Raw genomic sequence first — 56,562 nt, 5'->3', positions numbered from 1 at the left:
CGACCTGCGGCGCCGCGGCCAGCACGGCCGGCAGGTCGACCTTGGCGTGGTAACCGCGGCCGAGCAGCAGCGGGACGAGCACCGCCGCACCGCCCAGTCCGGCCAGCACCTCGGGCAGCAGCGGGGCGTTCAGGCCGAGGTGGGCCGGGCGGACGTCGAGCTCCGGGCGGGCCGCGGCCACCATCGCCGCCAGCCGGCCGACCTCGGCGGCCGCGGCCGGATCCCGGGAGCCGTGGGCGACCAGCACCAGCGCGGGGCGCCGGGCCCCGTGCAGCGTCCTCGGCGGGGCGGGCGAGCTCGGCGGGGCGGCGGGGGCGAGGTTCATGCCGGAAGCCTCGACGACGGCCGTTTCACCGCCGTTGCCCTGCCGTCACGGCCGGTTTCCCGGCCCTCACAACGTCGCCCGCGGCACCGTGAGCCCGCTCACAGCGCGCCGGCGCGGGCACTGAGGGCGAAGTTCCGCTGGTGAAACAGCGTGGCCCCGGCCGGGTAACACCCGCCGCGGATGCTCGCTGCACCTGCTCACCGCCCGGAGCACCACCACCGGAGGGACTCCCCTATGACCACCACCAAACCCACGCTGGTCCTGGTCGGGTACGGCATGGTCGGCCACCGCTTCCTGGAGGCGCTGGCCGAGACCGGCGCCGCCGACCGCTACCGGGTCGTCGTGCTCGCCGAGGAGCCGCGGCCGGCCTACGACCGGGTCGCCCTCACCTCGTACTTCGCCGGGCGCACCGCCGAGGACCTGCTGCTCGCCGAGGAGGGCTTCACCGACCGGCACGGCTACCAGGTGCACCTGTCCTCCAAGGTCACCGCCGTCGACCGGACCGCCAAGGCCGTCACCACCGCGGCCGGGCACCGGCTGCGCTACGACACCCTGGTGCTGGCCACCGGCTCGTACCCGTTCGTGCCGCCGGTGCCCGGCCGGGACGCCGAGGGCTGCTTCGTCTACCGCACCATCGAGGACCTGCAGGCCATCGAGGCCTACGCGGCCGGGCGGACGGTCGGCGCCGTGGTCGGCGGCGGACTGCTCGGGCTGGAGGCGGCCGGTGCGCTGCTCGGGCTCGGGCTGGAGACCCATGTGGTGGAGTTCGCCCCCCGGCTGATGCCCGTCCAGGTGGACGAGGGCGGCGGCGCGGCGCTGCGGCGCACCATCGAGGACCTGGGCGTGGTGGTGCACACCGGGGTCGGCACCACGGCCGTCGAGGTCTGTGCCGGGGGCCGGGCCGCCGGGATGGCCTTCACCGACGGCTCCCGGCTGGACACCGGCCTGGTGGTCTTCTCGGCGGGCGTGCGCCCCCGCGACGCGCTCGCCCGGGAGTGCGGGCTGGCGGTCGGGGAGCGCGGCGGGATCGCCGTGGACGAGCTGTGCCGCACCTCGGACCCGGACGTCTTCGCCATCGGCGAGTGCGCGCTGGCCGCCGACGGCCGGGTCTACGGGCTGGTCGCGCCCGGCTACGAGATGGCCAGGACGGTCGCCCAGCAGCTGGCCCGGCAGGCGGTGCGGCCGTTCACCGGCGCGGACCTGTCCACCAAGCTGAAGCTGCTCGGGGTGGACGTGGCCAGCTTCGGCGACGCCTTCGGCAGCACCCCCGGCGCCCTGGACGTGGTGTACTCCGACGCCCGCGCCGGCCTCTACCGCAAGCTGGTGGTCTCCCCCGAGGGCGCGCTGCTCGGCGGCATCCTGGTCGGCGACGCGGAAGCGTACGCCACCCTGCGGCCGCTGGCCGGCACCGGCACCCCGCTGCCCGTGCCGGCCGAGTCGCTGGTGCTGCCGGCCGGCCTGGGCGCGCCCGTCCGGCTGGGCGGCGCGGCGCTGCCCGACGAGGCGGTGGTCTGCAACTGCCACAACGTCACCAAGGGCGCCGTGCGGGCCGCCGTCAACGGGCACGGCTGCGGCGGCGTCCCCGAGGTCAAGGCGTGCACCAAGGCCGGCACCGGCTGCGGCTCCTGCCTCAAGCTGCTGGGCACCGTCGTGGACGAGGAGCTGGCGGCCGCCGGGGTGGAGCTCGACCGGGGCCTTTGCCCCTGCTTCGGGCAGACCCGCGCGGAGCTGTACGAGATCGTCCGGGTCAAGCGGATCGCCACCCACCGCCGGCTGCTCGCCGAGCACGGCCGCCTGGGCGGCGAGGGCTGCGAGGTCTGCAAGCCGACCGTGGCCTCGGTGATCGCCTCGCTGGCGCCCGAACTCGCGGTCTCCGGGCACATCCTGGACGACGAGCAGGGCGCGCTCCAGGACACCAACGACCACTTCCTGGCCAACCTCCAGCGCAACGGCTCCTACTCGGTGGTGCCGCGGATCCCCGGCGGCGAGATCACCCCGGACAAGCTCATCGTGATCGGCGAGGTGGCCCGCGACTTCGGGCTCTACACCAAGATCACCGGTGGTCAGCGGATCGACCTGTTCGGCGCCCGGGTGGACCAGCTGCCGCAGATCTGGCACCGGCTGGTCGCGGCCGGCTTCGAGTCCGGCCACGCCTACGGCAAGTCGCTGCGCACCGTGAAGTCCTGCGTGGGCTCCACCTGGTGCCGCTACGGCGTGCAGGACTCGGTCGCCATGGCGATCCGGCTGGAGCTGCGCTACCGGGGCCTGCGCAGCCCGCACAAACTCAAGTCGGCGGTCTCCGGCTGCGCCCGGGAGTGCGCGGAGGCCCGGGGCAAGGACTTCGGGGTGATCGCCACCTCCAACGGCTGGAACCTCTACGTCGGCGGCAACGGCGGCGCCACCCCCCGGCACGCCGACCTGCTCGCCCAGGACCTGGACGACGAGCATCTGATCCGGCTCACCGACCGCTTCCTGATGTTCTACATCCGCACCGCCGACCGGCTGGAGCGCACCTCCGCCTGGCTGGAGCGAATCGACGGCGGCCTCGACCACGTCCGGGCCGTGGTGGTGGAGGACAGCCTGGGCATCGCGGCCGACCTGGAGGCCCTGATGGCCCGGCACGTGACCGACTACCAGGACGAGTGGGCCGCCACCCTGGCCGACCCGGAGCGCACGGCCCGGTTCGTCTCCTTCGTCAACGCGCCCGGCGTGCCCGACCCCAGCATCCGGTTCACCCCCGAGCGCGACCAGCTCAAGCCCGATCTGACCGTGCTCACCACCGAGGGCGAGCTGCTCGCCACCCTCGGCCGCACCCCCGTCCTGGAGGCCTCGCGTTGACCACCACCCTCGAACCCCCCGGCACCGCCGCCACCACCGACACCGCCCGGGTCGAGCTGCTGGCCGGCGCGGACTGGACGGCGGTCTGTGACTGGAGCCGGCTCACCCCCGGTCGGGGCGTCGCCGTCCTGCTGCCCGACGGCCGGCAGGCCGCGGTCTTCCGGGACAGCCGGGACGCCGTGTACGCGATCGCCAACCAGGACCCGTTCACCGGCGCCTACGTGCTCTCCCGGGGGCTGCTCGGCGCCACCGCCGACGGCCGGGTGTACGTCGCCTCGCCGCTGCTCAAGCAGCGTTTCGACCTGTCGACCGGCGAGTGCCTGGAGGATTCGGGCGTACGGGTCGCCGTGCACCCGGCCAGGGTGGCCCGAGCGGGCGTCAGGAGGAGGTGACCACGGCCAGCACGGCCGCGGCCATCGCCGCCTCGCCCTTGGCGTTGGGGTGCAGCGCGGCCAGCCCGGGGGACGGCATCGGCGGCTCGACCCAGCGCTCGGCCTCGCCCGCGCACATGTCGTGGCCGACCGACGGCGCGTAGGTGTCCACGAAGCGGGCCCCGGCGCCCTCCGCGGCCCGCCGGAGCACCGCGTTGAGCTGCTGCTGCTCGCGGGCGAGGAAGGCCACGTCACCCGGCGCCACCCCCGGCCCGAGGGTGACCGCGCAGGCCGCCGGGTCGGCCGGCAGCAGCGCCGGGTACCCCACCACCAGCACCCGGGCCCGCGGCGCCCGCTGCCGGATCGCCGCCACCGCCTCGGCCAGCTTCGGGCCGGTCGCCTCGATCCGGCGGCCCACCTGGTCGGCGCCGTCCGCGCCGGTGTAGTACTCCTGGCAGGGCGCCTCGGCCCCGGGGGCCGCTGCCGCGGGCCGCTCGGTCAGCGCCGAGGCCACCGACCGCTTGACGCTCTCCAGGGCGCAGCGCCCGAGCACGTCCATGAAGCCGACGTCGTTGCCGCCGATCCCGAGGGTGACCAGCCGGGTCGCCGGGGTGAGGGCGTCCAGCTGCGGCGGGTTGGCGCCGCCCGAGGTCTGCTGGGCCGCCGTCAGGTCCGCGGTCCGCGCGCCGCTGCAGCTGACGTCCCGGAAGTCCGGGCCGGCCAGGTCGAGCCGGGCCGCCACCAGCGAGGGGTAGTTCGCCCCGGAGCGGGCGCAGCCCTTCGGGGTGCCCTGCTGGGGCGGCACCTGCAGGCCGGAGGTGTACGAGTCGCCGAGCGCCGCGTACGGCCCGGCGGGCACGGCGGACGGTGAGGGCACGGCGGTGGTGGCGGGTGCGGCCGTCGGGGAGGCGGCGCGCGACGGGGCGGGCGACGGCCGCGGACCGCCGGCGCAGCCGCTCAGCGCCAGCGGTCCGGCCAGGGCGGCGACCACCGCGGCTCGCCTGAGATCCACACCCATCACTCCCCCGGGGTCGGGCCGTCATCGTCAGCGACGGACGGCCCGTCCCCCGGGCGTCCTGGCCGCACAACGAGCCGGGGCCTGGATTCGATCCCGGCCCCGGCCACCACCTGCGGCAGCACCGATCAGCAGGCGCCGATCACTCGGCGCCGCGCTCGTGCTCGGCCAGGAACTCCTCGAAGCGCGCGCCCAGTTCGTCGGCCGAGGGCAGGTCGGCGCTCTGCGCCAGCAGGCTCTCCCGGTCCTCGGCGCCGGCCACCGCGTCGTACTGGCCCTCCATGCCCCGGATGGCGGAGCGCAGCTCGCCGTCGCCCTGGGTCAGCTGGTCCTCGATCTCGGCGTAGACCTCGTCCACCCGGGCCCGCAGCTCGCTGCCCGGCAGCACCAGGCCGGTGGCCGACTGGACGGCCTCCAGGATCACCACGGCGGCGGCCGGGTAGGCCGAGCGGGCGATGTAGTGCGGCACGTGCACCGCGAAGCCCAGCACGTCGTGGCCGGCCTCGCCGAGGCGGTACTCCAGCAGCGCCTGCGCGCTTCCCGGCACCTGGGCCTGCTCGAACCACTTCGGGTACCCCGGCGCCAGGTCGAGCCGGTTGCCGTGCGGGGTCACGCCCACCGGCCGGGTGTGCGGCACGCCCATCGGGATGCCGTGGAAGTCGACCGACAGCCGGATCTCGAACTCCTCGACCAGGCCCCGCACGGCCGCCGAGAAGAGCTCCCACTCGGTGTCCGGCTCGGGGCCGGTGAGCACCAGGAACGGCGCGCCGGTGGAGTCGTGCGCCAGCTGGAGCAGGATCTCCGGCGGGTCGTAGGCCGTCCAGGTCTCCTTGTCGAAGGTCATCGCGGGGCGGCGGGCCCGGTAGTCGACCAGCCGGTCGTGGTCGAACCTGGCGACCACCTGGGGGTGGCCCTGCTCCAGCAGGTGTGCCACGACCTGACCGCCGGCCTCGCCCGCGTCCATGAAGCCCTCGAAGTGGTACAGCAGTACCAGGCCGGTCTCGGCCTCCGCGGCTGCGTCGCGGGCGGCGGCCACCGCGGCCACGCCCAGCGGCTCCAGCTGGTACAGCTCCTTGGGATCACGCACGGTGCACCCAACCCCGTTCCGTCTCGTCGTCTCACCGGGCCGACCCTGCTGGGCCCGCCCACGGCGGAGTGGCCTGTCACGGCCCGGCCGCCTGCTTCAGTCCAGCGTGCCCGGAGCCGTCGGCATTCCCGCCGCGCCCGGTGTCTTCGCCCCGTCCCGGGAATCTTCTCACCTGTCCGGAAAACCGCTGGTAGGAGCCCCCGCCCCGGCTGCGGCCGGCCGGATCCGGGCGGGCGCCGCGGTTCGCGCGCCCCCGTTCGCGCGATGCGAGGTGACGCACCGCCCTCGGGCGGGTATCGTCCTCTCGCTGCCTCGCATCGTCGCGTCGTCGCCACGCCGTCCGTCACGTCGTGGGCCACGACCCGGTCCGGTGCTCGGCCAGCCACTCCTCCCGCACCTTGCCTTCACCTGGCCGCCTGCTTCCTTCGCGCTCTCGTTCCTCCTTCGGCCATCTCGCGGACGCACACTGTCCCCTCGCTCATCCCGCCGGTACGGTCCCGTCGACCCGATTCCGTTCCGGCACCGCGCTGCCCGCTTCCGGGCCGCCGGCACCGCCGTACGTCCGCGTTCCGGACGGCGCGGCGGCCGCGGCGGCAGTATCCGGGGCCGGGGCGAAAGACCACTGCCCTCGTGCCGTACCCCGGCGCGAACGGCCCCTCCGATCGCCGAAGGACCGAAGGATCCGTGCCCGTACCCGTCACCCTCTACGGCCGCACCGTGCGGCTGGAGCCCCTCGCCCTGCATCACGCCGCGGCCCTGGCCCAGGCCGGCGCCGAGGACCGTACGACCTACGCCTTCACCCCCGTTCCGCACGGCCTGGAAGCCGCCCGGGAGTACGTCTCACGTGCCCTGGCCGACCAGGCGGCGGGCCGGTCGCTGCCGTTCGCGACGGTGAACACCGCCGACGACCGGGTGGTCGGGTCGACCCGCTTCCTGGAACTGGACTACTGGCAGGGGCCGCTGGTCTGGCCGCCGACCCCCGGCGTGCCGCACGGTGACCCGCTGCTGGCCGTCCCGGACGCCGCCGAGATCGGCAACACCTGGCTCTCGCCGCGCGCCCAGGGCACCGGCATCAACACCGAGGCCAAGCTGCTGATGCTGCGGCACGCCTTCGAGACCTGGGGCGTGCGGCGGATCTCGCTGCGCGCGGACGCCCGCAACAGCCGCTCGCGCACCGCGATCGAGCGGCTGGGCGCGACCTGCGAAGGGGTCCGCCGGGCCCACTCGCGGGGTCTGGACGGCGAGGTCCGCAGCACCGCGTTCTACTCCATCCTGGACGAGGAGTGGGAGGCCGTCCGCGACATCATCGAGCTGCGGATCGCGGCCGCCACCTCGCCGAGCGCGCCGGATCCGGCCCTCAACCAGGAGTGTCTTAGACACGGCGGCCCACTGATCGCGGCCTGACCACGGCCCGACCCGCGATCCGGCGGCCGGTCCGACCCGACCGGGGCACCGGGCGGGTCGGACCGGCCGCACCGGCCGACGCTCAGGCGTCGGCCTCCCACTCCTGCGCGTCGTAGGGCGGCGCCCCGCCGGTCCGCTTGCGGGCCAGCTCGCGGGTCTCCTCGGGGAGCGCGTCCAGGTCGACCAGCCGGGGCAGCAGCTGAGCGTCCGTCATCAGCGCCCGGAAGCACAGCTCGACGGTCACCCGGTGCTCCGGGCGGTGCTCGACGGTGACCTCGTCCCCGGCCCGGATCACCCCGGGCTCGATGATCCGCAGGTAGGCGCCGGGCCGAGCGCCGTGCGCGAAGCGCTTGACCCAGCCGCGCTCGTCCAGCCAGCGGGCGAAGGTCGAGCAGGGGATGCGCGGCGAGGACACCTCCAGCAGCACCTGCCCCCCGATCCGCCAGCGCTCGCCGATCAGCGCGCCGTCCACGTCCAGGCCGGTGGTGGTCAGGTTCTCCCCGAAGCAGCCACCGGCCAGGTCGCGGCCGAGGTCGCGCTCCCAGTGGTCCAGGCTCTCCCGGGCGTAGGCGTAGACGGCCTGGTCGTCGCCGCCGTGGTTGCGGGTGTCGAAGATGCTGTCGCCGACCAGGCCGCCGCCCCGCGCGGCGCTCTTCGGCCCCGGGGGCCGGAGCTCCACCGGGTGGTCGACCGGGCGCTTGTCGATGCCGGTGGCCGTGGTCTCGGGCTTCGCCGGGTTCGGACGGGGGTGGGCGAGGTTGACGGAGAGCAGATGTGCCATGCCCGCAGCCTAGAACCGCGCGGGCGGCGGCAGGGTCCGGTCCCGGCCGGAATCACCCGGCCGGGACCGGACCGCGCTCACACCAGCGCCAGCAGCCGCGCCACCAGGGCCGGGCCCTCGCCGTCGTGGTGCCGGGGATGCGCCTCCACCACGGCCGACACCGGCCGCCAGCCGGCGCCCGGGCCGCCCGGCAGCGGCTCGATCCGGATCTCGGCCAGCCCGGGCCCGGCGCCGCGGTGCACATGGAGCACGCCCTCGGCGGTGTACGTGGCCAGCAGGCCACCCGCGGCCCCGGGGCGCGGCCCGGACCGGATCCGCTGCCACCGCTCCTCGCTCCAGCGCACCGGGGGGACCGGCGCGGGGCGGGGCAGCAGGATCGGCCGCAGCGACGGCTGCGCCACCGCGACGCCGCCGGGGGCCGGGGTGGCCCAGGCGGGCAGTGCTTCGCGGGCCGCCAGCCAGGCGGCCGGGATGCCCTCGGTGCCGGTGCGGGCGGCGACCACCCCGCCGACGATCGCGGCGGTGGTGTCCACGTCGCCGCCCGCGGCGATGGTCTCCCAGATCGCGGTCGGGTAGTCGGTGAGGTGCCGCGCCGCAACCCAGAGCGCGAACGGGACGGTGTCGGCGGCGCTCACCCGGCTGCCGTTGCCCAGGGCCCGGGCGGCGTCCAGGGTGCCGGCGCCGGTCAGCCGCAGCGCCTCGGCGAGGCCCCGGCGGACGGCGCCCGGCGGGGTGAGGGCGGCCACGGCGGCCAGGAAGCGGTCGGGCGAGGTCGGTTCGGTGCGGGCCCGGACGGCGTAGGCGGCGGCCACCGCGACGGCGATCGCACCGTCGACGGCCTGCGGGTGGGAGTGCGTGATCACGGCGGTGTCGGCGGCCGGCCGGACCACCCCCGCCGGGTCCGCCGCGTGCGCCGCACCGAGCGGGGCGACCCGCATCGCGGCGCCGTTGCCGTACGAGCCCTGCCCGTCGAACAGCTCGGCCGCCAGCCGGGTGGCGTCGCCGCCCTCCCGGACCAGCCGCAGCAGGCGGCCCGCCGCCGGGCCGTAGCCGCGGTCGAAGTCGTGGCGGCGGGCGAAGGAGTGGGTGAGGTCGAAGGTGTCGATGGCGCCGCGTTCGGCCTGTGCCGCGTGCACCGAGCAGGCCATCTCGGTGTCATCGGTCCACGGCCAGACCCCGGGCGGGGCCTGACGGCGGTCCAGCCGGTCGTGGTTGTCGGGGAGGAAGAACTGGGCGCCGAGCGCGTCGCCGACCGAGAGGCCGTGCAGGGAGTCGAGGGCGGGAGGAGTGGTGGATGTCATCGAGGAGCGATCCTCCCACCCACCGGCGTCAGCGGCCGAGGAATTCCGTGACGGTCCGGACGAAGGCGTCCGGGTCGTCCAGCCAGGGGTAGTGGCCGCCGCCGGGCTGGGTGCGGTGGACGCCCTGGGGGAAGGCCTCGGCGAACTCCGCGGCGCGGCGCGGGGTCGGTCCGCCGTCGAGCTCGCCGGAGAGCACCAGGACGGGTGCCTTGAGTCCGGCCAGGCCCGCCCGGGTGGCGGCCGGGTCGAAGGCGCCGGGCGCCCGGAACAGCGGTGCGGCCTCCAGGTTGCGCTGCTCAGGGGCGGCGGCGGCGTGGGCCTGGGCCGCCGCGTCCCAGCGGCCGTAGTAGAGCGGCTGGAGGGCGGCCCACTCCTCCGCGGTGGGGGTGCCGACCAGGGCCGTCTCCAGGGCGGCCAGCGCGGCCGGGCCCCAGGACGGGTTGCCGCGCCGGCGGACGGACTCCCGCAGGTCCTCGGGGTCGGCGTCGAGCCCCACCACCGCGGTGGCCGGGGTGATCAGCGCGAGCCGGCCGAGCCGTTCCGGGTGCTCGGCGGCGTAGCGGGTGGCCAGGCCTGCTCCGGCCGAGTGCGCGAGCAGGTCGATCCGCTCCAGGCCGAGGTGCGCGCGCAGCGCCTCGACGTCGGCGACCTGCCGGTCGCAGCGGTAGCCGGCCGGGTCGGCCGAGTGCCCGGAGCGCCCGGTGCCGCGCAGGTCGAGCAGCACCAGGGTGCGGTGCGCGGCGAGGCCGCCGAGGTCGCCCAGGTACGCGGCGGCGCGCATCGGGCCGCCGGGCAGGCAGATCAGCGGCTCGCCACGGCCGATCCGGCGGTAGGCGAGGGTGGTGCCGTCAGGGGCGGTGAAGGTGGGCATGGCCATGATCCTCGCGACCGGGGAGGCCGGGCGCAAGGAGGCCCGGCCAGTGCCGGGCGCGCCGCGTCCGCCGCCCGGCGCGTCAGCACCTGGGGTCGATCTCCTGGAAGGACCCGTAGTGGTCCGCGGTCCAGTACCGTTCCCCCGCCGCGCCGGTGATCACCCGGCGGGCGCCCCGGTCCACCGAACCCGGGGTGGTCACCGTGTACTCGTGGTAGTAGCCGCCGCGCTGCCGGGGCAGCCGCTTCTCCCGGTTCTCGAACACCACGCCGTCCGAGCGGTACGGGTACGGGCCGCCGGCGGCGATCAGCGCCAGCGTGTCGGCGGCCTGCTGCGGGAGCCGGGAGCGGCAGACGTCGGCCAGGGCCGAGCTGCTCGGCACCCACGCGCCGGCGGACCGGGTGGCCGAGGCAGCAGGCTCCGACGGACCGGGACCGGATCCGCAGCCGGCCAGGGCAGCCACGGCGCACAGGGCGAGGAGCAGGGCGGGGAGCAGGCGGCTGCGCATCCGCCCAGCTTGCCCCGGCGCCGGCCCGGCCGGGGCCGAAAACGCCGCCGGGGCGGGCCCGGACGCCATTGTCCGTGCCCGCCCCGACTGCTCACGTACGGCGGCTCTCCTGCGCCGAGCTCCGCCGTACGCCCCTCCCCGTCGGAGGGGGTGCGGTCAGCGATGGGACCACGCCTTCGGGGGGATGACCCTCCCCGTCAGCGCGAGTCGCTGCCCGCCGTCTCAAGGGCGGCGCGGCCTGCCTCCAGGCGCGCCACCGGGATCCGGAAGGGGGAGCAGGACACGTAGTCGAGCCCCACCTCGTGGAAGAAGTGCACCGAGTCCGGGTCACCGCCGTGCTCGCCGCAGACCCCGAGCTTGAGGTCCGGGCGGGTGGCCCGGCCGGCCTCGGCCGCCAGCTTGACCAGCGCGCCGACGCCGTCCCGGTCGATGGTCTCGAACGGGCTGACGCCGAAGATGCCCTTCTCCAGGTAGGCCGTGAAGAACGAGGCCTCCACGTCGTCCCGGGAGAAGCCCCAGACGGTCTGGGTCAGGTCGTTGGTGCCGAAGGAGAAGAACTCCGCGGCCTCCGCGATCTGACCCGCGGTCACCGCGGCGCGCGGCAACTCGATCATGGTGCCCAGCTTGATGTCCAGCGACACCCCGGTCGAGGAGATCACCTCGGCCAGCACCCGCTCGCACTCGTCGCGGACCAGCTCCAGTTCCTGGACGGTGCCGACCAGCGGGATCATCACCTCGGGGCGCGGGTCGCCACCGGCCAGCTTGCGCTCGGCCGCGGCCTCCGCGATCGCCCGGACCTGCATCCCGAACAGGCCGGGGATGACCAGGCCGAGGCGTACGCCGCGCAGGCCCAGCATCGGGTTCTGCTCGTGCAGCTTGTGCACGGCCTGGAGCAGCCGGAGGTCGTTCTCGTTCGGGTCCTTGCGGGCCTCGGCGAGCGCGACGCGCACCGAGAGCTCGGTGATGTCGGGGAGGAACTCGTGCAGCGGCGGGTCGAGCAGCCGGACGGTGACCGGCAGTCCGTCCATCGACTGGAACAGCTCGATGAAGTCGCCCTTCTGCAGCGGCAGCAGCGAGCTGAGCGCCGTCTCACGGTCCTTGTCGTTGTCGGCCAGGATCAGGTGCTCCACCTCCTTGCGCCGCTCCTCGCCGAGGAACATGTGCTCGGTGCGGCACAGGCCGATGCCCTGGGCGCCGTAGCGGCGGGCGCGGTTGGCGTCCTCGGCGTTGTCCGCGTTGGCGCGCACCGCGAGCCGGCGGCGCACGTCGGCGTGCGACATCAGCCGGTGCACGGCCTGGACCAGGCCACCCTGGACGTCGGCGCCGGCGTGCAGGGTGCCCTCGAAGTACTCGACCACCGGGGACGGCAGGACCGGGACCTCGCCCAGGTAGACCTTGCCGTTCGCGCCGTCGATGGAGACCACGTCGCCCTCGTGGACGATCTGGCCGTCGGAGGTGGTGAACTTGCGGTTCTTGGTGTCCACCTCCAGCTCCTCGGCGCCGCAGACACAGGTCTTGCCCATGCCGCGGGCGACCACGGCCGCGTGCGAGGTCTTGCCGCCGCGCGAGGTCAGGATGCCCTCGGCCGCGATCATGCCTTCCAGGTCGTCCGGGTTGGTCTCCCGGCGGACCAGGATCACCCGCTCGCCCGAGCGGGACCACTTGACGGCGGTGTAGGAGTCGAAGACCACCCGGCCGACCGCGGCGCCCGGCGAGGCGGCGATGCCCCAGGCGACCGGCTTGGTCTCGGCGGTCGGCGCGAAGCGCGGGAACATCAGCTGGGCCAGCTGGCCGCCGGTGACCCGGTGCAGCGCCTCGTCCAGGTCGATCAGGCCCTGGTCGACCAGCTGGACGGCGATCCGGAAGGCGGCCGCGGCGGTGCGCTTGCCGATCCGGGTCTGCAGCATCCAGAGCTTGCCGCGCTCGATGGTGAACTCGATGTCGCACAGGTCGCGGTAGTGCGTCTCGAGGGTCTGCATGATCGTCATCAGCTCGTCGTACGACTTCTTGTCGAGCTGCTCCAGGTCGGCGAGCTGGAGGGTGTTGCGGATGCCGGCGACGACGTCCTCGCCCTGGGCGTTCTGCAGGTAGTCGCCGTAGACGCCCTGGGTGCCCGTGGAGGGGTCACGGGTGAACGCGACGCCGGTGCCGGAGTCCTCGCCGAGGTTGCCGAACACCATCGAGCAGATGTTGACGGCGGTGCCCAGGTCGTTCGGGATGCGCTCCTGGCGGCGGTACAGCCGGGCGCGGTCGCCGTTCCAGGAGTGGAAGACGGCGTGGATGGCGAGGTCGAGCTGCTCGCGGGGCTCCTGCGGGAACGCCCGGCCGGTCTCCCGGAGCACGATCTGCTTGAAGGTCTCGACCAGGGCCTTGAGGTCCTCGGCGGTGAGGTCGAGGTCGTTGACGGTGCCCTTGGCGTGCTTGAGCTCGTCCAGCGCGTCCTCGAACAGCTCGCCCTCGACGCCCAGCACGGTCTTGCCGAACATCTGGACCAGGCGGCGGTAGGAGTCCCAGGCGAAGCGCTCGTTGCCGGACTGGGCGACCAGGCCGATCACCGAGGTGTCGGAGAGCCCGATGTTGAGGACGGTGTCCATCATGCCGGGCATGGAGAACTTGGCACCGGAGCGGACGGACACCAGCAGCGGGTTGTCGGCCTGGCCGAGCTGCTTGCCCATCTCGGCCTCGAGGGCCACCAGGTGCTGGCTGATCTCCTCGTTGAGCGAGCCCGGCTCGCTGCCGGTCTCCAGGAAGACCTTGCAGGCCTCGGTGGTGATGGTGAACCCCGGAGGGACGGGGAGGCCCAGGTTGGTCATCTCGGCGAGGTTCGCACCCTTCCCGCCAAGAAGGTCCTTGAGGTCCTTGTTTCCTTCGGTGAAGGAGTAAACAAACTTCTGCTGAGACGGCACGGGTCGGTCTCCTCGCACACGGTGGCCCTGACGCCGCAGAACATACCCATTTCGAAGGTGGTGTCGCGCCCCCGACATGACGTACGCGCCTCGGAATGCTCAGCGACCCGACAGATCGAATGCCCGTCAGGGCGTTTACCTCTGTTGGTGAAATCGTCCGGCTGACGCTAGCGATCGTTCAAGTGTTGAACACAACGAAACCTGAAGATCACACGAACCGGACAGAGCGTAGTGGCCTGTGGACAGTCGCGTTGCATCGGCTTGATTTCCTGCAACCAGCCGCACCGATCCGCCGCAGAGCCCCTTCGGGAAGCGATTCACACCCGCTCACCCCGGCGGAGACACCTGACCGAGCGTCAACGGCCACGATATGTGGCAAGCGTCACGGGCGCATCTCAGCCGACGGGCGTAGCGAACCTGCGCCATTCATGGCATTGCGTGAGCATCCAAGCGCACAATGTGAGCGAAATCTGCCTTAAAGGAGCCCTCTTGGCCAGGTTGTCCAAGAGGGCTGGGCCGAGGCGGCCTGCGCGCCACCTCGGCCATTTTCGACGTCTTGTAGTGCTCAGCCGCCGGAGGTGTCCAGTTCGGCGTCCACGCCGGGCAGGGCGCAGTCGTACGGATCGTCCAACCAGCCTTCGGGGAGGACAACACGATTGTTGCCACTCGTCCGCCCGCGCGGGCCGTCGGCGCCGGCCGGCCACAGTTGTGCCTGGTCAACCTGGTCGAGCGTGCCACTGAGCTCGGCCAGCGAGCTGGCGTTGGCCAGCCGCACCCGCAGCTCGGAGCCGACCGAGAAACCCTTGGTGTACCAGGCCACGTGCTTTCGGAAGTCGACCACACCGCGGGCCTCGTCCCCCATCCACTCACCGAGCAGCTGGGCGTGCCGGACCATCGAGCGGGCCACGTCCGCGAAGGCCGGGCGGGCCTGGTCGCGGGCGCCCTCGAAGATCGACACCAGGTCCTTGAACAGCCACGGCCGGCCCAGGCAGCCGCGGCCGACCACCACGCCGTCGCAGCCGGTCTCCCGCATCATCCGGACGGCGTCGCCGGCCGACCAGATGTCGCCGTTGCCGAGCACCGGGATGCCGGCGGGGACGGCCTCGCGCAGCCGGGCGATCGCCGACCAGTCGGCGGTGCCGCCGTAGTGCTGGGCGGCCGTGCGGCCGTGCAGGGCGATCGCCGAGACCCCCTCCTCGGCACCGATCCGGCCGGCGTCCAGGTAGGTGAGGTGGGTGTCGTCGATGCCCTTGCGCATCTTCATGGTCACCGGCAGGCCGCCGGCGCCCGCCACCGCCTCGCGCAGGATCTCCCGGAGCAGGTTGCGCTTGTACGGCAGCGCGGAGCCGCCACCCTTGCGGGTCACCTTGGGGACGGGGCAGCCGAAGTTGAGGTCGATGTGGTCGGCCAGGCCCTCGTCCGCGATCATGCGGGCGGCCTTGCCGACGGTCACCGGGTCCACGCCGTAGAGCTGGATCGACCGGGGCTTCTCGCTCGGGTCGAAGTGGATCAGCTGCATGGTCTTCGCGTTGCGCTCCACCAAGGCCCGAGTGGTGATCATCTCAGACACGAACAGGCCCCGGCCACCGCTCTGCTCGCGGCACAGGGTGCGGAACGGCGCGTTGGTGATCCCCGCCATCGGGGCCAGCACGACGGGGGGCCAGACCTGCATCGGGCCGATGTTCAGCGGCGCGAACTCGGTGGCGGCCGGGGCGGGGTCGGGCGTGGTGGTCATGCGCGGCAAGTCCTCAGGGGGAGGGGTTCGAGACTCTCCATTGTCCCCCACCCGCGGATCGGCCCGGCCGGACCGGCCGGCTCACCGTCCGGGGGCCTGCTCCGGGGCCTGCTCCCGGCCCGCGCCGGGGCCCGCCCCGGCCACCCGCGCCAGCCGCTCCCGGGTCTCCTCGTCCTGCGGGGTGTAGGCCACCAGCCGGGTGCCGGAGCGCGGCCCGAGCCACAGGTTGGTGTACTCGAACCGCAGCAGCCCGAGGTCGGGCACGAGGAACCGCTTGAGCCCGTTGGTGGTGGCGTCCACCTCGTGCCGCCGCCAGGCCGCCTCGAACGCGGGCGAGGTCTGCGACAGCCGGTTCAGCAGGGTCTTCCATCCCGGGTCGGCGGCGTGGTCGGCCATCGACGCGCGGAACCGGGCGACCACGCTCAGCCGGGCGGCCTCGACGTCCAGCAGCCGGCTGGCGAACGGGGTGTCGGTGAAGATCATCCAGAGCAGGTTGCGGTCCTCGTACGGCACCTGGTCGAGGTCACCGGCCAGGACCGTGTACCCGCGGTTGTGCGCCAGCACGTCGTAGCGGCTGCTCAGCACGGCGGCCGGCAGCGGGTCGAACTGGTCCAGCACCGCGCGGACGGCCGCGGAGACCGTGTGGCACTCGGCCTTCGGGACCGGGTCCTCGGCGCCCGCCAGCGTGAACAGGTGCGCCCGCTCGGTCGGGTCCAGGCGCAGCGCGCGGGCCACCGAGTCCAGCACCTGGACCGACACCTGGATGGCCCTGCCCTGCTCCAGCCACGTGTACCAGGTGACGCCGACCGCGGCGAGCTGGGCCACCTCCTCCCGGCGCAGCCCCGGGGTGCGCCGCCGCCCGTAGCCGGGCAGGCCGACCTGCTCGGGCGAGACCCGCTCGCGGCGGCTGCGCAGGAAGGCGGCCAGCTCATGGCGGCGGGCGTCGGCGGGAGCAGCGGCGCGCAGGCCCGCGGCAGCGGTCGGGGAGTGGCTCATGGGGCCAGCATGCACCCGGGGGGAGGCGGGTGCCAGGTACTTCTGATACCAGGATGAACAGCATCTGGTACCAGGTTCCGGCCGGGTGGATCGTCGTACCCGTGACTCAGCAACTCTCCCTGCCGCAGACCCGCCCCGCCGTCCGCCCGCCGGTGCCGCCCGCCCTCGGCGCGGCCGGCCTGGCCACCGTCCTGCTCGGTGCCTTCCTGCCGATGCTCGACTTCTTCGTCGTCAATGTCGCCCTGCCCACCATCGATCACGACCTCTCCGCCGGCCCTGCCGTACTGGAGCTGGTGGCCGCCGGGTACGGGATCGCCTTCGCGGTGCTGCTGGTGCTCGGCGGGCGGCTCGGCGACCTGGCCGGCCGGCGCCGGCTGTTCGTCGCCGGGGCGGTGGCCTTCGCCGTCACCTCGCTGGCCTGCGGTCTGGCACCGACCGCGGGCACCCTGGTGGCCGCCCGGGTGGCCCAGGGTGCCTCGGCCGCCCTGCTGGTGCCCCAGGTGCTCGCCACCATCACCGCCGCCACCGAGGGCCACCGACGGGGCCGGGCGCTCGGCGCGTACGGCGCCGTCGGCGGGATCTCGGTGGTGATCGGTCAGGTGCTCGGCGGTGTGCTGGTCTCCGCGGACCTGTGGGGCACCGGCTGGCGGGCGGTCTTCCTGCTGAACGTCCCGTTCGCGCTGGCCACCGCCGTCCTGGCGGTCCGGTGGGTGCCGGAGACCCGCGCGCCCCGGGCGACCGGCGTCGACCTGCCCGGCACCGCGCTGCTGACGGCCACCCTGCTGGCCCTGTTCGTGCCGCTGATGGAGGGCCGGGCGCTCGGCTGGCCGCTGTGGACCTGGCTGCTGCTGGCCGCCTCGCCGCTGTCGGCCGCCGCCTTCCTCCTGGTGGAGCGGCGCGCGGAGCGGGCCGGGCGGGTGCCACTGGTGCCGCTGTCGCTGGTGCGGCTGCCCGGGATGCGGCGCGGCCTGGGGATCGCGCTGCCCTTCTTCACCGGCTTCGGCGGCTTCATGTTCGTGATCGCGATCCTGCTCCAGCAGGGCCTCCACCAGGGGCCGGTGGCGGCGGGCGGGGCGCTGGTCCCGATGGCGGTCGGCTACTTCGCGGCCTCACTGGCCGGGCCCCGGCTGGTGGGCAGGTTCGGCAGCCGGGTGATCACGGTGGGCGCCGCGGTGCAGGGCCTCGGCCTGGCCACGCTGATCGGTGCCGCGTCGGCCGGCGGCGAGCTGTCGGTGGTGCGGATGCTGCCCGGCATCGCCCTGGCGGGCATCGGGCAGGGGCTGATCGGGATGCCGCTGTTCCGGGTGGTGCTCTCCCAGGTGCCGCCGGAGCTGGCGGGGGTGGGCAGCGGGGTGCTGGCGACCACCCAGCAGTCCAGCCTGGCCTTCGGGGTGGCGACCCTCGGGACGCTCTTTCTCGCTCTCGCCCCCGCGTCGGGGATGGCCCACGCGCTGGCGGTCGTGCTCACCGTGCAGCTGGCCGGGGCCGTGGTGGTCGCCGTGCTGAGCACCCGGCTGCCGCGGTCGATCGGCTGACCTGCGGTCGATCCTGACCTGCGGTCGGTCCTGAGCTGCGGGTGACCGGGGCGGACGGCGGGGCGCAGCGGCCCGGGAAGCAGCGGCCCGGAAATCGGCGGGACCGCCGTCGGTGGCGGGTGGCAGGATGACGGGATGACGACCGTGCACCCCTCCTCCCCCACCGACGCCCGCAGCCGCGAGGAGCTCGCCGCGCTGGTGCACGCCGGTGCGCGGCCCAAGTACCTGCTCTTCTGGGGCCACCGGCCGGAGCGGGACGGCAGCGTCGGCGCCGGTTCGCTGAGCCAGTGGTGGCCGGCCGGCTTCACCGTCGACGGGGTGCACTACCCGACCGCCGAGCACTGGATGATGGCCGGCAAGGCCCGGCTGTTCGGGGACGAGGAGATCGTGCCGCGGATCCTGGCGGCCCGTACGCCCGCCGAGGCCAAGAAGCTGGGGCGGCTGGTGCGGGGCTTCGAGGAACCGCGCTGGGCGGCCGAGCGGTTCGACCTGGTGGTGCGGGGCAACGTCGCCAAGTTCGGCGCCGGCGAGGAGCTGCGCCGCTACCTGCTGGGCACCTCGGGCCGGGTGCTGGTGGAGGCCAGCCCGCTGGACCGGCTCTGGGGGATCGGTCTGGCGGCCGACGCGGAGGGGGCCGCCGATCCGCTGCGGTGGCGCGGGCTCAATCTGCTCGGCTTCGCCCTGATGGAGGCCCGGGCCCGGCTCGCCGGCTGACCGCGGCACCGCCCACCCACCCGCTCCCGCGCCCACCTGGGGATTCGCCAGCGACCAACCCCGGCAGGCCAGTTGATCCACTTCCAGCCGTAAGAACACCGACTCCTGGCCGTAACACGCCTGCCGTATCGGCGGGTCAGGATGGCGGCAGGCATGGCCCGGGGGCGGGGCAGGAGTCCTCCGGGCGGAGAGGTCGGGTCCGACACGATGACAGTCCAGGAGCTGGGCCCCACGGCGGCGGAGGTCGAGGCGGTGCGGGCCGAGCTCGACGAGCTGCTGCGCGCCCGGCAGTATGCGGCGCTGCGCGAGCGGAGGCTGGCCGAGGCCGTCCGAAGCACCCCGCCACCGGCCGCCGATCTGCTTCGACAGCTGGACCAGGCGCGGCAGTTGCGCGAGGATCTGAGCGATCGGTGTCGGCAGCGGCACGACCGGCTGCGGCTGCTGGCCGAGCAGGGCCGGCCGGCCGATCCGCCCCCGAGCAGGCCCACCGGCGCCAGGTTCGCCGGCACCTACCAGCAGGAGGCGCAGGCGGTGCCGCCGCCGGCGGTGGCCGCACCGCCTGCGCCGATCCGCGGGGCCCGGTTCAGCGGGGTCCAGGCCGCCACCCCCGAGCCCGCGCCCGTACCCGAGCCCGAGCCCGAGCCCGCGGCAACCGCGCCCACCCCGGCTCCAGCCGAGCCGGGCGCCGGCCCGCGCGCCCGCAGCACCGAGGAGCTGGCCGCCCTGGCCGGGCTGATCACCGATCTGCACCGCAGGGGATCCGGCACCGAGTCCGCGGCGCTGACCGCCCGGGCCGCGCTCGCCCTGGCGCCTTCGGACGTGGTCCGGCTGGCGGACCGGCTGCACGCGGCCGGGCCGCCCGGGGCCGCCGGCTACCTGGCCAGGGCCACCGCGGGCGGGCCGGCCGGGCAGGCCGTGGGCACCCTGGCCGGGCTCCGGGAGGCCGGACTGGTGGAGGAGGCCGCGGAGCTGTTCCACCTGCTGCGGGCGGCGCCGGCCACCCGGCTGCCGGAGCTGCTGGCCGCCCTGGAGCAGGCCGGGCAGACCGCCGACGGGCAGACCCTGCTGTGGGAGTGGGGATCCGCGTCGACCGTCGAACTCGCCAGGCTCGCCGAGCAGTTGTCCGACGCGGGCCGGGTCGGGGACAGCCGGGCGCTGCTGCGGCAGGCGGCCGGGCGGCCGATCGCCGAGGTGGCCGAGGTGTGCCTGGAGCTGGCCGGCGGGCTGGCGGTGGAGCTGGTCGGCGAGGTGGTCCGGCTGCGCTCGGCCACCGGGCTGGGCGAGTTCGGCCGGGCCGTGCGGCAGCACCCCGCGCTGTACGAGGCGTTGCTCGCCGCGGTCGCGCTGCTGGACGAGGGCGGGGCCCGCACCGCGCTGGCCGCGCTGCGCACCGCCGGGCTGCCGACCGGGCCGGCCGACCGGAGCCCGGGCCGCCGCCGCTCCCGGGGGCGCGGCTGAGCGGCCGGGCGTCGCCGGGACGCCGGACGGCCCCCACCGCACGGGGCGGTGGGGGCCGTCCGAAGGAGGTGCCCGGCTCAGCAGCCGATCAGGCGCGCCCCGAGGTAGGACTTCACCTGGTCGAGCGACACGCGCTCCTGCGCCATGGTGTCGCGCTCGCGGATGGTGACCGCGTTGTCCTCGAGGGTGTCGAAGTCGACCGTGACGCAGAACGGCGTACCGATCTCGTCCTGGCGGCGGTAGCGCTTGCCGATCGCACCGGCGTCGTCGAACTCGACGTTCCACGCCGTGCGCAGGTCGGCGGCCAGGCCGCGGGCCTTCGGCGAGAGGTCGGCGTTGCGCGACAGCGGCAGCACCGCGACCTTGACCGGGGCGAGCCGAGGGTCGAGCCGCATGCCGACGCGCTTCTCCATGACGCCCTTGGCGTTGGGCGCCTCGTCCTCGAAGTAGGCGTCGATCAGGAAGGCCAGCATCGCGCGGTTGAGGCCGGCGGCCGGCTCGATGACGTACGGGAAGTACCGCTCGCCGGACTCCTGGTCGAAGTACCGGAGGTCCTTGCCGGAGGCCTCGCTGTGCACCGTGAGGTCGTAGTCGGTGCGGTTGGCGATGCCCTCCAGCTCGGAGAACTCGGTGCCGCCGAAGTTGAAGCGGTACTCGATGTCCACGGTGCGCTTGGCGTAGTGCGAGAGCTTCTCCTTCGGGTGCTCGAAGAAGCGCATGTTCTCGGTCCGCAGGCCGAGGTCGACGTACCAGTCCCAGCGCTGCTGGAGCCAGTACTCGTGCCACTGGTCGTCCTCGCCCGGCTTGACGAAGAACTCCATCTCCATCTGCTCGAACTCGCGGGTGCGGAAGATGAAGTTGCCGGGGGTGATCTCGTTGCGGAAGCTCTTGCCGGTCTGGGCGATGCCGAACGGCGGCTTGCGGCGCGAGGTGGTCTGGACGGCGCTGAAGTTGGTGAAGATGCCCTGCGCGGTCTCCGGGCGCAGGTAGGCCAGGCCGCCCGCGTCCTCGGTGACGCCCAGGTGCGTCTTCAGCATGCCCGAGAACTCCTTGGGCTCCGTGAAGGCGCCCTTGTTGCCGCAGTTCGGGCAGTTGATGTCGGCGAGGCCGTTGGCCGGCAGCCGGTTGTGCTTGGCCTCGTACGCCTCTTCCAGGTGGTCGGCGCGGAAGCGCTTGTGACAGGAGAGGCACTCGGTCAGCGGGTCGTTGAACGTCGCCACGTGGCCGGAGGCCTCCCAGACCTCGCGGGCCAGGATCACCGAGGAGTCGAGACCGACGACGTCCTCGCGAGCGTGGACCATCGTCCGCCACCACTGGCGCTTGATGTTCTCCTTGAGCTCGACACCCAGCGGTCCGTAGTCCCAGGCGGCGCGCGTGCCTCCGTAGATCTCGCTGCAGGGATAGACGAAGCCACGGCGCTTGCTCAGGCTGACGATGGTGTCGATCTTGTCGGCGGCCACAGTGCTCTCTTCAGTACGACGGCACGGTCAAGGCGCGGCTGGTTGCACGCACCCGAATACCCCAGGCTACCGGGCAGGCGGGCCCTGCTGTCACACCGGTTTCGCCGCGCGCCCGGCGCGCCCGCCGCCGCCCGGGCCCCCACCGGACGCCGACCTCGCACAATCGTTCCCCACGATCAGCCAATCGGGTGAGTTGACAATCATTTCCAACCAAGATGAGAATGGTTGTCATGACGAACCGACGCACCTCGATAGCCTTCGCCGTCACCGCAGCCGTCGGCGCCCTGCTGCTCTCCGCCTGCGGCGGCAGCTCCAGCGCCGCCAGCGGTGACGGTCGCCTGAAGGTGGTGGCGTCGTTCTACCCGATGGAGTTCCTCGCCGAGCAGATCGGCGGCGACCACGTCCACGTCACCGGCCTCACCGCTCCCGGGGTCGAACCGCACGACCTGGAGCTCAAGGCCAAGCAGGTCGGCGCGGTGCAGAGCGCCGACGCCGTGGTCTACCTCAAGGGCCTGCAGCCGAGCGTCGACAAGGCGGTCGCGGCCTCCCACTCCAAGCACGTGGTCGACGCCACCGCGGCCTCCCCGCTGGTCGACCACCACCTCGACGAGGGCGGCGAGCAAGGCGGCGAGGAGGGCCACCCGCACGGCGGCGCGGCCGGCGACCCGCACATCTGGCTCGACCCCACCCGGTACGCGGCGGTCGCCAGGAGCGTCGGCGCCGAGTTCGCCAAGGCCGACCCGGCCCACGCCGCGGACTACCGGCACAACACCGACGAGATGCTGGCCCGGCTGGCCGCCCTGGACACCGAGTTCCAGGACGGTCTGAAGAACACCAAGGGCAAGACCTTCGTCACCAGCCACGCCGCCTTCGGCTACCTCGCCGACCACTACGGTCTGGAGCAGGTCGCGATCAACGGCGTCGACCCGGAGGCCGAGCCCACCCCGGCCCGGCTCTCCACCATCCAGAAGGCCGCCCGGGAGCACGGCGTCACCACCGTCTTCTTCGAGACCCTGGTCGACCCGCGGCTGGCCGAGACGGTCGCCAAGGACCTGGGCCTGCGGACCGCCGTGCTCGACCCGATCGAGGGCGTCAAGGACCCGGCGACCGCCGACTACTTCTCGGTCATGAAGCAGAACCTCGCCAACCTGCAGGCCGCGCTCGGCGCCACCAGCTGAGGGGACACCCACCCATGAGCACCGTCATCTCCGAAGCGGTCGGCTCCGGCCCGGCGCGGCACCCCGGCGAGGGTGCCGCGCCCGCGGCCGTCCGACTCACCGACGCCACCGCCGCACTCGGCGGGCGACCCGTCCTGCGCGGCATCGACCTCTCGGTCCAGCAGGGCGAGGTGGTCGCCCTGCTCGGCGCCAACGGCTCCGGCAAGTCGACCACCGTCAAGGCCGTGATCGGCGCCGTCCCGCTCCAGCGCGGCAGCCTGGAGCTGTTCGGCACCCCGTACGGCAGGTTCCGGGCCTGGCAGCGGATCGGCTACGTGCCGCAGCGCACCACCGCCGCCGGCGGCGTGCCCGCCACCGTCCGCGAGGTGGTCTCCACCGGCCGGCTGCCGCAGCACCGGCTGCTGCCGTTCCGCCGCCGGGACCGCGCGGCGGTGGACCGGGCCCTGGCCGCCGTCGGCATGCTGGAGCGCGCCTCGGACGGCGTCGCCGGGCTCTCCGGCGGCCAGCACCAGCGGGTGCTGATCGCCCGCGCGCTGGTCGGCGAGCCCGACCTGCTGATCATGGACGAGCCGATGGCCGGGGTGGACCTGGACAGCCAGCAGGTGCTGGCCGACACCCTGCGCAGCGAGGTGGCCCGCGGCACCGCCGTCCTGCTGGTCCTGCACGAACTCGGGCCGCTGGAGCCGCTGATCGACCGGGCCGTGGTGCTCCGGGACGGCTGCGTGGCGCACGACGGACCGCCGCCGCGCGGGGTCGGCCAGCACGCGCTGCCCGGCCACGACCACGTGCACCCGCACGCCGACGACCACCACCTGAGCACCCCGGGGCTGCTGTCATGATCGAGATGCTCCAGTTCGACTTCATGCAGCGGGCGTTGATCGCCGCCGTCCTGGTCGGGGTGACCGCCCCGTCGGTCGGCATCTACCTGGTGCAGCGCCGGCAGGCGCTGATGGGCGACGGCATCGGGCACGTCGCGCTCACCGGCGTCGGCCTCGGCTTCGTCTTCCAGACCAGCCCGGTGTGGATGGCGGTACTGGTCTGCGTGCTCGGCGCGATCGTCATGGAGCTGGTCCGCTCGCGCGGCAACCAGCGCGGCGACATCGCCCTCGCGATGCTCTTCTACGGCGGCATGGCCTGCGGCAAGCTGCTGGTCAGCCTGAGCCCGCAGGCCGGCAGCAGCAGCCTGGAGAGCTACCTCTGGGGCTCCATCCTGACCGTCTCGGCGAGCGACCTGTGGGTGATCGGCGGCCTGGCCGCGGTGGTCGTGGCCGTCACCGTGGGCCTGCGCCGGCAGCTGTTCGCGGTCTGCCAGGACGAGGAGTTCGCCCGGGTCACCGGCATCCCGGTGCGGGTGCTCAACCTGCTGCTCGCCGTCACCGCCGCGGTCACCGTCACGGTGGCCATGCGGGTGGTCGGCCTGCTGCTGGTCAGCGCGCTGATGGTGGTCCCGGTGGCGGCCGCCCAGCAGCTCACCCGGTCCTTCGCCGCCACCCAGGCCGCCGCCGTGGGGCTCGGCATCGGCGTGGCGGTGCTCGGGGTGGCCGGCTCGTACCAGGCCGACGTGCCGTCAGGCCCGGCCATCGTGCTGCTCGCCATCGCGGCCTTCGCGGTGTTCAGCGCCGTCGCCGCACCGCTGGCCCGGCGCCGGCACCGGGCCCAGCCGTCCGGCGCTCCCGCGGTGTGCGACGTGGTGCTGCCCGGGCAGGATGACGGGAGCCGCACGGGCGCCCCGCTCTCCGGTACGGGGCTGGCACAATGAGGTGCGACAGCACCCGACCACCAGGAGGACTCACGGTGACCACCGCAGGCCCGTCGCCGCGCGCGCGATCGACTCGGCAGCGAGCCGCCGTCTCGGCGGTCCTGGACGAGATCGAGGACTTCCGCAGCGCGCAGGAGCTGCACGACCTGCTCAAGCACCGGGGTGACTCGGTGGGGCTGACCACCGTCTACCGCACCCTCCAGTCGCTGGCCGACGCCGGCGAGGTGGACGTGCTGCGCACCGCGGACGGCGAGGCCGTCTACCGCCGGTGCAGCAGCGGGCACCACCACCACCTGGTCTGCCGCAGCTGCGGTGCCACGGTCGAGGTGGAGGGGCCCGCCGTGGAGCGGTGGGCCAACGCGGTCGCCGCCGAGCACGGGTTCAGCGACATCGCGCACACCCTGGAGATCTTCGGCACCTGCGCCGACTGCGCCAAGAAGGCCTGAACCGGGCCCGGGCGGACGGTACGAGGGCGGGGCCCGGGTTCCGATGAACCCGGGCCCCGCCCTCGTACGTCGCGCGTCGCGCGCCCGCTCAGCGCTGGGTCGGGAGCTCCGGGGCGTCGGGCTCGACCGCGTTCGGGATCGCCCCGCCGAAGCGGCGGTCGCGCCGCGCGTACTCCTCGCAGGCCCGCCACAGGTCGCGGCGGTCGAAGTCCGGCCAGAGCACGTCCTGGAACACGAACTCGGCGTAGGCCGACTGCCAGGCCAGGAAGTTGGAGCTGCGCTGCTCACCACTGGGGCGCAGGAAGAGGTCCACGTCCGGCATGTCCGGGTAGTAGAGGTACTTGGCGAAGGTCTTCTCGTTGACCTTCTTCGGGTCCAGCCGGCCGGCCGCCACGTCCCGGGCGATGGCCTGGGCGGCGTCCGCGATCTCGGCGCGGCCGCCGTAGTTGACGCAGAAGTACAGCGTCATCGCGTCGTTGTCCTTGGTCTGCTCCTGGGCGATCTGGAGCTCCTGGACGACGCTCTTCCACATCTTCGGCATCCGGCCCGCCCAGCGGATCCGGATGCCCAGCTCGTCCATCTCGTCCCGGCGGCGGCGGATCACGTCCCGGTTGAAGTTCATCAGGAACTTCACCTCCTCCGGGGAGCGCTTCCAGTTCTCGGTGGAGAAGGCGTAGAGCGAGAGGTTCTTGACCCCGATCTCCAGGCAGCCCTTGAGCACGTCCAGCACGACCGCCTCGCCGACCTTGTGGCCCTCGGTCCGCGGCAGGCCGCGCTCCTTGGCCCAGCGGCCGTTGCCGTCCATCACGCACGCGACGTGGTTCGGCACCAGCTCGCCCGGGAGCTTGGGCGGCCTGGCACCGCTCGCGTGCGGGGCGGGCGTGATGTAGTCCCGCTTCTTGCTGCCGAACAGCCGTCGCGCTGCCATGCTCACTTCTCCACGTATCTCATCGAGCGGATGCCCCGCTCCAGGTGCCACTGCAGATAGGCGGCCACCAGCCCGCTGCCCTCACGCCAGTACCGGGGTTCGCAGTTGTCCGCCGTCTGCCAGTCCCCCGACAGCAGCGCGCCCAGCAGTACCAGTGTCTCAGGGGAGGGTACGGCACTTCCGGGCACTCGGCAGTCCGTGCACAGCACCCCGCCCGCCTGGAGCGAGAAGAACCGGTTGGGCCCCGGCAGTCCGCACTTGGCGCAGTCGGTGAAGCTGGCCCCGTAGCCGTTCACGGCGAGCGAGCGCAGCAGGAAGGCGTCCATCACCAGGTGCGACTGGTGCAGCCCCGCGGCCAGCGTGCGCAGCCCGCCGACCAGCAGCAGGTACTGCTGGACGGCCGGTTCGCCCTCGTTCTCGGCGAAGCGCTCGGCGGTCTCCAGCATCGCGGTGCCGGCCGTGTAGCGGCCGTAGTCGCCGACGATCGGGCCGCCGTACGGGGCGATGGTCTCCACCTGGGTGCACAGCGGCAGGGTGCGGCCGACCAGGTCGCTGCCGCGGCTGAAGAACTGCACGTCCACGTGGGAGAAGGGCTCCAGCCGGGCGCCGAACTTCGACTTGGTCTTGCGGATGCCGCGGGCGACCGCACGCACCTTGCCGTGCTGGCGGGTCAGCAGGGTGATGATCCGGTCGGCCTCGCCGAGCTTCTGGGTGCGGAGCACCACGCCGTCGTCGCGGAACAGGCTCATCCTCGGGCTCGCCGGCGACGGTCGGACAGTGTGGACATCCCACCATTGTCCCGCAGAACGGGAGCGGCTTTTCCCGACCCGGCGTGCCCGACCCGGCGTGCCCGAGCCGGGCGAGTGCCCGGCCGGCCCGGGAGCGGGCAGCCGTGTACCCGCACCCGGGCCCGTGGGGGGGGGTCGGCCCGTAGCGGTGCGGGACACGGCGGGCCCGGAGGGGGGTCGGGCCCGGCCTGGGAGTTCGGGATGCGAGGAGCCAAAGGGACGTGCGGGGTGCGTGGGGCGGTGTGGGGCGTACGGGGCAGCGTGGGGCGTACGGCGTCAGTGCGGGGTGCGGGTGGCCGCCGCGAGCAGCTCGCAGACCTGGCGGTCGGAGAGCTTCAGACAGCGCCCGACCACGGCCAGCGCGGCCCGCTCCTGCGGGAGGTAGCGGCCGTCGGCCAGCGCGATCCAGGCGCCCTGCAGCAGCAGGCGCTCGCGGCCCTGCTGTTCGAGGTGCGGGGCGAGCGGCTCCAGCGCGGCGTGCAGCTCGACGGCGAGCCCGCTGCCGACGCCGTCCACGTCCACGTCCAGCGGCTCGCCCCCGGCGTACCCGGAGAGCGCCGCCAGGGCGGCCAGCACCTGGGCCTCGCCGCAGTCCTCGAAACCGGCCTCGCGGATCACCGCGCAGGCCGCGTCCCGCCCGGCCCTACCGGCGGTGCCGCCGGCCGCCAGCGCGGCCAGCGCGACGGTGTACTGGGCGTCCCGCAGCATCGCGGCCAGCCGGACGCAGGTGAGTTGGTCCAAGGTCTCGGTGCCGTACCGGCCGTGGCAGGAGGTGCACTGCACGCTGCCGAGCACCGGGCCGAGCGGCAGCACCGGGGTGCCGAGCAGCCGCAGCCACCGCCGGCCGTACTGCCGGCGGTAGTTGCGGTCCCCGCCGCAGCCTGGGCAGAAGAACTCACCGAGGACGTCCGTCCGCCACCGAGGGCGAACACCCCACAACCCTGTCACGGTGCCACTCCCCAGACATGGCAGGCGGCCTGCGCATCAATGGGCAGGTCACGCGACCGGACGCCGGGGACGTCCCACCGACCCCGCTTCCGGTGCGTCGATGTTGCCACGGTTACCGGCACGTGTCAGCACCCCGAACGAGTGCCGATGGGAAAATTTGTGACGCGCGCCACACCCGAAAGAGGTGTGACGCGCGTCAACCCACAGGGTCGCCCCTCGTACGAACTACCCGCGCTGCGCCCGGTTGACGGCGCTCACCATGGCCTTCAGCGAGGCCAGCACGGTGTTGGAGTCGATCCCGACGCCCCACAGCACCTTGCCGTCCACCGCGCACTCGACGTACGCGGCGGCCTGGGCATCGCCGCCCTCGCTCAGCGCGTGCTCGGCGTAGTCCAGCACCCGCACGTCCACGCCGATCCGGGCCAGCGCGTCACCGAAGGCGGAGACCGGGCCGTTGCCGGTGCCGGTCAGGGTGACCGGTGCGCCGTCCACCAGCGCCTCGGTGGTCAGCGCGTCCCGGCCGTCCTCGGTGGTCAGGCTGCGCGAGCCGCTCAGCGAGATCCGGCCCCAGGGATTGGCCGGGGTCGGCAGGTACTCGTCCTGGAAGACCGACCAGATCGCGGCCGGGGTGACCTCGCCGCCCTCGGCGTCGGTCTTGGCCTGGATGATCCGGGAGAACTCGATCTGCATCCGGCGCGGCAGGTCCAGCTTGTGGTCGTTCTTCAGCACGTAGGCGATGCCGCCCTTGCCGGACTGGCTGTTGACCCGGATGACCGCCTCGTAGGACCGGCCCACGTCCTTCGGGTCGATCGGCAGGTACGGCACGCCCCAGGTGTACTCGGAGACCGGGACGCCGGCCGCCGCGGCGTCCGCCTCCAGCGCGTCGAAGCCCTTCTTGATCGCGTCCTGGTGCGAGCCGGAGAACGAGGTGTAGACCAGGTCGCCGGCGTAGGGGTGGCGCTCGGGGACGACCATCTGGTTGCAGTACTCGTAGGTGCGGCGGATCTCGTCGATGTCGGAGAAGTCGATCATCGGGTCGACGCCCTGCGAGAACAGGTTCATCCCGACGTTGACCAGGTCCAGGTTGCCGGTGCGCTCGCCCTGGCCGAACAGGCAGCCCTCGACCCGGTCGGCGCCGGCCATGATGGCCAGCTCGGCGGAGGCGACGCCGGTGCCGCGGTCGTTGTGCGGGTGCGCGGACAGCGCGACGAACTCGCGGCGGGACAGGTGCCGCGACATCCACTCGATCTTGTCGGCGTAGACGTTCGGGGTGGAACGCTCGACCGTGGTGGGCAGGTTCAGGATGATCTCGCGGCCCTCGCCGGGCTGCCAGACGTCCATCACCGCCTCGCAGACCTCCAGCGCGAAGTCCAGCTCGGTGTCGATGAAGATCTCCGGCGAGTACTCGTAGCCGAAGACGGTCTCCTCGCCCAGCAGCTTCTCGCCGTACTCCATCACCAGCCGGGTGCCGTCCACCGCGATGTTGCGGATGTCGTCCTTGGAGCCCTTGAAGACCACCCGGCGAAACAGCGGGGAGGTCGCGTTGTACAGGTGGACGGTGGCCCGGTGGGCGCCGACCAGGGACTCCACGGTGCGCTCGATCAGGTCCTCGCGGGCCTGGGTCAGCACCGAGATGGTGACGTCCTCCGGGATCGCCCCCTCCTCGATGATCGAGCGGACGAAGTCGAAGTCGGTGGCGCCGGAGGACGGGAAGCCGACCTCGATCTCCTTGTAGCCCAGCTTGACCAGCAGGTCGAACATCTTGCGCTTGCGGGCCGGGGACATCGGGTCGATCAGCGCCTGGTTGCCGTCCCGCAGGTCGGTGGACAGCCAGCGCGGGGCCTGGGTGATGACCTTGCCCGGCCAGGTGCGGTCCGGCAGGTCCACGGCGCCGAACGGTACGTAGCGCCCGAACGGCATGCCGGACGGCTTCTGCTGCACGGTGGCGGCCGTGACCGGGGTGGGACGGTCGATGAACGCGCGAGCGATGGAGGACTGCTCAGTCATGGGTGAGACTCTCGGCTTCCGAAGTCGATTGCGGGCTGGGTCGGGGCGGTGGACACCCGACCGGGCCGACTACTGCGCCGCATCGAACAGCATCACGACGGATGCGTGGGCACAGCACAGTCCCCGCGGCGAGGGAGCCGGCCTTCTGTGGATCTAGAGGCCCTCGCCGCGGCAGCTAAGAAGAAGCAGCCCGTAACGCATGATGCAGCCCAGCGTAACCCAGGGCGTCGGGGCGACGAAGTGGACCGCGCCACGATTCCACCCCTTGAGACGGCTCGTCGCTGCGCGCGATGGTGACAAGAAGTCATGGATGCGTCACTCTTGGCAACATGACTGCCGCTGCCCACCGCTGCACCATCGTCCCGCCCTTCGTCCTCGACCGACTTGCCGAACAGGGGCACGAAGCCGCTCGCAGGTCCCTCGCCCTGGACACCCTGCACCGCGACAACCGGCTGGCCACCGCCCTGCCGGCCGCCGCACCCGCCCCACACCTGACCCGCACCATCGGCGACGCCCGGCACAGCCAGCGACTGCCCGGCCGCACCGTGCGGCGCGAGGGCGGCGCCGCCACCCCGGACGCCACCGTCAACCGCGCGTACGACGGACTGGGCGCCACCTTCGCGCTGTTCGAGCAGGTCTACGGCCGGCACTCGATCGACGGCGCCTGGCTGCCGCTCGACGCCACGGTGCACTACGGGCGCGACTACGACAACGCGTTCTGGGACGGCAGCCGGATGGTCTTCGGGGACGGCGACGGGGTGATCTTCGTCGACTTCACCTCCTGCCTGGACGTGATCGGCCACGAACTCGCCCACGGCGTCACCCAGTACACCGCCGGGCTGGACTACCAGGGCCAGTCCGGCGCGCTCAACGAATCGCTCTCCGACGTCTTCGGCTCGCTGGTCAAGCAGTACGCCCTCGGTCAGGACGCCGACCGGGCCGACTGGCTGATCGGCGCCGGGCTGCTCGCCCCGGGCGTGCACGGCGTGGCGCTGCGGTCGATGAAGGACCCGGGCACCGCGTACGACGACGAACGGCTCGGCAAGGACCCGCAGCCCGCCCACATGGACGACTACGTGGACACCGCCCAGGACAACGGCGGGGTGCACATCAACTCCGGCATCCCCAACCACGCCTTCTACCTGCTGGCGACCGCGCTGGGCGGATCGGCCTGGGAGCGCGCGGGGCGGATCTGGTACGACACCGTCACCGGCGGCGCACTGGCCCACGACAGCGACTTCACCGCCTTCGCCCGGGCCACGGTGGCCGCCGCCCGGGCCCGCTTCGACGACATCGCGGCCAACACCGTCACCGCCGCCTGGTCCGAGGTGGGGATCAGTACCACCTGAGACCCTTACATCGGGCATCCACGGGCAGAGTCTGTGAAAACACTCGGCAAAGTGCACCACTGGGTAGCAAACTGGCGACCATGCGTATCCAGGTGACCCGGACCGGCGGCCTCGCCGGTCGCGTCCAGCGTGCGGAGCTGGACACCGCCGAGCGCCGCGACGCACCGCACGTGCACGCCCTCGCGCGCGAGGCGGTGGCCGGCGGGCTGCGTACGCCCTCGTACGGCGTGCCGGACGGCTTCCACTACGAGATCACCGTGGACGGCCGCACGGTGTACTGCGCCGACCCCAAACTGACCGACTCCCAGCAGGAGTTGGTCAGTCTGGTGCTGCGCGAGGGCGAGTAGCCCGGGTCAGCCGAACCGGCCGTTCACGTAGTCGGCGGTGCGGCCGTCCTGCGGTGCGCCGAACATCGCCCCGGTCGGACCGTGCTCGACGATCGCGCCCGGGGTGCCCTGTTCGGCCAGGAAGAAGGCGCAGTGGTCGGAGACCCGCTGGGCCTGCTGCATGTTGTGGGTGACGATCACGATGGTGACCTCGTGCACCAGCTCGCGGATGGTCTGCTCGATCCGCCGGGTCGAGGTCGGGTCCAGCGCGGAGCAGGGCTCGTCCATCAGCAGCACCTTGGGGCGCACGGCCAGCGAGCGGGCGATGCACAACCGCTGCTGCTGGCCGCCGGAGAGCGCCCCGCCGGGCTGCCGCAGCCGGTCGGCGACCTCCCGCCACAGGCCCGCCTTGGTCAGGCACTCCTCCACCAGCTGGTCCTTCTCCGGCCGGGAGGCCCGGATACCGGTGAGCCGCAGGCCGGCCACCACGTTGTCGTAGATCGACATCGCCGGGAACGGGTTGGGCTTCTGGAACACCATGCCGATGTCCCGCCGGGCGGCGGTGAGCCGGCGCTCGGGTGCGTAGATGTCGCCGCCGTCCAGCAGCACCTCACCGGCCAGGGTGGCGCCGGGGATCAGCTCGTGCATCCGGTTGAGGGTGCGCAGGAAGGTCGACTTGCCGCAGCCGGAGGGGCCGATCAGCGCCGTCACCCGGCCGGCGGGCATGGCGAGCGACACCTGCTCCAGCACCTTGCGCGGGCCGAACCAGGCCGACACCGCCCGGGCCTCCAGGGTGCCGGCCGGGCTCGGCGCGGCGGGCAGGACTGCGGTGGCCGTGCGGGCCGGCTCGACGCTGGTCATCCAGCTCTCCTTCGGTGGTGATGGTCGGTCAGATCAGGTTGGGGAGCAGCTGGGCGACCTGGTCGGCCACCGCGAGGCCCAGCACGGCCAGCACCGGCACCCCGACGGTCCAGGACTGCACCCGGCCCCAGCGCACCCAGCCCACCGCCAGGGCGAGGGCCGCCAGCAGCAGCGCCTCGCCCCAGAGCACCAGCGGGATCCAGGCACCGGCGTCGACGCCCATCGCCCGCTCGGCGGCGGGCAGCGCATCGGCGGTCAGCGGACGGGGGTTGGCCGGCAGCACGTCGTCCTCGGTGTCGGGGGCGTCGATCAGGTCGGCGTCGACCAGCAGCGTCCCGGACGGGGCGTACAGCGGGCCGTCGCCGGTGACCAGGACCAGCCGGGACCAGCCCGCCCGCAGCGGCGCGGGCACCGGGTCGCCGGCCCGGCGGACCGCGATCACCCGGAACCGCCGCACGCCCTGGCCGGTGGTGACGGTGAAGGTCTCGCCGGTGCGCAGGTTGTGCAGCGCGCCGAACGGCCCGCCGAAGCCGGCCTGCCGGCCGAGCAACACGCTGGTGCCGGCCTGGCCGGGCATCGGGGAGTCCCGGCGGTGGCCGGGGCCGGACTCCAGCACTCCCCCGGCGGTGCCCTCGCGCACCACCTCGCGCAGGCCGAGCTGCGGGATCTCCAGCAGCGCGACCGGGGTGCCCGGGACGACCGGCCTGCCGTCCTTGTCGAGCTGCCCGATCGCGGCGGTGCCGGTGGCGAAGCTGGCCCGCAGGTCGGCGTAGCCGCTCTCGTGGTCGCGCAGGTGCCGCAGGCCGCCGAGCGGTCCGAGGTCCAGCAGCAGGCCGAACAGCAGCGCGGCGGTGATCGCCAGGGCCGCGCCGACCAGGTGCGAACGGTCGGGCAGCAGCCGGGGCCGCGCGGGGCCGGGCGGGGCCGGCGCGGGGGCCGGTGGCGGGGCGTACGGGTTCGCCGGGGCCTGCTGGGCGGTGAGACTCACGCGGCACGCTCCGCGGCGGCCGCCGGGCGGGCGGTGCGGGCCGCGGCGGAGCGGGCCAGCCGGCGGCGCAGCGGCGGCACCGCCACCCAGCCGATCAGCAGCAGCCCGCCGGCGATCGCCGCCCAGGAGCCGGCGCCCGGGCCGGACCCCCGCTGCCGGTCCGCGGCCCGGGCGGCCTGCGGGGCGGGGGCCGCGGTGGCGGTGGACCCGCCCTTGGCCGGGTCGAGGGCCGCCTGGTGGACGGCTCCCTCGGGTGCCACCGCGGCGGCCTGCCAGGTGGTCGGCGAGGTGAAGGTGAGGACCCCGGCGAACTCCCGCAGCGGAGCGGGGTCGACCTTCGCCCGGCAGGTCGCGGTGATGGTGTAGGTGCCGTGCAGGGCGCCCGCGCCGCTGCGGTTGGCGACCACCCGCAGGGTGTTGCTGAGCGGCAGCACGTACCCGCCGTTGGCGGCCTGCCGGTAGGCGCCGGCGGCCACCGTGCCCGCCAGCGGGGCGCCTTCGGGCGGGAAGCCCTCGCCGGTGATCCGCATGCTCAGGTAGTCGGCCGGGCCGGGGCACGGACCGGAAGTGAGCAGGTCGATCGAGTCGTCGTCGTGCCCGGCCGGGTAGTCGAAGGCGATCGTGCCGGTGTCGGCGGCCGAGGCCTCGGGTGCGGCGGTCAGCTGGCCGGCCGTCAGCAGGGCGAGCAGCAGCAGGCCGACCGCGACCGGGGTGGCGGTGGGGCCGGGCAGCGGTAGCGGGTGCGCCGCGAGGGCCGCCCGGCGGCGCCGGCGGCGCCACCACCACAGGCCGCCCAGGGCGAGCGGGAGCAGCACCGCCAGCAGGGCCCAGGGGATGCCGGCGTAGCGCTGCTTGTGCACGGTGCTGGTCAGGCCGGGGTCGCGGTCGCCGCCGATCGGCAGCGGGTCGACGGTGATGCCGGCGGTGCCGAGGAAGGTCGGGTATGCGCCGGAGACCTCCACCGCGTAGGAGACGGTGTTGCCCGGCAGCAGTTCCTGAAGGTCGGCGGGGGCGGAGCCGGTGGCGGTGGTGCCGAACAGGTTGGTCACCCGGACCGCCTGGTGGCCGCCGAGCCGGACGTTGCCGGTGTTGCGCACGGTGTAGCGCACGGTGGTGCGGCCGGTGCCGAACGGGTTGGGGCTGGGGTGGTACGCGACCCGGGCGTCCTCGACCGCGAGTTCGGCCCGTAGCGCGCCCGCCACCCGGATGTTCACCCGGGCGCCGACCCGCTGGTCGACGGTGACGGCGTTGCCCTGGGCGTCCTTGCTCTCCTGGCGCAGCGCGACCACGATCCCGGCCGGGTGGTCCCCGGGGGCGGCGTCGGCGGGCACCGCCAGGGTGAACGGGACGATCTGCCGGCTGCGGCCGGGCAGGGTGAGCGAGTCGGCTGCGGCCTTCAGCCAGGTGCCGGCCTGGGTGGAGGGGCGGCCCTCGGGCAGCACGTCGTAGCCGCCGGAGTCGGTGTTGAAGGCGTCGGCCGGGTAGAGCCGCAGGGTGAGCGGCTGGTCACCGTAGTTCCAGACCGCGAGGTGGTCCTTGACCACGGCGCCGGGGGTGGCCTGGTAGGCGAAGGTGCCCCGGGAGTCCGGCTCGGTGGCGCCGGCGGGTTGGATCCCGAAGGTCTGGGCCTGCGGGCCTGCGGCGGGTGCCGACCCCTGCGCACCGTACGCGCCGTGGGCACCCGGCAGCAGGAGCAGCAGGACGGGGACAAGGGCCAGGAGCCATCGGCGCATCGGCGTCGTCATCCTAGGGTGCGGGTGCGGGTGGGTGGGGCGGTCGGACGCCCCGGCCCGCGGGCGGTGCACCGGGTCGTCGCCGACCGGTGCACTCCCATCAGGCCAGGGCGGTCCGACCGCCGGGTTGCGTCGGGGCCGCTCCGGGGTGAAGAGCGGTGGTCAGATCGCGGTCAGGGTGAGCACGCCCTGGTAGGTGCCGGCCACGGTGGAGGTCGGGGCGAGCAGGGTGAGGTCGGCGCCGACCTTGGCGGTGCCGAGGCCGGTGGCGGTGGCCAGGGTGCGCGCGGACTTCAGGCCGAGCGCGCCGCCGTCGTTGAGCTCGACCGCGTTGGCCGGGGCCACCGAGCCGCCGAGGGTGACCTTGAGGCCGTCGCCCTTGGAGACCAGGTTCGGGGCCCAGCCCAGGTTCTGGGCGTTGATGCCGCCCGTGCCGGAGCTGAACTGGGCGACCTGGCCGCTGACCGACCAGCCCGGCGCGCCGGCCCGGGTGTCGGTGACGGTGACGGTCTGGATCGGGCCCGCGGTGGCGAAGCGGGTGGAGTCGTTGTTCAGGGCGAGCGGCGGCAGGGTGACGTTGCTGCCGGCCACGCTGATCACCAGGGCGCCGGGGGCGACGGTGGTGGTGATGGTCTCGGAGACCGGGGCGGGCGGGGTCGGGCCGCCGGGGTTCGGCGGGGTGACCTGCGGGGTGACGGTGAACGGCATGGCGACGGAGGCGGAGGCCGCGTACCGGGTGGCGTCCGCCGGAGTGAAGGCGGCGGTCAGGCTGTGGTCGCCCTCGGCCAGCGTGGTGGTGCTGAACTCGGCGAGGCCGCCGGCCACCGCCTGGGTGCCGATGACGGCGCCGTTGTCCTTGAACTGGACGGTGCCGGCCGCGGCCGGGGCGACGCTGGCGGTCAGCTTGACCTCGGCGCCCTTGGCGGCGGAGCCGGCCGGCAGGATCGCCAGCGCGGTGGTGGTGGCCGCGGCGCCGGCCGGGCTGATGGTGTAGGTGACGACCGAGGAGGTCGAGCCGAGGTAGTGGCTGTCGGTCGAGGTGAAGACGGCCTTCAGGCTGTGCGCGCCCTCGGCCAGGGTGCTGGTGGTGGTGGAGGCCTGGCCGGCGGCGACCGCGGCGGGCGAACCCACCGGGGTGGCGCCGTCGAAGAACTGCACGGTGCCCGCCGCCGCCGGGGCGACGTTCGCGGTCAGGGTGACGGCGCTGCCGGCGGTGGCCGAGCCGTTCGGGGTGACCGAGAGCGTGGTGGTGGTGGCCTGGGCGACCGGGGCGTTCGGGTCGGTGGAGGTGTAGGCGGTGGGGCTGGTGAACCAGACCGAGCCGACGAAGTCGCCGAAGTAGGTGGCGCCGATCTTCGCGCGGCAGCGCAGGTGGAACTCGTACTGGCCGGTCAGGGTGGAGAAGCCGTTCTTCTGCGCGAAGCTGCGCATGGTGTCGCTGAGCGGCACGGACAGGTGGCCCTGGGCGTCCGGCGAGTAGACCGACTGCGCCACGTTGGGAGTGACGCCGTAGCCGTCGGCCGGGAAGCCCTGGCCGAAGACCAGCAGCTGGAGGTTGGTGCCGCCGGTGCAGGTGCCGGAGGAGACCACGTTCATCAGCTCGTCGTCGGCGCCGGTGGCCGGGTTGACGGTCAGGGTGCCGACGGTCGGGCTCGGTGAGTCGGCGAAGGCCGAGGCGGTGCCGAGCAGGCTGATGCTGCCCGCGGCCAGGACGGTGGCCGCGCCGAGCGCGACGGCGCGCGGAATACGGGAGGTGCTCACAGTGGTGTTCGCCTTTCTGGCACTGATCGGTGGTGCGGGGTCAGGTCGAGCACGAGCGGGGTGGGACCGAGCACGGCGGGCCGGCCGGGAGCCGGCCGGCGGCCGGGTCAGCCGGAGGTGCGGGAGGTGTCGCCGCAGTTGGCGTTGACGCCGAAGCCGTACTGCTTGATCACGGCGGTCTGCTGGCAGATCCCGGAGTTGGCGCCGACGAAGGCGTCGCTCCACGGGCTGACGCCGACCTTGCTGGTCGGGATCACGTTGTAGACGTCGCGGACGGCCGCGGCGCTGGTGTTCAGCAGCACCGAGGGCACGCCGTTGACGTTGCCGAGCTGGGCGGTGCCGCGGATGTCGGCGAGGGTGCCGGAGCTCTGGGCGATGTACTGGGCGATCGAGAAGGGCACCAGCGAGGCGGTGTCCAGCACGCGGCCGTCGTGCTCCTCGATCTTCTTGCCGCCCTTGGTGTCGGAGATGCAGCCGTAGCGGCCGGCGGCGACGTCGGCCTCGGTGATGCCGACGGTGGCCTCCCAGAAGCTGCGGGTGCCGGAGCCGGCCTGCGGCAGCAGCGGGCGGATGCTGTAGTTCGGCGCGGTGCCGACGTAGCCGGGGTCGCAGGTGTAGATGCCGTGCAGGTCGGCGACGGTCAGGTCGAGCGGCACCGAACTGCCGGCGCTGACGGCGTAGGTGACGCCGTCCACCGCGAACGGGACGTAGGTCAGACCGGGGGTGGAGGCGGCCAGATTGAGGCTGGAGGAGCGGGCGAAGTCCAGGCAGCCGTTGCCCTTGTTGAGCTCGTTCAGCAGCGCGGAGCGGCCGGCGCCGGAGCCGTTCGGGCGGCTCAGGCCCTGGCAGGCGGCCGCGGCCTTGGTGTTGATGGTGGACGAGCCGACGGCGTCGTAGGAGCCGAGCACCTTCTGGCCGTTCACGGTGACGGTGTTGGCCAGCGCGTTCATGACGCCCTGGGTGGTGTCCGAGCCGACGCCGGCCAGCGGACGCAGGCCGGCCGGGTCGGCCTGGGCGGTGCCGGTGCCGGCCACCAGCAGGCCGAGGCCCGCGGCGACGGTGACACACTTGGCGAGCTGGCGCTTCGTGGTGAGCTTCATCTGGTCGATTCCCTTTGTGAGAAGGCGCGTTGGTACCGGAGGAAGGAGCATTCGGGCATGCCGGCAGGAGCCGGCCGGCCCGGTGGCGCAGGATCGTCGGTCGGTGGGTGGCGGAGGGTCGTGGCAGGTGGCGCCCTTGGACAGTGGCGCGGTCGGTCAGGGGCGCCGTCGGCGCAGCAGCCGGGGGACGAGGATCCCGGCGAGGCCGGCGATCAGTCCGGCGACGAGTACGCCGAGCAGCAGGTAGCGCAGGCCGCCGACCTCGGTCCGCCCGGTGCGGGCGGCGGGTGCGGCCGGCAGGGCCGGCGCCAGGGTGACGACGGTGTGGCTGGGGTCGGGCGCCGGCGGGGCGGCCGGCTCGTCCGCGGTGCCCGGGGCGGCGGCGCGCGGGGCGGCGGCCGGCACCTGGGCGGCGGGCTCCTGCGGTGCGGCGGGATCCGGCGTGGACTCCGGCTTGCCGGCCCGGTCCTGGACGCTCTGCGCGACCGCCCGGGTGCGGGCCCGCATCGCCTCGGGGAGCGGGACGTAGCCGGCCGGGAGCTGGCCGACCGCGATGCCCGGCTGCTGGCCCTCGGCCATGGCGTAGCGCAGCAGGTCGGCGTAGGCCTTGCCGTCGGTGGGGGTGATCGCCGAGGGGACGGTGGCGGCGTAGGTGATGGTGGTCAGCGGGTAGCTGCCGGTGGCCTTGCCCACCGGGTCGACCTGCCGGACGTCGGGCACGGCGGTGGGCGTGGCAGCGTTCGCCGCGGCGAGCATCGCCGCGTCGGTCGGGCCGACGAACTCGCCCGCGCCGTTGCGCAGCTTCGCGGTGGACAGGCCGTACCGGGCCGCCTGGGCGGTGGTGGTCATGGCCAGCACCCCGCGCAGGCCCTGGGCCTGCGGGTTGGCCTTCTTGAGGCTGCCGGGGATGGTGGACGGATCCCACTCGGAGCGGGCCATCGTGTCGCCGCGGGCGGCCGCGCGGGCGCCCTCGGCCATGGTGTTGGCGTAGGGGTGGCCGTCGAGGTTGCACCACTCCGGCCGCTGCTGCTCCTGGTCGAACTGCTGGCAGTAGTCGTCCGGCTTGGGGTAGCCCGGGACGGGCAGCTCCTGCTTGGGGACCGGCGGCACCGCGGTGAGGTCGGCGAGGAAGCCGGTGTTGATCGAGTCGTGCCACGTGGCGCTGACCTCGCCGTCGACGAAGGCCTTGGCCTCCGGGTCGGCGAGCACCCACTTCCACACCGCGAGCGCCAGGTCGCCGTCCGGGGAGGGCAGCAGCAGGTCGGCGATCCCGGAGGGGAAGGAGAGCGACCTGAACTGCGGGTTGATCGCCAGGAACTCCGGGTCGGTGACCAAGTCCCTGGGGTTGCCGGCCGGGACCCGCGGGTCACCGGGGTTGACGGCGAACCGGTAGCTCTGGGTGAGCAGTTTGGCGACCAGGCGCGGCGTCAGGTTCATCTCCTGGATCCGCTGGCCGTCGCGCTTCGCGGTCTCCGGCGGGGTGAGCGAGTTGGACTGGCTCTCGATGTCGAAGGCCAGGGTGAGCCCGGAGACGGCGAGCGGGGCGTAGAGCGGGGTGTGGCCCTCGGCCTGGTCCGCCGGGGGCAGCGGCGCGCCCAGGTAGAGCAGGCCGGGGTTGTCCCTGGTCAGCCGGAGCCGGGCGACGTCGTCGGTCGCCTGGCCGAAGTTGAAGATCCGGCCGGCGCTGCGGCACAGCGCGGGCTGCCAGCGCCAGATCATCTCGGCGGCGAACTCGGTTCCGCCGGTGGCCAGTTCGGAGCTGCCGAGCGGGCAGGACAGGCCGACCGGCTCGAACCGCAGCGGCACCACCATCCGGTGGCTCCAGTTGGTGGCGGACAGCGGCGAGGACTGCAGCCGGGCGGAGGGGTTGGTGAGGACGCTGCCGTCCACCTCGGTCGAGCCGCGCGGCACGACCACCAGCCAGCAGCGCCGGCCCTCGGTGAACGGGCCGGGCTCGCCCTTCGGCGTGTTGCCGCAGCCGAGGCCCGCCGCCTCGCTGCCGGTCTGGATCTCGAAGAAGACCTGCCCGGTGCCGTCCGCCCGGGTGGGCGCGTAGGGCACCTCGTTGGTGGACTGGAGGCTGAAGTACTGGCTGCTGCCGCCGGTCTCGACCGGGCTCCCGTCGAACGGGCGGAACGGTGCGAAGACGTTCTGGTTGGGCCCGGTCGGCTTGATCGGCTCGGCCGGGTCGACCAGGACCCGGCCGGGGTTGAGCTGGCGGCTGGCCACGAAGTCGCCGCCCCGGTTGTCGCCCTTGGTGGCGCCGTACTGGCACTGGTCGCGGTCCGGGCCGGTGTCGGCGTCGCCCCAGCACTGCATGATGCTCAGGTAGTCCTGACCGAAGATCATCGGGCTGGGCCGGGTGGGCCGGCCGCCCTTCCAGGTCACCGCGACCACCTGGTTGACCAGGTGGGTGGTCTGGGCGACCGTCACCTCGAGACCGGCGAACTCGCCGGAGCCGCTGACGGTGACGGCACTGGCCCCGTCCGTGGGGGCGGCGGCCGCCCGCGCGGCACCCGGGCCGGCGGTGGCGGCCGGTGCGGCCTGGGTCCGGGCCGGCGCCTGGCCCTGGGCCGGTGCGGCGGCCGGACTCCCGCCGGGTACGGGATCGATCGGGACGGGCGCGCCGAGCGGGTCCACCTCGATCTGCGGCTTCGCCCCGCTCGCCGCCGCGGCCTTGGCCGGCGCCGCGCCGGGGTCGCCCGACAGCGCCGCACCGGCCGCGGTCGCCAGGACGAGGGTGAGGACGGCGGCGCTGCGCAGCGCCCTGCGGGCCGGGCCCGGTCTGCCGCTCATCGCTGCTCCCCCTCGCTGCCGCCGGAGTTGCGCGCGCGCCGGGCCGAGCGGCCGGCGGCCAGCGGGGGCAGCACGATCACGGCGCCGAGCAGCAGCGCCGCGATCACCATCACCGTGTGCCGCAGCCCGCTGCCGGAGGCGTTGGACAGGGCGATCGCGTCGGCGGCGTACTGCTGCCCGCCCCCGCCGGCCCCGCCGCCGTCCGCGCCGCCGGTCAGCGCCGGGTCGCCGGCGGCGCTCCCCTGGCCGTCCGGGCCGCCGGCCGTACCCCCGGCGCCGCCCGCGGTGCCGGCCGCGCCCTGGGCCTGGCCGGTGGTGCCGGTGGCGCCGGCGGTGCCGGTGGTCGCCGCGCTCTTGGTGCCGCCCTTGCTGGCGGCGGTGCTGGTCCTGTTGCCGCCGGTGCCGGTGGTGCACTGGGTGGCCGAGCCCAGCTTGTCGCAGTCCTGCGGCTTGGCGGCCGCGTCCGCGTACGGGTTGGCGCCGCCGGCGCCGAAGGTCGGGTTGTTGCACTTCGCGGCGTCGAAGCCGCGCTGCTCGCCGCCCGGGATCTTGGCGAGCTGCTGGAAACCGGACCTGACCAGGTCGGAGGTGAGCGGCGAGTAGCCGAGCTTGTCCGCCTTCTGCTGCCCCTCGCACAGGAAGTAGTAGCCGAACGCCGCCAGGGTGTGGCCCTTCTCCGGGCTGAAGTCACCGACCGCGCTGGTGTGCACGGCCATGTAGCTGTAGCTGGAGAGCGGGTAGGCGGTGCTCTCCGGCGCGTCGTAGACGCCGTCGAGCTGCTGGGTCAGATCGGTCGGGTTGATCTGCACGTGCTTGAGCGCGACCGAGACGTTCTTGCCGTCCGGCTCGATGTAGTAGCCGGACGCGTTCAGCAGCTTGACCACCGGGAAGCGGGCGTTGAGCGCGTACGAGTACTCGACGTAGGTGATGGTGCCGTCGTTGCGGTCGTTGGCGACCGTCTTGGCCACGCCGTCCGAGCTGCCCAGGGCCGGCCAGCTGCTCCCGCCGACCAGCGGGTAGAAGGAGGTCATCCCGCAGGGGCCGCCGCGGGTGGTCCGGGTGCAGTAGTCGTCCCAGATCTTCTGGTACCGCTTGGTGAACCAGGTGGTGAGCTGGGCGGTGGTGCCCGAGCCGTCCGAGCGGACCACCGGGCGCACCGGGGTCTCGGGCAGCTTCAGGCTGGGGTTCTCGGCCTGCACCTGGGGGTCGTTCCACTTGGTGATCTGCCCGGTGAAGATCTTCGCCACACTCTCGCCGGACAGCCGCAGGTTGGTGACCCGGTTGCCGCCGATCTTGAGGTTGTACATGAACGAGGTGCCGCCGGCCACGATCGGCAGGTAGGCCATCGGCCACGGCGGCGCGGCGTCCACCTGGCCGTTGTCGGTCAGGCCGTACGGGATCTCGGTGACCGCGAAGTCGGTGCTGCCGTTCTTGAACTGGCTCCGGCCGAAGGAGGATCCGCCGGGGTTGAAGTCGATCGTCATGCCGTACTGCTTGACGTTGCTGATCCAGTCGTCCATCGCGTTGAAGCTCCAGGTGGAGCCCGCGCCGCCGATCCGGCGGTAGTCCTCGGCGGCCGCGCGGGGGGCGCCGAGCAGGAGCGAGGAGCCGGTCAGCCCCAGGACGGCGAGCAGGATCAGGGTGCGGGCGAGCACTCGGCTCAACACGGGGACCTTCCGGGCGAGTTGGTTCTGGTCAGGGGTGGAGCGCGGCTGCTGCATCCGGCGCAGGTCCGCCATCGAGCGCATCGCCCGGCGCTCCTGCTGGCGCCTGGTCAGCTCGCCCGGGCCGCGACCGCCGACCGTGCGGGCGAGCAGGAAGAGCAGCAGCACCAGGGCGAGCAGCACCGCCGCGGCGCCGAAGGCCCGCGCCGCGTGCAGCTGGGAGGGGAACTTCACCAGGGTGAAGGCCATCAGCGGCAGCGAGGCCTGCGGGCTGCCGAACGGGTTGAGGTTGAGGATCTTGGTGTAGCCGGAGCAGAGCAGCACCGGGGAGGTCTCGCCGATGCCGCGGGCGGCGGCCAGGATCACGGCGGTGGCGAGCCCGGAGCGGGCGCTCGGCAGCGTGACGGTCCACACCGTGCGCCAGCGGCTCGCGCCCAGCGCGTAGGAGGCCTCCTTGAGCGAGGCGGGCACCAGCCGGAGCACCACGTCGGCGGCCCGGACCAGGATCGGCAGCATCATCACCGACAGCGCCACGCTGGCCGCGAAGCCCGACTTGCTCTTCCCCAGCGCGATCACCATCACCGCGTAGACGAACAGGCCGGCCAGGATCGAGGGCAGCGCCGTCATCGCCTCGACCAGGGTGCGCACCAGCCGGCTGAACCGGCCCGGCACCTCGCCCAGGAAGACCGCGCAGCTCAGGCCGAGCGGGATGGTGACGGCCAGCGCGATGAGGATCTGGGTGAGGGTGCCGACGATCGCGTGCAGGGCGCCGCCCCGGTCGAGCGGGTCGGCGGGGCCGGCGGCGGAGAGGTCCTCGGTGAAGAAGTTCAGGTGGCCCAGGGCCGCCCGGCCCTGCCAGAACACGTAGGCCACGATCCAGACCAGGATGCCCAGCAGCAGCACGGCGATGCTGTGCACCACCACCGAGGCGAGCCGGTCCCGGACCGCCATCGCGCCCTCCTCGCGGGAGACCAGCGCGTACAGCCCGAGGAAGCTCAGCCAGACGCACACCACGAAGCCGATGGCGCCGCTCAGCGGGGCGATCCGCTGGAACACCAGCGCGGTGAGCGCCAAGGCCCCGGCCGCGCTGCCCCACAGGGCCCAGTGGTCGGCGGCGCGGCGGCCGCCGGTGCGGCGGCGCGGCGGTTCGGCCGCCGGAACGGCCGGCGGCGCGGCCGGGCCGACCACCACGGTGGTGGCGGGCGGGGTGGTGGTCATGAGCTGGCTCCCGAACGGCTGCGGGCCACCACCGCGGCTGCGGCGAAGTTGACCACCAGGGTGAGCAGGAAGAGGGTGAGCCCCGCCGCCATCAGCGCGGAGATCGCGAACGGCGAGGAGTCCCCGTAGCGGAGCGCGATCATCGGGGCGACGGCGCTGCCGCCGGTCTGCAGGATCTGCAGCTTGATCTCGAACTGCATCGAGAGGATCAGGTAGACCGAGATGGTCTCGCCCAGCGCCCGGCCGAGCCCGAGCATGGTGCCGCCGATGATGCCGCCCCGGCCGAACGGCAGGACCACCGAGCGGATCATGCCCCAGCGGGTGGAGCCGAGCGCGTAGGCGCCCTCCCGCTCGCCGGCCGGGGCCTGGTCGAACACCTCGCGCATGATGGAGCACATGATCGGGGTGATCATGAAGGCCACCACGATCCCGGCCATCAGGCTGGAGGCGGTGTAGATCACCGGCGGGTTGAGCGGGTCGTCGACGTCGACGCCGACCATCCGGAACGGCGGGAACCAGCCGAACCAGGTGGCCAGCCAGCGGGCCACGCCGGCGAGTTCGTACTGGAGCAGGACGAAGCCCCAGAGCCCGTACACCACGCTGGGGACGGCGGCCATCAGGTCCACCAGGCCGACCAGCAGCCGCTTGATCCGCCGCGGCGCGTACTCGCTGATGTACAGCGCGCTGCCGAGGGCCAGCGGCACCGCCAGGACCACCGCGATCCCGCCGATCAGCACGGTGCCGGTGAGCACGGCGGCGATGCCGAACTGGCCGCGACCACCGTCGGGGTTCCACTCCTCGGTGGTCAGGAAGGACCACCCGGCGGTGCTCAGCGCGTCCGAGGACCGGACCGCGAGGTAGCCGCCGACCGCCAGCATCACCAGCAGGACGAGCATGCCGCTGCCGCGGGCCCACAGCAGGAAGACCCGGTCGGCCAGGCCGGGGTTGACGGTGAGCGGGCGGGCCCGCTCGACGGGGCCCGACACCGGCTGCGGGTCGCTCACACCAGGCTCCCGCGCAGCGGGGCCGGCGCCGGCCGGGCCGGCAGGCTCAGCGGCCGGGCGGGCGCACCGGCGCCGATCACCCCCGCCAGGAAGAGCCCGAGGTTGTACTGGCACTCCCGCTGCCGGCGGAAGGCCCGGGTCGAACAGGCCACCGGGACGGACTCGAAGTCCAGCCGCCAGCGCCACAGTTGACCGTGCTCGACGGTGCCGATCACGGCCCGCAGCCGGTCCACCCGCTGCTGCAGCCGGCCGATCGCGGCCAGGCAGCCGGCGGCGTCCGGGAAGGTCTCCTCGCTCTGGCCGAGGTGCCGGTTGTTCGCCCCGAGCAGGCGCCAGACCACGGCTTCACCGGCACGCACCCCCAGGGGGTGCGCGGGTCTGCTGACAAGGAGGAATCTCGGCTGTCCCATGCCCGGTGTCGCCTTCCGAAGCGCTCAATGGCTGGAACAGACCGTCTCGATCCCGAGGAGATGAACGGATGCCGAGGCATGAACGCCGGACACGGAAAGCATGAACGGGCGGCGCGCGACTCCTCCACAAATCGCGCACCGCCCGTACGAATATGACGATACCTCAGCTGCCGTCGGAGGTATCCGGAACGACCGTCGGTGGGCGACCGGCAGCGGCGCGAGCGGCATCGGAGGTGTACCTCCCGGGTCGCCCGAACCACCCCTGCGGGGCCGTTCCGCACGCCCTTTCCGGCCACCGCGCCCCCCGTACCGGACAGTGGCGGGTCCGGGCGGCGCGCCGTGCGGGCGAACGGATCCGGCCGGCCGCCGGGTCGGCCGCCGCCGGTTTGCCATCCCTTGGAGAAGCCGTCGCGACATGACGACGGTCCGCCGGTTCACCCAGGATTCCTCCAGGGACGAGCCGACGGACCGTCATGGCGTGTGCTCGGCGACCCACCCGCACGGGGTGGCTCCGACAGCGGGCGTCAGAAGCCGAGCTTGCGCAGCTGCTTCGGGTCGCGCTGCCAGTCCTTGGCGACCTTGACGTGCAGGTCGAGGTAGACCGGGGTGCCCAGGAGCGCCTCGATGTGCTTGCGGGCGGTGGTGCCGACGTGCTTCAGGCGGGCACCCTTGGCGCCGATCACGATCGCCTTCTGGCTCTGCCGCTCGATGTAGACGTTGGCGTGGATGTCCAGCAGCGGGCGGTCGGCGGGACGGCCCTCGCGCGGGATCATCTCCTCGACCACCACGGCCAGCGAGTGCGGCAGCTCGTCCCGGACACCCTCCAGGGCGGCCTCGCGGATCAGCTCGGCGACCATGATCTGCTCGGGCTCGTCGGTGAGGTCGCCGTCCGGGTAGAGCGGCGGGCCGGCCGGCAGCAGCTTGGTGAGCAGCTCGCCCACCAGCTCCACCTGCTGGTCGCCGACGGCGGAGACCGGGATGATCTCGGCCCACTCGATGCCCAGCTCGATGCCGAGCTGGTGGATCGCGATCAGCTGCTCGGCCAGCTTCTTGGAGTCGACCAGGTCGGTCTTGGTGACGATGGCCACCTTGGGGGTCTTCTTGACCTCGGCGAGCTCCTTGGCGATGAACTTGTCACCGGGGCCGAGCTTCTGGTCGGCGGGCAGGCAGAAGCCGATCACGTCGACCTCGGCCCAGGTCGAGCGGACGAGGTCGTTGAGCCGCTCGCCGAGCAGCGTGCGGGGCTTGTGCAGGCCGGGCGTGTCCACCAGGACCAGCTGCGAGTCCGGGCGGTGCACGATGCCGCGCACGGTGTGCCGGGTGGTCTGCGGGCGGTCGGAGGTGATCGCGACCTTCGTCCCGACCAGCGCGTTGGTCAGGGTCGACTTGCCCGCGTTGGGACGGCCGACGAAGCACGCGAACCCGGAGCGGTACGGGGATGAAGGGGCACTCATGCCGACCATTCTCCCTGATCACCACGGTCCGCACGGACCAGGCCGCGTCAACCGGCCTTCTTGCCGCCCGAGGACGAGGTCAGCGCCCCGATCAGGACGAGCAGCAGCAGCACCAGCGAGCCGATCAGCCAGTACGGCGAACCGGTCTCCCGCCAGCGGCCGAGCCCCATCAGGGTCAGCAGCAGACCGGCGAAGAACGCCAGTACCCCCATGGTCCCCTCCCCGAACAGCCCATGGTCAGACTATCGGTCCGTCCGGCTCGGGTGCCCCGGCCGGGGCACCCGGTCCGGACGGCTCAGCGCGCCTCGGCCCGCACCCGCAGCGTGCCGTCCGGGCCGGCCAGCAGGACCGGGGTCCCGGCGCCGCCCAGGTCCCGGACGGCCGCCAGGTCGGCCTCGGCCGGCTGCTCGGCCCCGCTCACCACGGCGGCCGCCTCCAGGCCCTTGGCGCCGCTGGCCACGGCCATCGCGACGGCGGTCTGCAGGGCGCTCAGCCGCAGCGACTCCAGCGCCACGGTGCCGGCCACGTACGTGCGGCCGGTCTCGTCGCGCACCGCCGCCCCCTCCGGCACGCCGTTGCGGGCGCGGGCGGAGCGGGCCAGCGTGATGATCTTCTTGTCCTCTGGGTCCAGCTCGGTCAGCTCACTCATGAGGCCTGAGCATAGGCGGCGGGCCGCCGCCGGGCCCCGGGCGTCCACGGACACGTCCGAGGGCCGGGCGGCGGCCCGGGTGTCCGGGGTCAGCGGCCGGTCGGGCGGGGATCGCCGGGCCGCAGGAGCTTGACGAAGGTCTGCGGCCCGTTGGGCAGCGCGTCCGCCTTCCCGTGGCGCTTCTGCCAGTAGGGGTTGTCGTGCGGCAGGTGGCTGCTGACCCTGCCGTACATCCCGAAGGTGACGACCACCAGGCCGAAGACGAAGCTGAAGATCACATTGGGGATCCGGAAGGCCAGCCGGTTGGCACTGCTGTCCAGCACCATCAGACCGACGAAGCCGGCGAGCACGAACAGCGTGCCCATGATCATGTTCACGTTCGAGGCGACGTTGCCGCCGATCACGGCGCCGGCGATCAGGATCACGCCGGCCACCACCGAGAGCACGCTGAGCGTGCCGTTGCTCGACAGCCCGATGACCTCCTTGCCCTGGGTGTCGAGGAAGCTCGGGTGGTCGAGCAGCCCGAGGATGCCGAAGACCAGCAGGAACACCCCGCCGAGCCCTCCGCCGATCCGGTAGACGGTGGCGAGCTTGTGGTCGACCGGCAGTTCGTCTTGCAGTTTCACGGGGACCTCCAGTCGGCGCCGAGGAACGGCACCTCGTGCAGATACAGGGAGCCGCACTGCTGGCAGCCCCGCAGTCCGGTCCCCCAGTCCGATTCCGGCCTGGTCTCGGCGCCCTCGGCGATCGGGGCGCCGCACATGGCCGCGGCCTCTTCTCCGGTCCGTACGACGTGCCACTTGACGACAGCACCGGACGGACCCTCCGGGCCGTACTCCGCACGCAACAGATGTGCCATGACTTCATCGTCGGGACGGCCCGACGGGCTGGTCAAACGGGCCGTACCTTCGTACCAGGACGAAACGGCCCGCAGGGTCGCACCCTGCGGGCCGTGCTGTCCAGGTCGGACTACTCCGCCTCGTCGGCCTCGTCCTCCTCGAGCCGGCGGACCGGGGTCGCCACCACGGTGCCGATCCGGTTGCGGCGGCCCGCCGAGCTCTCGGCGGTCAGCCGGATCGCGGTCAGGTCGGTCGCGGACTCGTCCGGGACCGGGATCTCGCAGGAGGAGCCGGGGATCGGCACCCGCCCCAGGCGCTTGCCCAGCAGGCCGCCGACGGTCTCCACGTCCTCGTCCGCCAGCTCGATCCCGAACAGCTCACCCAGGTCCTCGACCAGCAGCCGGGCGGTGATCCGGTACGAGCCGTCACCGAGGTCCTCGACCGGCGCGATCTCCCGGTCGTACTCGTCGGTGATCTCGCCGACGATCTCCTCCAGGATGTCCTCGATGGTGACCAGGCCGGCGGTGCCGCCGTACTCGTCGATCACGATCGCCACGTGCGAGCGCATCTGCTGCATCTCGCGCAGCAGGTCGGCCGCGGGCTTGGAGTCCGGGACGAAGACCGCCGGGCGCAGCACCGAGCCGACCAGCTCGGCCTCCGAGTCCCGGTTGATGTGGGTGCGCCTGACCAGGTCCTTGAGGTAGACGATGCCCACCACGTCGTCCTCGTTCTCGCCGACCACCGGGATCCGGGAGAAGCCGGAGCGCAGCGCCAGGGTCAGCGCCTGCCGGACGGTCTTGTGCCGCTCGATCATCACCAGGTCGGTCCGCGGCACCATCACCTCGCGGACGATGGTGTCGCCCAGCTCGAAGACCGAGTGCACCATCCGGCGCTCCTCGTCCTCGATCAGGTCGTCCTGCTCGGCCAGGTCGACCAGGGCGCGCAGCTCGGCCTCGGAGGCGAACGGGCCCTCCCGGTAGCCCTTGCCCGGGGTCAGCGCGTTGCCGAGCAGGATCAGCAGCTTGGAGACCGGGCCGAGGATCCGGGCCAGCGGCAGCAGCACGAAGGAGGCCGCCGTGGCCGTGGTCAACGGGTGCTGGCGGCCGATCGTGCGGGGCGAGACGCCGACCGCGACGAAGGACACCAGCACCATCACGCCGAAGGCCAGCAGCACGGCCTGCCAGGTGCGCTCCAGCGAGCGCACGCAGACCACCGTGACCAGGACCGCCGCCGCCATCTCGGCGGCCACCCGGATCAGGGTGGCCAGGTTCAGGTAGCGGATGGTGTCGGAGGTCAGCACCAGCAGCCGGTCGGAGCCGCGCCGACCGGCCCGGTGGGCCTCCTCGGCGCGGAACCGGGAGATCCGCGAGATCCCCGCCTCGGCGCAGGCGGCCAGCCAGCCGAGCACCACCAGCAGCAGAGCTCCGATCAGGAAGCTCGTACTCTCACCGCTCACAGACGGCCGGCCCTCAGTGGACGGTCGGCGCCGGGGAGAGCCCCGACAGTCCGCGCCCGGCCCGCCAGCCGTCCAGGATCCGCTTCTGGAGCGCGAACATCTCGCGCTCCTCCTCGGGCTCCTCGTGGTCGTAGCCGAGGACGTGCAGCACCCCGTGGACGGTGAGCAGCTGGAGCTCCTCGTCCATCGAGTGCTTGGTCGGGGCGGCCAGGCCCTGCTGCTGGGCCACCTCGGGGCAGAGCACGATGTCGCCGAGCAGGCCTTCCGGCAGGTCCTCGCCCTCCTTGCCGGGCCGCAGCTCGTCCATCGGGAAGGACATCACGTCGGTGGGGCCCGGCAGGTCCATCCACTGCATGTGCAGCTCGGCCATGGCCTCGCTGTCGTAGAGGATCACGGAGAGCTCGGACTGCGGGTGGATCCGCATCTTGTCGAGGGCGTAGCGGGCGACGTCGAGGATGGCTTCCTCGTCTGCGTCCCACCCGGACTCGTTGGCGATGTCGATCGACATGGAGGGTTCGGTACTCAGCTTTCGGCGCGATGGGACTGCCGGGGCGCACGCGCGCCCCGACGCTGGACGGGTTTGGTGCGGGCGCCACCGGCCTCGTCGGCCTCCTGCAGGGCGTCCCAGCGCTCGTAGGCGTCCACGATCCGCCCGACCAGCTTGTGCCGGACCACGTCGGTGCTGGTCAGCACCGAGAAGTGGATGTCCGGCACGTCGGTGAGGATCTCCTGGACGACCTTGAGGCCGCTGCGGGTGCCGCCGGGGAGGTCGATCTGGCTGGTGTCACCGGTGACCACCACCCGGGAGTTGAAGCCCAGGCGGGTGAGGAACATCTTCATCTGCTCGGGCGAGGTGTTCTGGGCCTCGTCCAGGATGATGAAGGCGTCGTTGAGGGTGCGGCCGCGCATGTACGCGAGCGGGGCGACCTCGATGGTGCCGGCCGCCATCAGGCGCGGGATGGAGTCCGGGTCCATCATGTCGTGCAGCGCGTCGTAGAGCGGGCGCAGGTAGGGGTCGATCTTCTCGTACAGGGTGCCGGGCAGGAAGCCCAGCCGCTCCCCCGCCTCGACCGCCGGCCTGGTCAGGATGATCCGGTTGACCTCCTTGGCCTGCAGGGCCTGGACGGCCTTGGCCATCGCCAGGTAGGTCTTGCCGGTGCCCGCGGGGCCGAGGCCGAAGACGATGGTGTGCTTGTCGATCGCCTCGACGTAGCGCTGCTGGTTGAGCGTCTTGGGGCGGATGGTGCGGCCCCGGTTGGAGAGGATGTTCGCCGTGAAGACCTCGGACGGAGCCGGGTGGGCCGGGTCCTCGGCGGCCTTCCGGAGCATGGCGATGGAGCGCTCCACGGCGTCCTCCGTCAGGGGTTGGCCGGTGCGCAGCACCAGCATCATCTCGGTGAAGAGCTGCTCGACCAGCTTGATCTCGGCCTGGTCGCCGGTCGCGGTGACCTCGTTGCCGCGGACGTGGATGTCGGCGTCGGGGAAGCCGCTCTCGATCACCCGCAGGAGCGAGTCGGCCGCCCCCAGCAGGGTGACCATCGGGTGCTTCTCCGGAATGACGATCCGGGTGCTGGCCGCGTCGGGGCGCTGATGACCGTTGGTTCGGGTCTGCGGTGTGTCACTCATGGGTCGGCGCTGAGGCCTGCTCATCCCATCTGTCGTGTCGTGTTGCCGCGCGGGCTCTCCGGGTCACCAGGGTACGCCGCGCCGATGTTCGCTGCGGCGGTGCGGCACCCCGGGCGGCGCATTCGATGCTGGACCCGGCGGGCGCCGGAGGCGAATGGTTTTCCGTCATCCGCGCGGCGGGACGGGCACCCGGGCCAGGTCCTCGGCCACCACCAGCTCGCCGTCGAAGTACCGGCGGGCCTCGGCGAGATGGCCGTCGAGGTCCGGGTAGCGCTGGGAGAAGTGGGTCAGCACCAGGGTCCGCACCCCCGCCTCGGCGGCCACCCGGGCGGCCTGGGCGGCGGTCAGGTGGCCGTGCTCCTCGGCCAGCCGGGCGTCGGCGTCCAGGAAGGTCGCCTCGATCACCAGCAGGTCGGCACCCTCCGCGAGTTCCGTCACCCCCGGGCAGAGCCGGGTGTCCATCACGAAGGCGAAGCGCTGGCCCGCACGGGCCTCGCTGACCTCGTCCAGGGTGACCGTGCGGCCGTCCTCCAGCCGGACGGCGCCCTCCTGCTGGAGCCGGCCCACCAGCGGGCCGCGCAGGCCGAGGGCGGCCAGGCGCTCGGGCACGATCCGGCGGCCGTCGGGCTCGGTCAGCCGGTACCCGAAGGAGTCGACCGGGTGCGAGAGCCGGACCGCGGACAGCTCGAAGGGGGCGCCGGGGGCCGGCAGCGGGCCGGGCTCCGCGATCGGGCGCGGACGCAGCCGGGCGCTCTCGTGGTACGCGGTGGCGTACCGCAGCCGGTCGAAGAACGCCTGGCCGGTGGCCGGGTAGTAGGCGTCCACCGGGTGCGGCACCCGGTCCAGGTTGATCCGCTGGATCACCCCGGCCAGGCCCAGCGAGTGGTCGCCGTGGAAGTGGGTGACGGCGATCCTGGTGATCCCGGTGGCCGAGACGCCGGCCAGCAGCATCTGCCGCTGGGTGCCCTCGCCCGGGTCGAACAGCAGGCCCTCGCCGTCCCAGCGCAGCAGGTAGCCGTTGTGGTTGCGGTGCCGGGTGGGCACCTGGCTGGCGGTGCCGAGGACGACGAGTTCGCGCTGTGACACCGGATCAGACCAGGCCCTCGCGGAGCGGCTCGCCGCCGAGCAGGTGGACGTGGGCGTGGAAGACGGTCTGCCCGGCGCCGGCGCCGGTGTTGAAGATCAGCCGGTAGTCGGTGATGCCCTCGGCGGCGGCGACCTCGCCGGCCTCGGTCAGCAGCTCGGCGGCGACGGCCGGCTCCGCGGCGGCCAGCGCGGCGGCGTTCGGGTGGTGCACCCGCGGGATGACCAGGACGTGGGTGGGCGCCTGCGGGTGGATGTCGCGGAAGGCGATGGTGTCCTCGGTCCTGCGGACCACGGTGGCCGGGATCTCGCCCGCCACGATCTTGCAGAACAGGCAGTCGGGCTGGGGCTCGCCGGCCATCTCGGTCTCCTCGCGCTGATCGGTCGTCACCGGGCGGTGACGGTGTCGGCCGCAGCCTAGCCGAGCGGGTGGGCCCGGTACGGCCCGCCGGTGGCGCCCGGGGCCGCCCGCGGTGTTTGAAAGGTCCTCAGGGGGCAGGCGACCGGCGGCGCCGCCCCGTCCGGCGGCACCGGCCGTCGAGGCCCCGCGCCGCTCTCGGGGCCTCGACGCGCGCCCGGCCCGCTTGTTCGAGGAGGAAGCCGCATGCCGATCTGGACCGTCGTTCGACCGCTGCTGGTGATCGCCGCGGTGGTGGCCGCCGTCTTCGCCGTCGACCGGCTGCTGGTGCTGGCCGTCGGCCGGCTGGCCGCGGGGCGCCCCGGGGCCCGACGGTGGGAGATGCTGCGGCACTGCCGGATACCCGCCCTGGTGACGGCGCTGACCGCGCTGCTGCTGGCCGGCGAACCCGGGATGGGCCTGCCGGCCGGGATCCGGCCGCCGCTGCGGCACGGCCTGCTGCTGGCCCTGCTGGTCAGCGCCGGCTGGCTGACCGCGCGGACGGTCTCGCTGTCCATCGAGTCGGCGCTGACCCGGTACGCCTCCGGGCGGCGGCGCGATCCCGGGCGGGTGCGCCGGGCCAGGACCCAGGCCGAGCTGGTCGGCCGGATCTGCGACGTCGGGATCGCGGTGCTCACGCTGGCCGCGGCACTGATGACCTTCCCCGCGGTCCGCGCGGTCGGCGCCAGCCTGCTGGCCTCGGCGGGCCTGCTCGGCCTGGTGGTGGGCGTGGCCGCGCAGTCCTCGCTGGCCAACCTGTTCGCCGGGATCCAGCTGGCCTTCGGCGACATGGTGCGGATCGGCGACGTGGTGGTGGTGGCCGGCGAGTGGGGCACGGTCGAGGAGATCACCCTGACCGCCGTGGTGATCGCCACCTGGGACCAGCGGCGGATCGTGATGCCGGTCTCCTACTTCGCCGGGAAGCCCTTCGAGAACTGGTCCCGCCGGGATCCGGGCATCACCGGCACCGTGCTGCTGCACCTCGACCACCGCACGCCCGTGGACGAGCTGCGCGCGGAGTTCGAGAAGCTGCTGGCGGGCGACGAGCGGTGGGACGGGATCGGCCGGGCGCTCCAGGTGGTCGACACCACTCCCAGCACCATCGTGGTCCGGGCGCTGATGACGGCCCCCGACGCCGAGCGCGCCTTCGAGCTGCGCTGCGCGGTCCGGGAGCACCTGGTGGCCTTCCTGCGCGACCGGCACCCCGCCGCGCTGCCGAGGGTCACGGTCGCCTCCGCCGCGGCGCCTCAGCCGCGCCCGGGCGCGCACGCGTACGCGCACGCGCCCTCGCCCTCGCAGGAGCAGGAGCAGGAGCACGCGCAGGAGCCCGGCGGCGAGGCCGGCACCGGCGGTACGGGCTGAACCGGCCCGGCGGCCCGCGCGGCCCGGGCCCGGGCCAGCTCGGCGTCGAACCCCAGCCCCAGCAGTACGGCCAGGTTGGTCAGCCAGAGCCAGACCAGGAAGACCACGATCCCGGCCAGGGCGCCGTACATCCGGTGGTAGCCGCCGACGTACGCGGCGTACAGCGCGAAGCCGCCCGAGGCGGCCAGCCAGAGCGCCACCGCCAGCACGCTGCCCGGGGAGATCCAGCGGAAGCCGCGGGAGCGGACGGCGGGGGCCGCCCAGTAGAGCACCGTCACCATCAGGGTGACCAGCAGCACCAGACCGGGCCACTTGGCGACCGCCCACAGCCGCAGGCCCCAGTCCCCGACCCCGAGCGCCCGGCCGGCCTGCTCGGCGATCGGGCCGGTGCACACCACGATCACCGCGCCGGCCGCCAGCAGCAGCACCAGGAGGGCGGTCAACGCCAGCCGCACCGGGGTGAGCCGCCAGAGCGGCCGGGCCTCCCGGATGCCGTGCACGGCGTTGGCCGAGCGGATGAACGCGCCGACGTAGCCGGAGGCCGACCAGAGCGCGCCGAGCGCCCCCAGGATCGCGAACAGCCCGCCGGCGCCGGTGCTCCCGCGCACCTGGCCGACGTTCTCCCGGAGCACCTCGCCGGCCGGGCCGGGGGCGAGCGAGCGCAGGGCCGCCAGCACCTGTCCGGTGGCCGCCTGGCCGGCCAGCCCGAGCAGCCCGGTGAGCAGCAGCAGGCCGGGGAAGAGCGCCAGCACGCCGTAGTAGGTCAGCGCGGCCGCGCGGTCGAACAGCTCGTCGCCGAGCAGTGCCCGCGCCGTGCGGCGCAGCGCGGCCCACCGGACGCGGGCGGGGAGTCGGGCGGACGAGCGGGGGTGGGCCGGCACGGGGGCTCCTTCGTCGGCCTGGTCGGCCCGGTCGTCCTGGTAGGGCTGGTGGGGCTGGTCGTCCGGGTCGTCCAGGTCGTCCTGGTAGGCGTTCAGCCGGCGTCCTCGACGTGCTGCTTGAAGTCCCGCAGGCAGCGGTGCACCTGGTGGGCGACGAAGCCGAGCCGGTCACCGATCAGGTCCACCACACCGTGCGGGGTGTGGTCGAGCTGCAGCATCACCCTGGTGCGGTCCGTGCCCAGCGCGTGGAAGGTGACCACGCCGGACTGCTCGGCGCCGCCGCCCACCGCGCGCCAGGCGATCCGCTCGCCCGGGGTGCGCCCGGTGATCTCGGCCTCGCACTCCCGCTCGGCGCCGCTCATGAAGTCGGGGAAGGCGGTCCATTCGGACCACCCCCGATAGGCCGAACCGACCGGCACCGACACCTCGACGGACTCCTCGATCTGGGACATCGTTCCTCCTTCGTCCACTGGCTGGATCGGCGCTCGTATGCCCGCGCCGACGGCCCCCACGCACGCACCCGGACGAATCGTCCACGATGCACCAACTCGGCTTGAAGTCGCCCCAGTTGACTGACACGCTGCCGCTCCGGACCGGCTTGTCCCGGCCCGCTCGGGGTACGCGCGAAGCACCGCACCGGGCGGCCGCAGCGAGGGGAGCAGGACGATGGCTAGAGGGACGAGCGCACCGACCGGACCGGCCGGACCGGTGGCGACGGCGGACCGGGCTCCACGCCCGCCCTTCCTGCGGCGCACCGGCTGGGCGCCCGGCCTGGTCCGGGCGGCGGTGCTGCTGGTGGCCCTGGCCGCCACGGTGGCCTTCGCCGTCGCCCTGGCCCGAGTCACCCTGGTGCCCTCGCCCGCCTCCCGCGATCTGGTGCACGCCAACCTGCGGCCGGGCGCCTCGCTCCGGGCCTACCTGGACCAGCCCGCCGTCCGGTCGGCGGCCCAGCAGGTGGGCGGCAACCTGCTGCTGGGCATGCCGTTCGGCCTGCTGCTCCCGGTGCTCTTCCGGCGGGTCCGGGGCCCGGTCGCCGTCACCGCCCTGACCGCGCTGGTGATGGTGATGGTGGAGACCGCCCAGGCCGCGCTGGTCACCGGCCGGGCCTTCGACGTGGACGACGTCATCCTCAACACCACCGGCGCACTGCTGATCTGCCTTCTGGTCGGCCGCAGCCTCGGGCGCGCCCTGCACCCCGACCGCGACTGAACCCGACTCCCCACCGGTTCCCCGTCTCACGAGAGAAGAAGACAGCGATGGCACTCCTCAGACGCGGCCGCACCACTGCGGCCGAACCCGACACCGCCGACACCGCCGACACCGCCGATGCGGCCGACGCGGCCGGCGCGGCCGGCGCCGTGCAGCCCGACAGCGCCGGAAAGTCCACCGGGGCTCGCCCGGCCCGACGCCCCGCCGGCCGGCGCACCCCCTGGTACATCGGCCTGCCGGTGACCCTGGCCGCGATCCTCGCGGTCTTCCTCGCCGGAGCGCACCTGGGCCTGTTCCCCTCGATACCGAACCCGTTCGAGCGCCGCACGGTGGACCGCAGCCAGCCGGTACTGCTGCGCTCGATCCAGGACATGAAGCGGTTCACCGGCGCCCAGGGCAACTTCCAGGTCATCGTCGACCTCGACCACGAGGCCGCCTTCCTCCCCTCGGCCGTGCTCGGCAACCGGACCCTGTACGTCGCGGCCGGCACGGTGGACGCGTACGTCGACCTCAGCACCCTCGACAAGGGCGCGGTGACCGTCTCCGCCGACCGCACCACCGCCGCCGTGGTGATCCCGCACGCCCAGCTGGCACCGGCCGCGCTGGACGTCCGGCGCTCCTACGTCTACCTCCAGCAGCGCGGGTTCTTCGACCGGATCGGCGACTTCTTCAGCGACAACCCCGGCAATCAGAAGCAGGTCGAGCTGCTGGCCACCCAGAAGATAGAGCAGGCCGCGAAGGACACCGAGCTCACCCAGCGCTCCGAGCAGAGCACCCGCTCGATGCTGGAGGGGCTGCTGCGCTCGGGCGGGTTCACCACCGTGACGGTGACCACGGCCGGCTGACCCGGAGCCGGCGCGCGCGAGGCCGGTACGGTTCGGGGCGAACCGTACCGGCCTCGCGCCCGGTCTGCGGTCGATCGGTGGCCGGTCAGCAGTCGGCCAGCAGGGCCTCGCGCAGTTCGCCGAGGACGCGCTTGAGCACCCGGGAGATGTGCATCTGGGAGTAGCCGAGGAGCTGGCCGATCTCGGCCTGGG

51 protein-coding genes and 1 pseudogene (1 of these 52 only partly in view) are annotated in these 56,562 nt (G+C 73.6%); 15 read left to right on the top strand and 37 right to left on the bottom strand.

Annotation, left to right across the window (positions count from 1 at the left end; all coding sequences use genetic code 11):
• Positions 1–325, bottom strand: partial view of a CbiX/SirB N-terminal domain-containing protein gene (locus tag AB0K43_RS25815; RefSeq protein ID WP_363643712.1) — the 5' portion only. 458 nt of this gene lie to the left of the window's left edge; 325 of the gene's 783 nt are visible here — the first part of the coding sequence; its start codon is at positions 323–325; the stop codon falls past the left edge of the window.
• 234 nt (positions 326–559) lie between these two features.
• Between AB0K43_RS25815 and nirB the strand changes: the two genes are divergently transcribed.
• On the top strand, positions 560–3,163 hold the full coding sequence (gene nirB, locus AB0K43_RS25810; RefSeq protein WP_363643710.1) for a nitrite reductase large subunit NirB: 2,604 nt from the start codon (positions 560–562) through the stop codon (positions 3,161–3,163).
• Positions 3,160–3,555, top strand: coding sequence for a nitrite reductase small subunit NirD (nirD, locus tag AB0K43_RS25805; RefSeq protein WP_363643708.1), 396 nt, complete (start codon positions 3,160–3,162; stop codon positions 3,553–3,555). Before nirB ends, nirD begins: the two co-directional genes overlap by 4 nt.
• Here nirD and AB0K43_RS25800 read toward each other — a convergent pair.
• Complete coding sequence (locus tag AB0K43_RS25800; RefSeq protein WP_363643706.1) at positions 3,542–4,546, bottom strand: SGNH/GDSL hydrolase family protein; 1,005 nt, start codon at positions 4,544–4,546, stop codon at positions 3,542–3,544. The genes nirD and AB0K43_RS25800 overlap by 14 nt on opposite strands.
• Positions 4,547–4,691: 145 nt before the next feature.
• Positions 4,692–5,636, bottom strand: coding sequence for a PAC2 family protein (locus AB0K43_RS25795; RefSeq protein WP_363643704.1), 945 nt, complete (start codon positions 5,634–5,636; stop codon positions 4,692–4,694).
• Between the two features lie 684 nt (positions 5,637–6,320).
• On the opposite strand from AB0K43_RS25795, the gene AB0K43_RS25790 reads away from it, so the two are divergent.
• Positions 6,321–7,040 (top strand): GNAT family protein, encoded by a 720-nt coding sequence (locus AB0K43_RS25790; RefSeq protein WP_363643702.1) that lies wholly within the window; start codon positions 6,321–6,323, stop codon positions 7,038–7,040.
• Positions 7,041–7,122: 82 nt separating this feature from the next.
• On the opposite strand, the gene AB0K43_RS25785 is transcribed toward AB0K43_RS25790, so the two are convergent.
• From AB0K43_RS25785 to AB0K43_RS25755, 7 genes and pseudogenes are all read right to left on the bottom strand, one after another.
• The gene (locus AB0K43_RS25785; protein WP_363643700.1) at positions 7,123–7,821 is read right to left on the bottom strand and encodes an MOSC domain-containing protein; all 699 of its coding nucleotides are present in this window, start codon (positions 7,819–7,821) and stop codon (positions 7,123–7,125) included.
• A 416-nt stretch (positions 7,822–8,237) separates the two neighbouring features.
• Positions 8,238–9,122 (bottom strand): annotated as a pseudogene (locus AB0K43_RS25780) (ADP-ribosylglycohydrolase family protein); the annotation flags it as partial.
• Positions 9,123–9,150: 28 nt separating this feature from the next.
• Entirely contained in the window at positions 9,151–9,993 is an 843-nt protein-coding gene (locus AB0K43_RS25775) for an alpha/beta hydrolase (protein ID WP_363643694.1), read from the bottom strand.
• Positions 9,994–10,075: 82 nt separating this feature from the next.
• On the bottom strand, positions 10,076–10,501 hold the full coding sequence (locus tag AB0K43_RS25770; protein ID WP_363643692.1) for a ribonuclease domain-containing protein: 426 nt from the start codon (positions 10,499–10,501) through the stop codon (positions 10,076–10,078).
• A 197-nt stretch (positions 10,502–10,698) separates the two neighbouring features.
• Positions 10,699–13,485, bottom strand: a complete 2,787-nt coding sequence (gene ppdK, locus AB0K43_RS25765) for a pyruvate, phosphate dikinase (protein WP_363643690.1) — start codon at positions 13,483–13,485, stop codon at positions 10,699–10,701.
• Between the two features lie 487 nt (positions 13,486–13,972).
• Positions 13,973–15,142, bottom strand: a complete 1,170-nt coding sequence (dusB, locus tag AB0K43_RS25760; RefSeq protein WP_363643688.1) for a tRNA dihydrouridine synthase DusB — start codon at positions 15,140–15,142, stop codon at positions 13,973–13,975.
• Between the two features lie 81 nt (positions 15,143–15,223).
• Positions 15,224–16,138: a helix-turn-helix transcriptional regulator gene (locus tag AB0K43_RS25755; RefSeq protein WP_363643685.1), complete on the bottom strand. Its 915-nt coding sequence runs from the start codon at positions 16,136–16,138 to the stop codon at positions 15,224–15,226.
• Positions 16,139–16,191: 53 nt separating this feature from the next.
• Here AB0K43_RS25755 and AB0K43_RS25750 point away from each other — a divergent pair, with 53 nt between their 5' ends.
• The 3 genes from AB0K43_RS25750 to AB0K43_RS25740 all read left to right on the top strand — a co-directional run bounded on the left by AB0K43_RS25750 (position 16,192) and on the right by AB0K43_RS25740 (position 19,845).
• The gene (locus tag AB0K43_RS25750; protein ID WP_363643683.1) at positions 16,192–17,673 is read left to right on the top strand and encodes an MFS transporter; all 1,482 of its coding nucleotides are present in this window, start codon (positions 16,192–16,194) and stop codon (positions 17,671–17,673) included.
• Between the two features lie 135 nt (positions 17,674–17,808).
• Entirely contained in the window at positions 17,809–18,387 is a 579-nt protein-coding gene (locus AB0K43_RS25745) for an NADAR family protein (protein WP_363643681.1), read from the top strand.
• Positions 18,388–18,594: 207 nt separating this feature from the next.
• Positions 18,595–19,845: a hypothetical protein gene (locus tag AB0K43_RS25740; protein ID WP_363643679.1), complete on the top strand. Its 1,251-nt coding sequence runs from the start codon at positions 18,595–18,597 to the stop codon at positions 19,843–19,845.
• Positions 19,846–19,922: 77 nt separating this feature from the next.
• Here the strand turns inward: AB0K43_RS25740 and AB0K43_RS25735 are convergent, their stop codons facing one another.
• Positions 19,923–21,305: a glycine--tRNA ligase gene (locus AB0K43_RS25735; RefSeq protein ID WP_363643677.1), complete on the bottom strand. Its 1,383-nt coding sequence runs from the start codon at positions 21,303–21,305 to the stop codon at positions 19,923–19,925.
• A 230-nt stretch (positions 21,306–21,535) separates the two neighbouring features.
• Between AB0K43_RS25735 and AB0K43_RS25730 the strand changes: the two genes are divergently transcribed.
• Genes AB0K43_RS25730 through AB0K43_RS25715 form a run of 4 tightly spaced genes read left to right on the top strand, consistent with a single transcriptional unit; the run spans position 21,536 to position 24,688 of the window.
• Positions 21,536–22,483, top strand: a complete 948-nt coding sequence (locus AB0K43_RS25730; RefSeq protein ID WP_363643675.1) for a metal ABC transporter substrate-binding protein — start codon at positions 21,536–21,538, stop codon at positions 22,481–22,483.
• Positions 22,484–22,497: 14 nt separating this feature from the next.
• Positions 22,498–23,322 carry a metal ABC transporter ATP-binding protein gene (locus AB0K43_RS25725; RefSeq protein ID WP_363643673.1) on the top strand — a complete coding sequence of 275 codons (825 nt, stop codon included), beginning with the start codon at positions 22,498–22,500 and terminating at the stop codon, positions 23,320–23,322.
• On the top strand, positions 23,322–24,242 hold the full coding sequence (locus tag AB0K43_RS25720; protein ID WP_363643722.1) for a metal ABC transporter permease: 921 nt from the start codon (positions 23,322–23,324) through the stop codon (positions 24,240–24,242). Before AB0K43_RS25725 ends, AB0K43_RS25720 begins: the two co-directional genes overlap by 1 nt.
• 35 nt (positions 24,243–24,277) lie before the next feature.
• A complete protein-coding gene (locus AB0K43_RS25715; protein WP_363643670.1) occupies positions 24,278–24,688 on the top strand; it encodes a Fur family transcriptional regulator in 411 nt (136 codons plus the stop codon).
• Positions 24,689–24,776: 88 nt separating this feature from the next.
• Here the strand turns inward: AB0K43_RS25715 and AB0K43_RS25710 are convergent, their stop codons facing one another.
• The 4 genes from AB0K43_RS25710 to leuA all read right to left on the bottom strand — a co-directional run bounded on the left by AB0K43_RS25710 (position 24,777) and on the right by leuA (position 29,359).
• On the bottom strand, positions 24,777–25,616 hold the full coding sequence (locus tag AB0K43_RS25710; protein ID WP_363643668.1) for an isoprenyl transferase: 840 nt from the start codon (positions 25,614–25,616) through the stop codon (positions 24,777–24,779).
• A 2-nt stretch (positions 25,617–25,618) separates the two neighbouring features.
• Complete coding sequence (recO, locus tag AB0K43_RS25705) at positions 25,619–26,365, bottom strand: DNA repair protein RecO (protein WP_363643666.1); 747 nt, start codon at positions 26,363–26,365, stop codon at positions 25,619–25,621.
• 315 nt (positions 26,366–26,680) lie between these two features.
• Positions 26,681–27,352: a TerB family tellurite resistance protein gene (locus AB0K43_RS25700; RefSeq protein WP_363643664.1), complete on the bottom strand. Its 672-nt coding sequence runs from the start codon at positions 27,350–27,352 to the stop codon at positions 26,681–26,683.
• Positions 27,353–27,577: 225 nt separating this feature from the next.
• Positions 27,578–29,359, bottom strand: a complete 1,782-nt coding sequence (gene leuA / locus AB0K43_RS25695; RefSeq protein WP_363643662.1) for a 2-isopropylmalate synthase — start codon at positions 29,357–29,359, stop codon at positions 27,578–27,580.
• A 329-nt stretch (positions 29,360–29,688) separates the two neighbouring features.
• Here leuA and AB0K43_RS25690 point away from each other — a divergent pair, with 329 nt between their 5' ends.
• Together AB0K43_RS25690 and AB0K43_RS25685 are read left to right on the top strand one after the other, a co-directional pair.
• Positions 29,689–30,708, top strand: coding sequence for a M4 family metallopeptidase (locus AB0K43_RS25690; protein ID WP_363643660.1), 1,020 nt, complete (start codon positions 29,689–29,691; stop codon positions 30,706–30,708).
• 80 nt (positions 30,709–30,788) lie between these two features.
• A complete protein-coding gene (locus AB0K43_RS25685; protein ID WP_363643658.1) occupies positions 30,789–31,055 on the top strand; it encodes a protealysin inhibitor emfourin in 267 nt (88 codons plus the stop codon).
• A 6-nt stretch (positions 31,056–31,061) separates the two neighbouring features.
• On the opposite strand, the gene AB0K43_RS25680 is transcribed toward AB0K43_RS25685, so the two are convergent.
• The 19 genes from AB0K43_RS25680 to AB0K43_RS25590 all read right to left on the bottom strand — a co-directional run bounded on the left by AB0K43_RS25680 (position 31,062) and on the right by AB0K43_RS25590 (position 52,037).
• Positions 31,062–31,895, bottom strand: a complete 834-nt coding sequence (locus AB0K43_RS25680; protein WP_363643656.1) for a phosphate ABC transporter ATP-binding protein — start codon at positions 31,893–31,895, stop codon at positions 31,062–31,064.
• Positions 31,896–31,923: 28 nt separating this feature from the next.
• Positions 31,924–32,883, bottom strand: a complete 960-nt coding sequence (locus AB0K43_RS25675) for a sortase (RefSeq protein WP_363643654.1) — start codon at positions 32,881–32,883, stop codon at positions 31,924–31,926.
• Positions 32,880–34,616, bottom strand: coding sequence for a hypothetical protein (locus tag AB0K43_RS25670; RefSeq protein WP_363643652.1), 1,737 nt, complete (start codon positions 34,614–34,616; stop codon positions 32,880–32,882). The genes AB0K43_RS25675 and AB0K43_RS25670 overlap by 4 nt, the downstream gene beginning before the upstream one ends.
• Positions 34,617–34,778: 162 nt before the next feature.
• Positions 34,779–36,377 carry an Ig-like domain-containing protein gene (locus AB0K43_RS25665; protein ID WP_363643650.1) on the bottom strand — a complete coding sequence of 533 codons (1,599 nt, stop codon included), beginning with the start codon at positions 36,375–36,377 and terminating at the stop codon, positions 34,779–34,781.
• Between the two features lie 107 nt (positions 36,378–36,484).
• Positions 36,485–37,477, bottom strand: coding sequence for a substrate-binding domain-containing protein (locus AB0K43_RS25660; protein WP_363643648.1), 993 nt, complete (start codon positions 37,475–37,477; stop codon positions 36,485–36,487).
• A gap of 156 nt (positions 37,478–37,633) precedes the next feature.
• A complete protein-coding gene (locus tag AB0K43_RS25655; RefSeq protein WP_363643646.1) occupies positions 37,634–40,273 on the bottom strand; it encodes a hypothetical protein in 2,640 nt (879 codons plus the stop codon).
• Positions 40,270–43,155: a phosphate ABC transporter permease PstA gene (gene pstA / locus AB0K43_RS25650; protein WP_363643644.1), complete on the bottom strand. Its 2,886-nt coding sequence runs from the start codon at positions 43,153–43,155 to the stop codon at positions 40,270–40,272. The genes AB0K43_RS25655 and pstA overlap by 4 nt, the downstream gene beginning before the upstream one ends.
• Positions 43,152–44,159, bottom strand: a complete 1,008-nt coding sequence (pstC, locus tag AB0K43_RS25645; protein WP_363643642.1) for a phosphate ABC transporter permease subunit PstC — start codon at positions 44,157–44,159, stop codon at positions 43,152–43,154. Before pstC ends, pstA begins: the two co-directional genes overlap by 4 nt.
• Positions 44,156–44,518 carry a hypothetical protein gene (locus AB0K43_RS25640; RefSeq protein ID WP_363643640.1) on the bottom strand — a complete coding sequence of 121 codons (363 nt, stop codon included), beginning with the start codon at positions 44,516–44,518 and terminating at the stop codon, positions 44,156–44,158. The genes pstC and AB0K43_RS25640 overlap by 4 nt, the downstream gene beginning before the upstream one ends.
• 575 nt (positions 44,519–45,093) lie before the next feature.
• A complete protein-coding gene (gene era, locus AB0K43_RS25635) occupies positions 45,094–46,023 on the bottom strand; it encodes a GTPase Era (RefSeq protein WP_363643638.1) in 930 nt (309 codons plus the stop codon).
• 47 nt (positions 46,024–46,070) lie between these two features.
• Positions 46,071–46,235, bottom strand: a complete 165-nt coding sequence (locus tag AB0K43_RS25630; protein ID WP_350641023.1) for a hypothetical protein — start codon at positions 46,233–46,235, stop codon at positions 46,071–46,073.
• Positions 46,236–46,318: 83 nt separating this feature from the next.
• A complete protein-coding gene (locus AB0K43_RS25625; protein WP_363643636.1) occupies positions 46,319–46,672 on the bottom strand; it encodes a cytidine deaminase in 354 nt (117 codons plus the stop codon).
• A gap of 89 nt (positions 46,673–46,761) precedes the next feature.
• Positions 46,762–47,298 carry a DUF4383 domain-containing protein gene (locus AB0K43_RS25620; protein ID WP_363643634.1) on the bottom strand — a complete coding sequence of 179 codons (537 nt, stop codon included), beginning with the start codon at positions 47,296–47,298 and terminating at the stop codon, positions 46,762–46,764.
• Positions 47,295–47,531 carry a hypothetical protein gene (locus AB0K43_RS25615; RefSeq protein WP_363643632.1) on the bottom strand — a complete coding sequence of 79 codons (237 nt, stop codon included), beginning with the start codon at positions 47,529–47,531 and terminating at the stop codon, positions 47,295–47,297. The genes AB0K43_RS25620 and AB0K43_RS25615 overlap by 4 nt, the downstream gene beginning before the upstream one ends.
• Before the next feature lie 110 nt (positions 47,532–47,641).
• Positions 47,642–48,967, bottom strand: a complete 1,326-nt coding sequence (locus tag AB0K43_RS25610) for a hemolysin family protein (protein WP_363643630.1) — start codon at positions 48,965–48,967, stop codon at positions 47,642–47,644.
• Positions 48,968–48,980: 13 nt separating this feature from the next.
• The gene (gene ybeY, locus AB0K43_RS25605) at positions 48,981–49,475 is read right to left on the bottom strand and encodes an rRNA maturation RNase YbeY (RefSeq protein WP_363643628.1); all 495 of its coding nucleotides are present in this window, start codon (positions 49,473–49,475) and stop codon (positions 48,981–48,983) included.
• A gap of 14 nt (positions 49,476–49,489) precedes the next feature.
• Positions 49,490–50,593 (bottom strand): PhoH family protein, encoded by a 1,104-nt coding sequence (locus AB0K43_RS25600; protein ID WP_363643626.1) that lies wholly within the window; start codon positions 50,591–50,593, stop codon positions 49,490–49,492.
• Positions 50,594–50,758: 165 nt separating this feature from the next.
• Positions 50,759–51,679 (bottom strand): ribonuclease Z, encoded by a 921-nt coding sequence (locus tag AB0K43_RS25595; protein ID WP_363643624.1) that lies wholly within the window; start codon positions 51,677–51,679, stop codon positions 50,759–50,761.
• A 4-nt stretch (positions 51,680–51,683) separates the two neighbouring features.
• Positions 51,684–52,037: an HIT domain-containing protein gene (locus AB0K43_RS25590; RefSeq protein WP_363643720.1), complete on the bottom strand. Its 354-nt coding sequence runs from the start codon at positions 52,035–52,037 to the stop codon at positions 51,684–51,686.
• 243 nt (positions 52,038–52,280) lie between these two features.
• Here AB0K43_RS25590 and AB0K43_RS25585 point away from each other — a divergent pair, with 243 nt between their 5' ends.
• On the top strand, positions 52,281–53,435 hold the full coding sequence (locus AB0K43_RS25585) for a mechanosensitive ion channel domain-containing protein (RefSeq protein WP_363643622.1): 1,155 nt from the start codon (positions 52,281–52,283) through the stop codon (positions 53,433–53,435).
• Here AB0K43_RS25585 and AB0K43_RS25580 read toward each other — a convergent pair.
• Both AB0K43_RS25580 and AB0K43_RS25575 read right to left on the bottom strand, forming a co-directional pair.
• Positions 53,321–54,316, bottom strand: a complete 996-nt coding sequence (locus tag AB0K43_RS25580) for a YihY/virulence factor BrkB family protein (protein WP_363643620.1) — start codon at positions 54,314–54,316, stop codon at positions 53,321–53,323. The two genes, AB0K43_RS25585 and AB0K43_RS25580, sit on opposite strands and share 115 nt — an antisense overlap.
• A 92-nt stretch (positions 54,317–54,408) precedes the next feature.
• Positions 54,409–54,768 (bottom strand): cyclase, encoded by a 360-nt coding sequence (locus AB0K43_RS25575; RefSeq protein ID WP_363643618.1) that lies wholly within the window; start codon positions 54,766–54,768, stop codon positions 54,409–54,411.
• A gap of 214 nt (positions 54,769–54,982) precedes the next feature.
• On the opposite strand from AB0K43_RS25575, the gene AB0K43_RS25570 reads away from it, so the two are divergent.
• Positions 54,983–55,525, top strand: coding sequence for a VanZ family protein (locus AB0K43_RS25570; RefSeq protein ID WP_363643616.1), 543 nt, complete (start codon positions 54,983–54,985; stop codon positions 55,523–55,525).
• A 47-nt stretch (positions 55,526–55,572) separates the two neighbouring features.
• The gene (locus AB0K43_RS25565) at positions 55,573–56,370 is read left to right on the top strand and encodes a DUF4230 domain-containing protein (RefSeq protein WP_363643614.1); all 798 of its coding nucleotides are present in this window, start codon (positions 55,573–55,575) and stop codon (positions 56,368–56,370) included.
• 85 nt (positions 56,371–56,455) lie between these two features.
• Here AB0K43_RS25565 and AB0K43_RS25560 read toward each other — a convergent pair.
• Positions 56,456–56,562, bottom strand: a 107-nt coding sequence (locus AB0K43_RS25560; RefSeq protein WP_363643718.1) for a sigma factor-like helix-turn-helix DNA-binding protein, incomplete at its 5' end; no start/stop codon positions are given.

This window comes from Kitasatospora sp. NPDC049258, from assembly GCF_040678895.1.
GTDB lineage: Bacteria > Actinomycetota > Actinomycetes > Streptomycetales > Streptomycetaceae > Kitasatospora.
This window is presented reverse-complemented; position numbering and strand designations above follow the sequence as displayed.

What these genes read in the sequence shown, in the direction of transcription:
- AB0K43_RS25755 (WP_363643685.1), bottom strand. Translation starts at nt 16,138, where the DNA reads ATGAGCCACTCCCCGACCGCTGCCGCGGGCCTGCGCGCCGCTGCTCCC.
- AB0K43_RS25590 (WP_363643720.1), bottom strand. Translation starts at nt 52,037, where the DNA reads ATGGCCGGCGAGCCCCAGCCCGACTGCCTGTTCTGCAAGATCGTGGCG.
- pstA (WP_363643644.1), bottom strand. Translation starts at nt 43,155, where the DNA reads ATGACCACCACCCCGCCCGCCACCACCGTGGTGGTCGGCCCGGCCGCG.
- AB0K43_RS25750 (WP_363643683.1), top strand. Translation starts at nt 16,192, where the DNA reads ATGAACAGCATCTGGTACCAGGTTCCGGCCGGGTGGATCGTCGTACCC.
- AB0K43_RS25655 (WP_363643646.1), bottom strand. Translation starts at nt 40,273, where the DNA reads ATGAGCGGCAGACCGGGCCCGGCCCGCAGGGCGCTGCGCAGCGCCGCC.
- AB0K43_RS25730 (WP_363643675.1), top strand. Translation starts at nt 21,536, where the DNA reads ATGACGAACCGACGCACCTCGATAGCCTTCGCCGTCACCGCAGCCGTC.
- AB0K43_RS25685 (WP_363643658.1), top strand. Translation starts at nt 30,789, where the DNA reads ATGCGTATCCAGGTGACCCGGACCGGCGGCCTCGCCGGTCGCGTCCAG.
- AB0K43_RS25710 (WP_363643668.1), bottom strand. Translation starts at nt 25,616, where the DNA reads ATGGCAGCGCGACGGCTGTTCGGCAGCAAGAAGCGGGACTACATCACG.
- AB0K43_RS25630 (WP_350641023.1), bottom strand. Translation starts at nt 46,235, where the DNA reads ATGGGGGTACTGGCGTTCTTCGCCGGTCTGCTGCTGACCCTGATGGGG.
- AB0K43_RS25745 (WP_363643681.1), top strand. Translation starts at nt 17,809, where the DNA reads ATGACGACCGTGCACCCCTCCTCCCCCACCGACGCCCGCAGCCGCGAG.
- leuA (WP_363643662.1), bottom strand. Translation starts at nt 29,359, where the DNA reads ATGACTGAGCAGTCCTCCATCGCTCGCGCGTTCATCGACCGTCCCACC.
- AB0K43_RS25565 (WP_363643614.1), top strand. Translation starts at nt 55,573, where the DNA reads ATGGCACTCCTCAGACGCGGCCGCACCACTGCGGCCGAACCCGACACC.
- AB0K43_RS25625 (WP_363643636.1), bottom strand. Translation starts at nt 46,672, where the DNA reads ATGAGTGAGCTGACCGAGCTGGACCCAGAGGACAAGAAGATCATCACG.
- recO (WP_363643666.1), bottom strand. Translation starts at nt 26,365, where the DNA reads ATGAGCCTGTTCCGCGACGACGGCGTGGTGCTCCGCACCCAGAAGCTC.
- AB0K43_RS25660 (WP_363643648.1), bottom strand. Translation starts at nt 37,477, where the DNA reads ATGAAGCTCACCACGAAGCGCCAGCTCGCCAAGTGTGTCACCGTCGCC.
- nirB (WP_363643710.1), top strand. Translation starts at nt 560, where the DNA reads ATGACCACCACCAAACCCACGCTGGTCCTGGTCGGGTACGGCATGGTC.
- AB0K43_RS25600 (WP_363643626.1), bottom strand. Translation starts at nt 50,593, where the DNA reads ATGAGTGACACACCGCAGACCCGAACCAACGGTCATCAGCGCCCCGAC.
- ybeY (WP_363643628.1), bottom strand. Translation starts at nt 49,475, where the DNA reads ATGTCGATCGACATCGCCAACGAGTCCGGGTGGGACGCAGACGAGGAA.
- dusB (WP_363643688.1), bottom strand. Translation starts at nt 15,142, where the DNA reads ATGACCACCACGCCCGACCCCGCCCCGGCCGCCACCGAGTTCGCGCCG.
- AB0K43_RS25680 (WP_363643656.1), bottom strand. Translation starts at nt 31,895, where the DNA reads ATGACCAGCGTCGAGCCGGCCCGCACGGCCACCGCAGTCCTGCCCGCC.
- AB0K43_RS25670 (WP_363643652.1), bottom strand. Translation starts at nt 34,616, where the DNA reads ATGCGCCGATGGCTCCTGGCCCTTGTCCCCGTCCTGCTGCTCCTGCTG.
- AB0K43_RS25690 (WP_363643660.1), top strand. Translation starts at nt 29,689, where the DNA reads ATGACTGCCGCTGCCCACCGCTGCACCATCGTCCCGCCCTTCGTCCTC.
- AB0K43_RS25585 (WP_363643622.1), top strand. Translation starts at nt 52,281, where the DNA reads ATGCCGATCTGGACCGTCGTTCGACCGCTGCTGGTGATCGCCGCGGTG.
- ppdK (WP_363643690.1), bottom strand. Translation starts at nt 13,485, where the DNA reads ATGTCGGGGGCGCGACACCACCTTCGAAATGGGTATGTTCTGCGGCGT.
- AB0K43_RS25785 (WP_363643700.1), bottom strand. Translation starts at nt 7,821, where the DNA reads ATGGCACATCTGCTCTCCGTCAACCTCGCCCACCCCCGTCCGAACCCG.
- era (WP_363643638.1), bottom strand. Translation starts at nt 46,023, where the DNA reads ATGAGTGCCCCTTCATCCCCGTACCGCTCCGGGTTCGCGTGCTTCGTC.
- AB0K43_RS25725 (WP_363643673.1), top strand. Translation starts at nt 22,498, where the DNA reads ATGAGCACCGTCATCTCCGAAGCGGTCGGCTCCGGCCCGGCGCGGCAC.
- AB0K43_RS25575 (WP_363643618.1), bottom strand. Translation starts at nt 54,768, where the DNA reads ATGTCCCAGATCGAGGAGTCCGTCGAGGTGTCGGTGCCGGTCGGTTCG.
- AB0K43_RS25740 (WP_363643679.1), top strand. Translation starts at nt 18,595, where the DNA reads ATGACAGTCCAGGAGCTGGGCCCCACGGCGGCGGAGGTCGAGGCGGTG.
- AB0K43_RS25775 (WP_363643694.1), bottom strand. Translation starts at nt 9,993, where the DNA reads ATGCCCACCTTCACCGCCCCTGACGGCACCACCCTCGCCTACCGCCGG.
- AB0K43_RS25615 (WP_363643632.1), bottom strand. Translation starts at nt 47,531, where the DNA reads ATGGCACATCTGTTGCGTGCGGAGTACGGCCCGGAGGGTCCGTCCGGT.
- AB0K43_RS25770 (WP_363643692.1), bottom strand. Translation starts at nt 10,501, where the DNA reads ATGCGCAGCCGCCTGCTCCCCGCCCTGCTCCTCGCCCTGTGCGCCGTG.
- AB0K43_RS25570 (WP_363643616.1), top strand. Translation starts at nt 54,983, where the DNA reads ATGGCTAGAGGGACGAGCGCACCGACCGGACCGGCCGGACCGGTGGCG.